The 53,453-nt window shown below is 51.0% G+C and carries 48 protein-coding genes, 2 pseudogenes and 1 CRISPR repeat array; of the genes and pseudogenes, 19 read left to right on the top strand and 31 right to left on the bottom strand.

The window, feature by feature from the left end; all coding sequences use genetic code 11:
• On the bottom strand, nucleotides 1–311 hold a 311-nt coding region (locus EDM54_RS14280), incomplete at its 3' end, for a ribonucleotide-diphosphate reductase subunit beta (RefSeq protein ID WP_183189162.1).
• Between the two features lie 98 nt (nucleotides 312–409).
• Between EDM54_RS14280 and EDM54_RS14275 the strand changes: the two are divergent.
• From EDM54_RS14275 to EDM54_RS27385, 3 genes and pseudogenes are all read left to right on the top strand, one after another.
• Nucleotides 410–1,518: pseudogene (locus tag EDM54_RS14275) on the top strand (IS3 family transposase).
• Nucleotides 1,519–1,717: 199 nt separating this feature from the next.
• A complete protein-coding gene (locus tag EDM54_RS27390) occupies nucleotides 1,718–1,906 on the top strand; it encodes an IS3 family transposase (RefSeq protein ID WP_081607799.1) in 189 nt (62 codons plus the stop codon).
• A 362-nt stretch (nucleotides 1,907–2,268) separates the two neighbouring features.
• Nucleotides 2,269–2,358: pseudogene (locus tag EDM54_RS27385) on the top strand (IS3 family transposase); the annotation flags it as partial.
• A 100-nt stretch (nucleotides 2,359–2,458) separates the two neighbouring features.
• Nucleotides 2,459–3,152: direct repeats of the CRISPR family, unit length 36 nt; unit sequence GTGCTAAACGCTTTTCAGCATCACAGCTACTTTCAG.
• Between the two features lie 258 nt (nucleotides 3,153–3,410).
• Here EDM54_RS27385 and cas2 read toward each other — a convergent pair.
• The 8 genes from cas2 to EDM54_RS14220 form a co-directional block, all read right to left on the bottom strand.
• On the bottom strand, nucleotides 3,411–3,692 hold the full coding sequence (gene cas2 / locus EDM54_RS14255; RefSeq protein WP_197029816.1) for a CRISPR-associated endonuclease Cas2: 282 nt from the start codon (nucleotides 3,690–3,692) through the stop codon (nucleotides 3,411–3,413).
• Between the two features lie 17 nt (nucleotides 3,693–3,709).
• Complete coding sequence (locus EDM54_RS14250; RefSeq protein WP_003389987.1) at nucleotides 3,710–5,356, bottom strand: type I-MYXAN CRISPR-associated endonuclease Cas4/Cas1; 1,647 nt, start codon at nucleotides 5,354–5,356, stop codon at nucleotides 3,710–3,712.
• A gap of 84 nt (nucleotides 5,357–5,440) precedes the next feature.
• Nucleotides 5,441–6,091, bottom strand: a complete 651-nt coding sequence (gene cas5 / locus EDM54_RS14245; protein WP_003389989.1) for a CRISPR-associated protein Cas5 — start codon at nucleotides 6,089–6,091, stop codon at nucleotides 5,441–5,443.
• The gene (gene cas7i, locus EDM54_RS14240; protein ID WP_024985552.1) at nucleotides 6,088–6,975 is read right to left on the bottom strand and encodes a type I-B CRISPR-associated protein Cas7/Cst2/DevR; all 888 of its coding nucleotides are present in this window, start codon (nucleotides 6,973–6,975) and stop codon (nucleotides 6,088–6,090) included. Before cas7i ends, cas5 begins: the two co-directional genes overlap by 4 nt.
• A 3-nt stretch (nucleotides 6,976–6,978) precedes the next feature.
• Entirely contained in the window at nucleotides 6,979–8,511 is a 1,533-nt protein-coding gene (gene cas8a1 / locus EDM54_RS14235) for a type I-MYXAN CRISPR-associated Cas8a1/Cmx1 (protein ID WP_003389992.1), read from the bottom strand.
• Nucleotides 8,484–10,790, bottom strand: coding sequence for a CRISPR-associated helicase Cas3' (gene cas3, locus EDM54_RS14230; protein ID WP_122958380.1), 2,307 nt, complete (start codon nucleotides 10,788–10,790; stop codon nucleotides 8,484–8,486). Before cas3 ends, cas8a1 begins: the two co-directional genes overlap by 28 nt.
• Nucleotides 10,777–11,400, bottom strand: coding sequence for a type I-MYXAN CRISPR-associated protein Cas6/Cmx6 (gene cas6 / locus EDM54_RS14225; RefSeq protein ID WP_003389994.1), 624 nt, complete (start codon nucleotides 11,398–11,400; stop codon nucleotides 10,777–10,779). The genes cas3 and cas6 overlap by 14 nt, the downstream gene beginning before the upstream one ends.
• Before the next feature lie 261 nt (nucleotides 11,401–11,661).
• Nucleotides 11,662–12,723: a proline dehydrogenase family protein gene (locus EDM54_RS14220; RefSeq protein ID WP_081787892.1), complete on the bottom strand. Its 1,062-nt coding sequence runs from the start codon at nucleotides 12,721–12,723 to the stop codon at nucleotides 11,662–11,664.
• A gap of 117 nt (nucleotides 12,724–12,840) precedes the next feature.
• Between EDM54_RS14220 and pdxR (EDM54_RS14215) the strand changes: the two genes are divergently transcribed.
• Nucleotides 12,841–14,454 carry a MocR-like pyridoxine biosynthesis transcription factor PdxR gene (pdxR, locus tag EDM54_RS14215; RefSeq protein ID WP_122958379.1) on the top strand — a complete coding sequence of 538 codons (1,614 nt, stop codon included), beginning with the start codon at nucleotides 12,841–12,843 and terminating at the stop codon, nucleotides 14,452–14,454.
• A 92-nt stretch (nucleotides 14,455–14,546) separates the two neighbouring features.
• On the opposite strand, the gene EDM54_RS14210 is transcribed toward pdxR (EDM54_RS14215), so the two are convergent.
• From EDM54_RS14210 to EDM54_RS14200, 3 genes are all read right to left on the bottom strand, one after another.
• Nucleotides 14,547–15,068 (bottom strand): hypothetical protein, encoded by a 522-nt coding sequence (locus tag EDM54_RS14210; RefSeq protein WP_024985548.1) that lies wholly within the window; start codon nucleotides 15,066–15,068, stop codon nucleotides 14,547–14,549.
• 366 nt (nucleotides 15,069–15,434) lie between these two features.
• Complete coding sequence (locus tag EDM54_RS14205; RefSeq protein WP_122958378.1) at nucleotides 15,435–16,307, bottom strand: MBL fold metallo-hydrolase; 873 nt, start codon at nucleotides 16,305–16,307, stop codon at nucleotides 15,435–15,437.
• A 156-nt stretch (nucleotides 16,308–16,463) separates the two neighbouring features.
• Nucleotides 16,464–17,573, bottom strand: coding sequence for a CdaR family transcriptional regulator (locus EDM54_RS14200; protein WP_122958377.1), 1,110 nt, complete (start codon nucleotides 17,571–17,573; stop codon nucleotides 16,464–16,466).
• A 175-nt stretch (nucleotides 17,574–17,748) separates the two neighbouring features.
• Between EDM54_RS14200 and EDM54_RS14195 the strand changes: the two genes are divergently transcribed.
• The 7 genes from EDM54_RS14195 (at nucleotide 17,749) to EDM54_RS14165 (ending at nucleotide 25,710) form a co-directional block, all read left to right on the top strand.
• Nucleotides 17,749–18,891, top strand: a complete 1,143-nt coding sequence (locus EDM54_RS14195; RefSeq protein ID WP_122958376.1) for a glycerate kinase family protein — start codon at nucleotides 17,749–17,751, stop codon at nucleotides 18,889–18,891.
• 21 nt (nucleotides 18,892–18,912) lie between these two features.
• Nucleotides 18,913–20,019, top strand: coding sequence for a 2-keto-3-deoxygluconate permease (locus tag EDM54_RS14190; RefSeq protein WP_003389999.1), 1,107 nt, complete (start codon nucleotides 18,913–18,915; stop codon nucleotides 20,017–20,019).
• A gap of 107 nt (nucleotides 20,020–20,126) precedes the next feature.
• The gene (gene larA, locus EDM54_RS14185; RefSeq protein WP_122958375.1) at nucleotides 20,127–21,413 is read left to right on the top strand and encodes a nickel-dependent lactate racemase; all 1,287 of its coding nucleotides are present in this window, start codon (nucleotides 20,127–20,129) and stop codon (nucleotides 21,411–21,413) included.
• A 102-nt stretch (nucleotides 21,414–21,515) separates the two neighbouring features.
• Entirely contained in the window at nucleotides 21,516–23,081 is a 1,566-nt protein-coding gene (locus EDM54_RS14180) for a spore germination protein (RefSeq protein WP_031931669.1), read from the top strand.
• A gap of 17 nt (nucleotides 23,082–23,098) precedes the next feature.
• Complete coding sequence (locus EDM54_RS14175; RefSeq protein WP_003390003.1) at nucleotides 23,099–24,298, top strand: Ger(x)C family spore germination protein; 1,200 nt, start codon at nucleotides 23,099–23,101, stop codon at nucleotides 24,296–24,298.
• Nucleotides 24,299–24,396: 98 nt separating this feature from the next.
• Nucleotides 24,397–24,540, top strand: a complete 144-nt coding sequence (locus tag EDM54_RS26500) for a hypothetical protein (RefSeq protein ID WP_170208396.1) — start codon at nucleotides 24,397–24,399, stop codon at nucleotides 24,538–24,540.
• Nucleotides 24,541–24,555: 15 nt separating this feature from the next.
• Nucleotides 24,556–25,710 (top strand): GerAB/ArcD/ProY family transporter, encoded by a 1,155-nt coding sequence (locus tag EDM54_RS14165; RefSeq protein WP_443092635.1) that lies wholly within the window; start codon nucleotides 24,556–24,558, stop codon nucleotides 25,708–25,710.
• A gap of 103 nt (nucleotides 25,711–25,813) precedes the next feature.
• Here EDM54_RS14165 and EDM54_RS14160 read toward each other — a convergent pair whose 3' ends face one another.
• Nucleotides 25,814–26,527 carry a hypothetical protein gene (locus EDM54_RS14160; protein ID WP_024985543.1) on the bottom strand — a complete coding sequence of 238 codons (714 nt, stop codon included), beginning with the start codon at nucleotides 26,525–26,527 and terminating at the stop codon, nucleotides 25,814–25,816.
• Between the two features lie 112 nt (nucleotides 26,528–26,639).
• On the opposite strand from EDM54_RS14160, the gene EDM54_RS14155 reads away from it, so the two are divergent.
• Nucleotides 26,640–26,930: a hypothetical protein gene (locus EDM54_RS14155; protein ID WP_003390007.1), complete on the top strand. Its 291-nt coding sequence runs from the start codon at nucleotides 26,640–26,642 to the stop codon at nucleotides 26,928–26,930.
• A 23-nt stretch (nucleotides 26,931–26,953) separates the two neighbouring features.
• Here EDM54_RS14155 and EDM54_RS14150 read toward each other — a convergent pair whose 3' ends face one another.
• The 4 genes from EDM54_RS14150 to pdxR (EDM54_RS14140) form a co-directional block, all read right to left on the bottom strand.
• Nucleotides 26,954–27,355 (bottom strand): DUF5360 family protein, encoded by a 402-nt coding sequence (locus EDM54_RS14150; RefSeq protein WP_024985541.1) that lies wholly within the window; start codon nucleotides 27,353–27,355, stop codon nucleotides 26,954–26,956.
• Entirely contained in the window at nucleotides 27,352–27,489 is a 138-nt protein-coding gene (locus EDM54_RS26495) for a hypothetical protein (protein ID WP_155808075.1), read from the bottom strand. Before EDM54_RS26495 ends, EDM54_RS14150 begins: the two co-directional genes overlap by 4 nt.
• A complete protein-coding gene (locus EDM54_RS14145; RefSeq protein ID WP_024985540.1) occupies nucleotides 27,486–28,061 on the bottom strand; it encodes a TetR/AcrR family transcriptional regulator in 576 nt (191 codons plus the stop codon). The genes EDM54_RS26495 and EDM54_RS14145 overlap by 4 nt, the downstream gene beginning before the upstream one ends.
• A 91-nt stretch (nucleotides 28,062–28,152) precedes the next feature.
• Nucleotides 28,153–29,601, bottom strand: a complete 1,449-nt coding sequence (gene pdxR, locus EDM54_RS14140) for a MocR-like pyridoxine biosynthesis transcription factor PdxR (RefSeq protein WP_024985539.1) — start codon at nucleotides 29,599–29,601, stop codon at nucleotides 28,153–28,155.
• A gap of 99 nt (nucleotides 29,602–29,700) precedes the next feature.
• On the opposite strand from pdxR (EDM54_RS14140), the gene EDM54_RS14135 reads away from it, so the two are divergent.
• Nucleotides 29,701–30,282: a GNAT family N-acetyltransferase gene (locus EDM54_RS14135; protein WP_003390011.1), complete on the top strand. Its 582-nt coding sequence runs from the start codon at nucleotides 29,701–29,703 to the stop codon at nucleotides 30,280–30,282.
• Nucleotides 30,283–30,522: 240 nt separating this feature from the next.
• Here EDM54_RS14135 and EDM54_RS14130 read toward each other — a convergent pair whose 3' ends face one another.
• The 3 genes from EDM54_RS14130 to EDM54_RS14120 are packed head-to-tail and all read right to left on the bottom strand — an operon-like array spanning nucleotide 30,523 to nucleotide 32,328.
• Complete coding sequence (locus EDM54_RS14130; RefSeq protein ID WP_003390013.1) at nucleotides 30,523–30,837, bottom strand: DMT family transporter; 315 nt, start codon at nucleotides 30,835–30,837, stop codon at nucleotides 30,523–30,525.
• The gene (locus tag EDM54_RS27020) at nucleotides 30,837–31,550 is read right to left on the bottom strand and encodes a DMT family transporter (protein WP_227278035.1); all 714 of its coding nucleotides are present in this window, start codon (nucleotides 31,548–31,550) and stop codon (nucleotides 30,837–30,839) included. The genes EDM54_RS14130 and EDM54_RS27020 overlap by 1 nt, the downstream gene beginning before the upstream one ends.
• Entirely contained in the window at nucleotides 31,522–32,328 is an 807-nt protein-coding gene (locus EDM54_RS14120) for a MerR family transcriptional regulator (RefSeq protein ID WP_003390015.1), read from the bottom strand. Before EDM54_RS14120 ends, EDM54_RS27020 begins: the two co-directional genes overlap by 29 nt.
• A 142-nt stretch (nucleotides 32,329–32,470) precedes the next feature.
• On the opposite strand from EDM54_RS14120, the gene EDM54_RS14115 reads away from it, so the two are divergent.
• The 4 genes from EDM54_RS14115 (at nucleotide 32,471) to EDM54_RS14100 (ending at nucleotide 34,811) form a co-directional block, all read left to right on the top strand.
• A complete protein-coding gene (locus EDM54_RS14115) occupies nucleotides 32,471–32,848 on the top strand; it encodes an SRPBCC family protein (RefSeq protein ID WP_081787891.1) in 378 nt (125 codons plus the stop codon).
• A 262-nt stretch (nucleotides 32,849–33,110) separates the two neighbouring features.
• Entirely contained in the window at nucleotides 33,111–33,704 is a 594-nt protein-coding gene (locus EDM54_RS14110) for a TetR/AcrR family transcriptional regulator (protein ID WP_122958373.1), read from the top strand.
• A gap of 73 nt (nucleotides 33,705–33,777) precedes the next feature.
• Nucleotides 33,778–34,263 (top strand): MarR family winged helix-turn-helix transcriptional regulator, encoded by a 486-nt coding sequence (locus EDM54_RS14105; protein WP_122958372.1) that lies wholly within the window; start codon nucleotides 33,778–33,780, stop codon nucleotides 34,261–34,263.
• A gap of 89 nt (nucleotides 34,264–34,352) precedes the next feature.
• The gene (locus tag EDM54_RS14100) at nucleotides 34,353–34,811 is read left to right on the top strand and encodes a GNAT family N-acetyltransferase (protein ID WP_122958371.1); all 459 of its coding nucleotides are present in this window, start codon (nucleotides 34,353–34,355) and stop codon (nucleotides 34,809–34,811) included.
• 132 nt (nucleotides 34,812–34,943) lie between these two features.
• Here EDM54_RS14100 and EDM54_RS14095 read toward each other — a convergent pair whose 3' ends face one another.
• From EDM54_RS14095 to EDM54_RS14085, 3 genes are all read right to left on the bottom strand, one after another.
• On the bottom strand, nucleotides 34,944–35,465 hold the full coding sequence (locus EDM54_RS14095) for a hypothetical protein (RefSeq protein WP_122958370.1): 522 nt from the start codon (nucleotides 35,463–35,465) through the stop codon (nucleotides 34,944–34,946).
• Nucleotides 35,466–35,534: 69 nt separating this feature from the next.
• Nucleotides 35,535–36,983, bottom strand: coding sequence for a ribonuclease H-like domain-containing protein (locus EDM54_RS14090; RefSeq protein WP_122958369.1), 1,449 nt, complete (start codon nucleotides 36,981–36,983; stop codon nucleotides 35,535–35,537).
• Nucleotides 36,973–39,255: a DEAD/DEAH box helicase gene (locus EDM54_RS14085; protein WP_024985464.1), complete on the bottom strand. Its 2,283-nt coding sequence runs from the start codon at nucleotides 39,253–39,255 to the stop codon at nucleotides 36,973–36,975. The genes EDM54_RS14090 and EDM54_RS14085 overlap by 11 nt, the downstream gene beginning before the upstream one ends.
• Nucleotides 39,256–39,793: 538 nt before the next feature.
• Here EDM54_RS14085 and EDM54_RS14080 point away from each other — a divergent pair.
• Complete coding sequence (locus EDM54_RS14080; RefSeq protein ID WP_003390023.1) at nucleotides 39,794–40,912, top strand: deoxyribonuclease IV; 1,119 nt, start codon at nucleotides 39,794–39,796, stop codon at nucleotides 40,910–40,912.
• A gap of 114 nt (nucleotides 40,913–41,026) precedes the next feature.
• On the opposite strand, the gene EDM54_RS14075 is transcribed toward EDM54_RS14080, so the two are convergent.
• The 5 genes from EDM54_RS14075 to EDM54_RS14055 all read right to left on the bottom strand — a co-directional run bounded on the left by EDM54_RS14075 (nucleotide 41,027) and on the right by EDM54_RS14055 (nucleotide 48,593).
• On the bottom strand, nucleotides 41,027–42,940 hold the full coding sequence (locus tag EDM54_RS14075; protein WP_174768863.1) for an ABC transporter ATP-binding protein: 1,914 nt from the start codon (nucleotides 42,938–42,940) through the stop codon (nucleotides 41,027–41,029).
• Nucleotides 42,937–44,664, bottom strand: a complete 1,728-nt coding sequence (locus tag EDM54_RS14070; protein ID WP_003390026.1) for an ABC transporter ATP-binding protein — start codon at nucleotides 44,662–44,664, stop codon at nucleotides 42,937–42,939. The genes EDM54_RS14075 and EDM54_RS14070 overlap by 4 nt, the downstream gene beginning before the upstream one ends.
• Nucleotides 44,665–44,705: 41 nt before the next feature.
• On the bottom strand, nucleotides 44,706–45,356 hold the full coding sequence (locus EDM54_RS14065; RefSeq protein WP_039070149.1) for a TetR/AcrR family transcriptional regulator: 651 nt from the start codon (nucleotides 45,354–45,356) through the stop codon (nucleotides 44,706–44,708).
• A gap of 362 nt (nucleotides 45,357–45,718) precedes the next feature.
• Nucleotides 45,719–47,527 carry a DUF2201 family putative metallopeptidase gene (locus EDM54_RS14060; protein ID WP_031931682.1) on the bottom strand — a complete coding sequence of 603 codons (1,809 nt, stop codon included), beginning with the start codon at nucleotides 47,525–47,527 and terminating at the stop codon, nucleotides 45,719–45,721.
• Nucleotide 47,528: 1 nt separating this feature from the next.
• Nucleotides 47,529–48,593 carry an AAA family ATPase gene (locus EDM54_RS14055; RefSeq protein ID WP_039070151.1) on the bottom strand — a complete coding sequence of 355 codons (1,065 nt, stop codon included), beginning with the start codon at nucleotides 48,591–48,593 and terminating at the stop codon, nucleotides 47,529–47,531.
• 195 nt (nucleotides 48,594–48,788) lie between these two features.
• Here EDM54_RS14055 and EDM54_RS14050 point away from each other — a divergent pair, with 195 nt between their 5' ends.
• The gene (locus tag EDM54_RS14050) at nucleotides 48,789–50,342 is read left to right on the top strand and encodes a vWA domain-containing protein (protein WP_122958368.1); all 1,554 of its coding nucleotides are present in this window, start codon (nucleotides 48,789–48,791) and stop codon (nucleotides 50,340–50,342) included.
• A 253-nt stretch (nucleotides 50,343–50,595) separates the two neighbouring features.
• Here the strand turns inward: EDM54_RS14050 and EDM54_RS14045 are convergent, their stop codons facing one another.
• From EDM54_RS14045 to EDM54_RS14035, 3 genes are all read right to left on the bottom strand, one after another.
• A complete protein-coding gene (locus EDM54_RS14045) occupies nucleotides 50,596–51,309 on the bottom strand; it encodes an AAA family ATPase (RefSeq protein WP_035980189.1) in 714 nt (237 codons plus the stop codon).
• Nucleotides 51,310–51,358: 49 nt separating this feature from the next.
• Nucleotides 51,359–52,117: an ABC transporter permease gene (locus EDM54_RS14040; protein ID WP_081787884.1), complete on the bottom strand. Its 759-nt coding sequence runs from the start codon at nucleotides 52,115–52,117 to the stop codon at nucleotides 51,359–51,361.
• A 215-nt stretch (nucleotides 52,118–52,332) separates the two neighbouring features.
• The coding region (locus EDM54_RS14035; RefSeq protein ID WP_148040233.1) for a YcaO-like family protein at nucleotides 52,333–53,453 on the bottom strand (1,121 nt) is incomplete at its 5' end.

Here is a 53,453-nt window from a genome sequence, read left to right as displayed (position 1 = left end):
TTTTTAGTCTGCCATAAACAGCTTCGCTTTATGTACTCAACCGCAAAATCCATGTTCTCCTTTGTATTTAACTCCGGAAACTCAAACATAATAATCTGAAGTATGGTGCCATATAATACGGAGTACTGAGTTTCATCTTCCTTAATCAAATTAATCATAATTATCGAGCCGATCATTCTATTTGTGCGTACGAGTGAATGGAAATAAGCAAATTCACCAGTAAAATAAATTCCCTCAAGTACCAAATAAGCAATTAGCGCTTTATACAATTTGCTAATTGATTCGGGATCATCAACGTAATCTTGAATCAAATCGAAAATTTCTTGATTGGATCGGCTACACTGAATTGGACCATTCTCTTAAGTTCTAGTAGATTGAAACCAAATCGAAAGGGAACGGAGAGTATGTCATGGGGAAGCGTGAGCGTCGATCATGTACAGATGAATTCAAACAACAGATGGTTCAGCTTTATGAGAATGGCAAGCCACGTGCAGAAATTTTGAGAGAATATGATCTAAGTGCATATGCAATTGACCGTTGGGTCAAACAAGGTAGAACAACAGGTTCTTTCAAAGAAAAGGACAACCGGACAGTGGAGCAGAAGGAACTTCTTGCGTCACGTAAGGAAATTCAACGATTGAAAATGGAGAACGATATTTTAAAGCAAGCGGCGCTGATCTTCGGACGAAAATAACGGTAATTCAGCAAAACGCTCATAAGTATCCCGTATCGGCCATGTGTAAGATCCTCCAGGTCAATCGGAGTACCTACTACTACGAGAGTAAAGAGCAATCATCTGTCGATGATGAGACGGAACAAGCAATTATCCGTATTTTTGAAGAGAATCAGCGCGTTTATGGAGCACAGAAGCTCAAGGCAAAACTTCATGAAGAGGGAATGACGGTCTCAGACGGCGCATTGGGCGTTTGATGAAGTAAAACGGCCTGGTATCGGTCTACACGGTTGCACAGTATAAACCTTATGTAACGTCATGTAATGAATCGCTGATTCAGAATGAACTGAATCGCGAGTTTGTGAAAGAAGCACCACTGGAAGCCGTTGTAAATGACTTGACCTACGTTCGGGTCGCAAACAAATAGCACTATATTTGCCTACTCGTTGACTTGTTTAATCGGGAGATTATCGGTCACAGTTGTGGAAAATTCAAAGATGCAAGCATTTGCAAGCGTAAAAGGAGATTTGCGCCAAATCCAGCTTTTTCACACGGATCGTGGCAGTGAATTTAAAAATCTAACGATTGATGAAATTATCAACACCTTCAAAATCAAACGCTCATTGAGTATGAAAGGCTGCCCTTATGACAATGCGGTTGCGGAGGCAACCTTTAAACTGATCAAAGCGGAATTCGTGAGAAATCGAAAGTTTGAATCGCTAGCCCAGTTAAGGCAAGAGCTGAGTACATACGTCAAATGGTTTAATGAAGCAAGGATTCATTCTACATTAGGTTATCTAAGCCCATTAGCGTACAAAGAAGTGGCACTTAAGAAATCTGTCTAGTTTGGTGTCGACAATCCAAAATAACAGTGATTCGGCAAAATGCACATAAGTATCCCATATCGGCCATGTGCAAGATTCTGCAGGTCAATCGGAGTACCTACTACTACGAGAATAATGAGCAACCATCTGTCAATGAAGTGGAACAAGCAATGATCCGTATTTGTGAAGAGAATCAGCGCGTTTATGGAGCAAAAGGAAGATCAAAGCAAAACTTCAAGAAGAGGGAATAACGGTTTCCAGACGACGCATTGGACGTTTGATGAAGAAAAACGGCCTGGTCTCCGTCTACACAGTTGCGAAGTATAAAGTGGCGTCATGTAACGATTGCCGATCCAGAACGAACTTAATCGCAAGTTTACGAAAGAAGCACCAATGGAAGCCGTTGTGAGTGACTTGACCTACGTTCGGATTGGAAACAAATGGCACTATATTTGTTTGCTCGTTACTTGTTTAATCGGTCACGGCTGCAGAAAATTCAAGCCGCACTAGTCTATGAAGTATTTGCAAGTGTAAAAGGAGATCTACGCCAAATCTAGCTTTTTCACACTGATCGTGGAAGTCAGTTTAAAAATCGTACAATTAATGAAGTAATCAACACGTTCAAGATCAAGCGTTCATTGAGTATGAAGGGCTGCCCCTATGACAATACAGTTGCGGAAGCAACCTTTAAGCTGATCAAAGCAGAGTTCGTAAAGAATCGACAGTTTGAGTCGCTGACATAGTTGAAGCTAGAAACTAGGAAAATACGCCAAGTGGTTTAACGAAACAAGAATTCACTCGATATTGGGTTATCTCAGCCCATTAGCCTACAAAGAGCAGGCACTTAAGAAAACTTCCTAGTTTGGTGTTGACATCCGAAGTAACAAGTCCTTCCCCTTTTTCATGCCGGAGTTCCACAAGTTCCCTTAATAAGTGTGACCAGAGAGATTAATTGGGGCAGGTACTAAACGCTTTTCAGCATCACAGCTACTTTCAGTCCGGCATCAACGGCGATTTTCAACACATTCACTGTTGTGCTAAACGCTTTTCAGCATCACAGCTACTTTCAGGACTGTACCAGCAATGGGATTCCATCGTACTGACCAGTGCTAAACGCTTTTCAGCATCACAGCTACTTTCAGGTAGCCTCTTGCGGGTCAGCAAGCCCCTGGCTGAATCTGTCGTGCTAAACGCTTTTCAGCATCACAGCTACTTTCAGGTTGTACTGCATTAAATCCTTAAAAACGTTGCACAGGTGCTAAACGCTTTTCAGCATCACAGCTACTTTCAGGGCGAATGACCAGCGAATCCATGATCACCTCAAGATGTGCTAAACGCTTTTCAGCATCACAGCTACTTTCAGAGCGATTGAAATTTTACCCGTGGAAAGCAGTTGCATGATGTGCTAAACGCTTTTCAGCATCACAGCTACTTTCAGGAGATAACCGCTAATATAGGTGTGCAAATCATCGAGTGCTAAACGCTTTTCAGCATCACAGCTACTTTCAGAGGTGCGAAATAAGGCATTATTCCCACCCTCCAAAACTGTGCTAAACGCTTTTCAGCATCACAGCTACTTTCAGAAAAACCACAGTATTGATCGGCACAAAATAAGAAGCGTGCTAAACGCTTTTCAGCATCACAGCTACTTTCAGAGCCTCCGCAAATAACCCTTGATACACATGGGAAAGACGCCCTTCATTTCAAGCACCTCTGGCAAAGCAGTTCACTTTTTACAAAAGGCCCCTTTCTTCCACAGGAATACAATCCCCATACCTATTGATTTACCAGTATTCCTCCCGATTTTCAAGCACCTGCTTAAACAGGATATTGGCCCAAACCCTGTCATGAACGGCCTTCATCAACCTTTTTTCGGGTTCAGTCTTAAAAATGATCCTGGTGCTTGAAACGACTTACAACGTTTTGAACCGCTCCCGATCCGGACTCCATTCGGCGCTCATGTTCCACTGTATGATTTTATTCTGGTCAGGAGCATAAATCGGGGCAATCAACAAGCTGTCTTCCTTTGACAGGATTTTGGCCAACTCCCAACGAAGCTGAGCCATGGCACGTTCAGATAAATAGCATTGAAAAACCGAGTACTGGATTCTCTCTCCGTAACCCTTCATGAGTCGAAAACACTTCTTCCACCGCTTGGGCTCACGAATATCGTAACAGACAAGGTAATATTTCATTTTTCCGCTCATTCTCGTTACCTCAACCTGCTTTGCGCAAACAAACCGGGCCTGCCTGACCATTCTTTTTCCAACAGCCGAACTTCCAGCTCGATGGCGCGATCATACGAAAGCGAATAGCCAATCACCGGGTGTTTCCAGGTGTCCTGCTTTCGTCTTTCGTAAGCGGCGATCGCCTTTTTCTTGCCTGCTTCGCTCAGCCATACCTGATCTCCGGCTTTTGTGAAGTCCTCTTCCACATCCCATTGCTTACGGTGTATAGTTCCCATCGCGGTTATGTCACACAAGGAAACGCGGAAAATTTCCATTAGGTCCAGTGCAAGTGGATACGCCTGTGATCTCGGCTGATGATAAAAACCGATCGTCGGGTCAAGCCCCACTACGGTGATGGCCTCCACACAATCCTTGTACAGCATGCCATAGTAAAAAGAGAGGAGGGCATTCGCCGGGTCTTTCGGAGGGCGGCGATTGCGATGGGAAAAAGCCATTCCAGCTTCCAGCTCATCTGCTGTAAATTCCGCAAAACAAGCGAAATACGCTTTGGCCGCACTGCCTTCCCATCCGAGGAGTTCCTCTGTCGTTTTCACTTTTTGGCTGTGAGATACTGCATGCCGTATGGCTTCAACAGCAGTCACTACCGTATTGGAACGCGGTTTTCCACGGGTACACCGCAAAACATAACGAAGCTGGGACTCCATTTTCGCTAAAACCAATTTTTTTGCCAAAGCCAGCTTTACTGCATCATCCGTTAATGCCTTATATTGTCTAAGCCGTCTTTGGACACCTCCAGCCGCCTTTGTTACGCTCCCGATATAATTCCCTCCGCCAGTTAACCAATGGACAGCGATTCCTTTCTCCGCACATAACATCAGAGCCTGGGTGGATAATTGAACGCTTTGTCCATGGATCGACAACGAGTTTATCTGCTCGCTCGGAAATACCTCTTTCTCCCCGTCCCTTTGCTCCACTACGAGAGACAAACCGGAGCGACGAATATATGCCCCGTGACTTGCCACATGAAGATCCAACTTTTCTCGGTCTTCCGGGAACAGACGGATGACTTCCCGTTTCGGTGAATCCAGTAGGCGTTCTTCTTCCGGGAGGCAGACCGGCGCCAGAGAACATCTGGCACACAGACGTTCATTTGTTGTAATATGAGGCCTCTCCGTTGAGGCTCTCAATGCTTCTGCCCGGCTGATCGCTTGTCTGACTCTGCTGCGCATCTGCTCATCCACAGGGACACTCACTGTCCGATGATCTGAAGCGTAGTAGACCTTGCCTTCCGGAATGCGTTGACCGAAGTGTTCTTCCAGAAGCATCGCATAGGCCGCAACTTGAATTTCATCGGACGGCCAAGCCTCATAAATACCCCTGGAACTTGACTTTTTGGCGTGTCCTTTTTTGTATTCGTACGGGATCCAATTGCCATCTACAGACCTGATGCAATCCACTTTCCCTCGTATGCCTAAAGTGGGACTCTCCAGTGTAAAATTGGTCAATTCTATGTACTCAGGCATTTCCTCATGAAGTCTTCTGCCGTCGTATACTGCCTGATCCGCGAATCGGATTTCCTCTACCTCTTCCAGAAAAAACAGTCGCTCACAATACTCCAGCGCATGCAAGGCCATGATGCGGGTGAGCGGTTGATCCGCTGCTGCCGACATCCTCAACACCCTCCTGGTTCAGAATTTTACTATCATTTCCAGTATGGGCACTGATGGAATTATTCAAACCGCTCACCCTCGTACTTATGCTCCGATCGTAAAAAAGTATTGCTCCGGGACCGTTTCTTCTATCGGGACAAACTCTGCTTGCGCCCAGCTCGTGTTTGACAAATTGACGTGATCGGCCCAGACCGCCACGCTCCAGTCTCCCTCCTCTGACGGGAGCAGTCCCCAAATAGTTGTATCCGTTTTCTGTTGAGCTGCGAGCGGGTGCTGTACGATATGAATCTGGTCGATCAGATTATGAGATTCGCCGCAGGAAAGCCCTCCGAAACGCTGGATGGCTTCCGGATTTTGCAGCGCATTTGACAGCTCCTGCGCCAATGAACGCTGCTCTCCCTGCCCGCTGCTTTGAATCCCGGCATAAAAGACCAGTCCGGTCAAAACTTCTTGAAAATCCGGCTTGCTGTTCTTATCGCTGGCCATTTTGCGATCTTTAAACCGTCTCATTTTGCGCAGGACAACCGAAGAAGCTGGCAGACCCTCGACCAAAATGGCCAGACCCGTTCCCTTAAATGCGTTGGGATCCGTTTCGCCGATAAACGAGAGGAGCATGCCATAGACAGTGGTAGGTGGAGGAAACGGATAGCTCTCCAGAAACTCCCTCGCCTGCGGAACCGTAAAAGAAGCAATCGGAACCGATACCTTGAGCCATAACGTATCTGCTTGACTCATGTCCAATCCATCGCCTTTACGACGTTTGCGGCTTCCAGTACTCCTTTGTGCACCTTCACTCCGAGCTGCTGCAATTGCTCTCTTTCGCCTGCAGCCATTTCTCCTCCGATCACCAGTTCATCCGCAGCAATATCGCCTGATTCCACTCTTTTGATCAAGGTTTGGACAGAGTACAAGTCTCCCTCGGGCTCTGCGACAAACAGGATACGCGGCGCAGGGTCATGTGTAATCCGGAAAACGGCAAGCTGCGGACTGAAGTCGAACAAGAACCGGGACTGATTTCCCCCTACGTAATGCAAGGAGGCCAGCGCTTCGACAACCAGCGCGATCCGCTCTTTTCTTTTTAGTTGTCGGGGTGTCAGGGAAATGCTGTACTGGTAGCTGGTTGCGTGCATTTCTGTACCATATAATGAGGTATTCGTCTTTACGCCCCCTTTTGAATTAAAGCTGGTTTCTCCCAGAAAGGGCAGCAGGGAAACAGCGCGCGATACTTCCAGTGCCCCCCGGCGCACTTTAGCAGCCCCTTTTTTCTTCCCTTTGGAATCCTCACTGCTGTCTGATTTCGGAGCCTTGGCATCCATATAGCCCAGCACATCGTCATCAATGTACAACTCGCCTTCATCGGCAAAAGATTCATCTTTCCATTGATAGGTTTGTCCATCATAGACCCGGTTGACGAGGTATGCTTCATCGCCTGTCCGTTCGTATTGCTGCTGCCAGTAGTATCGGAGCGCAAAACGAATCGCCTCTGCTGACACCGTTGTGTACAAATCGTTTTTCCACATAATCTTTTGCAGGGTTGTGATGTTGCCCTCCGTCTCTCCCCGATTGTTTGCCGCGATTCCGATATGAGTGACAAATGTCGCATGCAGATGTTTAGTCATGCTTTATTCCTCCCCTTGGTCCAAATATTTTTCGGTTTCCTTGCCACGATACGAGGCCAATGCCAGCAAGCATAGGTCCTTTCCTTCCCGCCAATCCGCTTCGCAGGCAAGCAACAGCAATTCGTTTTCGCTCCTCGTGCTATCCGCGGGGACACTCGGTCTCGTTCTTGTAACAAAATCCATCAAATTTTCCCGAAACTTCTCCTGGGTACGGCAGTTGACAAACAGTTGGCGCATTCGCTCGTATTCTCGTTTAAAAAACGTACTTAGGTCACCGCCCGCATGCTTGGCTTCGTTACTCACCTTTCCAAAACGGTTGCGGATCGCAGAATGCATCAAGCCGACAAATTCTCTTCTGCTCTGTTCTTTCCAGATCATTTTTTCCTGTACCAATTCTCCCAGCCTCCTTTGCCAATAGATCATGCTTTTTCGCCGTTCGTCCGTCATATACGCAGAAATTCCCCGGTACCATTCATCGTTTCCAAGCACCAGATTGTCGGCGATTTGGCCCAAAAACGGGCAGTAGACGAAATGTGTGCCCTTTCCCGCTCGATGCAGCTTGTCATGGGCAATTTGATATTTTTGTACGGTTTCCTCAGACAGGCATGTGCTGGAAAACAATGCTGTCCGTGTTTTTTGCTGGGCTGACCAGCTAACGGTACCAAACCGTACTACCGTAAAATCACAAGACAATCGTCTGAGCTTTGGGGTATTTTGCAAATGAAGCAGCATGGCCGCCTGCAGCGCTGCCTCTTTTACACCCTGGACGCGAATAAGCGGAACCTTCCCGGATGCTCTCTCGCTGCCTGTCCGCTCATAAAATCTGAGGAGCAAGTCAACAAACGAGCGTAACTGGCGAGGCCGTGGCACCGCTACCAATGTCTGTGTCCGCTTGTCCCGCTCTCCATTGGACAATCCGGCGTGCCCTTGGAAAAAGAGACAACCCAGAGGCGCAAACAGCAGAAGAAAAAACTTTTCGGGACTTTCCTTTAAACCGGTTTCTTGCACGGCGTTATGCTTGACGATTCCGCCGGGAAGTGCCCAGCCCGCTATATCCATGCTTTTTTGTTTGGCAACTGCCTCCGCAATTCTCTGACACGTCGCCTGGTCGCGATGGATAAAGTCTCTTAATGGCAAATAGCTGTACTCCAGTTTTTTCTCGTCTAGCGGACTATTCTTTTCTTTTTGTTTCCCCTCTGCCTTCCGCGCACTGGGATGCTGCAAAAAACTGCCCAGATACAACTTCTGCAGTTCCGCTTTCTGAAAAGGGCCCCAACTTTCCAGAACAGGAAAGTCAAACAGGCCATCATCATTCAAGCGGTACACAGCCTGGAGCAGACTATGCAGCGATTCTGCTGTAGGCTGAAAACCGGACATTGAAAGTTTCTGTTCGTCATATTCAAATGAATCCAAAGCCGCGGGAAGTGCATTCCATTTTCCCAGCATGACCAGACTGGCGGTCAATCCGGCAAGCCCTGCCCGATGATATGGTCCCATCCCGGGATCATTCAACCTGAACTCTTTCCACTCTTGCATCCCTTTACCATCCCTCCCCGCTTCTCGTCATAGTCGATCACTTCATCCGGCACAATGTACACATGACGCCATTTCATCCAGTCACCCCGCGGGAGCTTCCCTCGATTTACCGGAAGAACATACTCCATGATTTTGGAGCGGCTGGCTTGCTTTCTTCCGCCTGTCTTTTCAAAATCGCTTTTGACGATCACATCGACCAGCGAAGACTCATCACGCAACGAGCCTGTCAACGTTTCCGGAAGCTCTTCCCACCCGGATAGCATTTGCCTGACTTCCCGTTTTTTCGTGTTCATCGTCGCCAGCAGGATTGACAAATCTGCCTGCGAAAGAGGTTTCTCCGCATTCTCCCGCAGGATTTTCTCTGTCAAGTAAACATCATCACGTTGCTTCTCATACGGACTTATACTCTCGGGCATCCAGAAATAGGCTCTACCTGGAGAATCCCCAGGCTTTGCAGTGCGATTTAATCTGCCTAAACGCTGTATCACCGCAGAAAACGGAGCGATCTCGCTCATAAGTACATCGCAGGAGACATCAAAACTCATTTCCGCGATCTGCGTCGTAATGGCGCAAATACCTCTCCTCCCGCGAAACGCTTCTACGATCTCCTGCTGCCTGGCCAAACGGTCCCGGTACTTGAAACGCGAATGATAGCAAAACAACTCGGCCCCGGGGGTTTTGTCTGCCGCTTCTTTCTTTAGGGTTTCATACAGGTCCATCGCCCTGTCTGTCGTATTCACGATGATGAGAACATTTTCGTTTCGGTTCAGCGCTTCCCACAGCTTTTCCTTCGGCAATGATGGCCCTGCATGCAACCGGTAGCGAGGGATGCTTTGATGAAGTTCGGGGCCCTTGCACCAGGCAGCTCTCCTCCCTTCGTTTTCAAGCTCGCGAAAGAGGCTTTGCAATGCCTCCCGCCGTTCTTGTTGCAATGAGGCTGTCATGAGCAATATAGGCAGATCGAACTCTTTTAGAAAGCGGAGGAACGAAGCAAAGAGGTTTTCGTCGTAGCTATGGATTTCATCGAAGACGATTGCCGACTGGAGAATATGTGGAAGCACACAAAGAGAAGAGTAATAGAGCTGCGTCAAACCAATAACAGTATCGACCGTACAGATGGTCACCGGCTGCAATAAATGTTCCAACGCGCGAAATGCCCCTTCTTTTTGGCCATCCTTTTGATTGAGCAGCAATTCAAAATCAATGTCGGCCCGGGAATGGTGCAGCTTTTTGCCCGCAGATTGCAAATATTGCTGATAGTCTGCATAGCCTTGGGTGGCCGTGGCGGTAGTCGGGTAAGCGAAACAGAGAAACGGGCGGTTTACTTTTTTGGCCCACCGGTAGGCCGCAATCGTTTTTCCGCTCCCGCATCCTGCTTCACAGACCGTGATCTCGTAGGTTGCAGCCGCTTCTACCGTTTCCTGAAACTGCGTAATCTCTGGAGAATACGTATTGACCTTTGCCAGTTTCTTTTGAATCATGTCGCCCAGTTCATTTTGAAGTGGGATTCCTGAAAAGATGTTTCGGATGTCTACACTCTTCCTCTCAACCCAATCCCCTCTAGACAATGATCTGACTGATCCCAAGGCGTCAGCGGCGATAAGTATTCCCCTGATGATCGAGCACAATTTCCGTTCAGAAGCACTCAAACCGACCGCATTCTCCTTCCATTCGCAAATGACCTTTTCTTCGTAATCACCCGCAAATAAACGGCTCCTGGGGAAACTGGAGAGGGGCTGGCTCCAATCCACTGGCTCTCCCAAGGTACGGTCGATTAGCTTCCTGACGTCATCTGCCCTCCTGTGCAGAAGATACAGCTTCAATTCACCCGAACCGTAATACGTCTGCTCGCCATCCGGGAATCTCAAGTGATGTCCAAGGATAGCAGCTTTGACAGCAAGCATTCCCCACATCGTATCCCCGATGTATTGCTCTACAGCCCGAAGCAATGGTTCATAATTTTCCAACATCCAGCAAGACAACAACTCGTGCCGAACTACCTGAGGGCCTGCATCTTTACCTTCTATTAGGTTTACGAAATCTCCTGACAATTTTCCAAGGTCATGAAGCAGAGCCGCGACCCGAACCACTCTTTTGATTGGTTCGAGCTTGTCCTCTTCCAACTGACACACTTGCAGTATTGCCCAGCCGGTCTTTTCGACAATGATCTCGGCTGTCTCCACGACCTGCTCCAGATGCCCTGCTACTGTGGCAGCATACAGGTCGTGTTCTGAGCTTGTAAGACTCTTGGCTAAAAAGGGGGGTTCAATCCCTGGCATCGTCTTTCCCTCCAGCCGGAACAAATAGGCCGCATCCGTATTTTCTCCGGCCAGAAAGAGGCTGCGATTGTACGATCACGGATTGTTCGTCCGTCAATCCTGCAATCCGGATGCCAAAACCGGTAATTTTCTTGCCGTGTATTCGGACAATCCTTCTCCGCAGCGGGGTTATGTCCAGATGAGCTGACTCCTCTCCCAGTAGGTCGAGCAGCTTGCTTCTGAGATTGGAGACGGCTTTTTCTTCATCTATTGCATTTCTCATGACAAATAAGCGGCAAAACAGTGTTCCAGCCGGGCGAATCATCATTAACTGCGGGACGCCAAAGCGTATATGATCGTTGCGGAGCTGAACGGCTTTTCCCGCCAGAGGGAGTACCATGGGGATTTGGGATGCGTCACATTGAACAAAGAAATAACTTTTGCGGCTAAGCCTCAATCGCTTGCCAAGCGCTCTTTCACCAAAAATCGGGGATATCGCGATCTGGTCTTGCTGATGAATTGCCGGTGCAATAGCAGAAATCGCTCCGTACAAGGATTCGGAGTGATCCGTATCAATCTCTTTTCCTGAAATAATCGGCAGCTTGACCCTGATCGCGGCAGGCGTTATCATCCTGATATTTCACCTCCAAAATGTTTTAATTGTTTTGTAAATGGGTTAAATTGCTGTCACACAGAATGTTACCATTTCTGGAAACAATAGGTCAATTGTATTATTACCTTTTTCTTACTCTTTTGTTAAAGTAAATAAGAACAGAAACCTGAGGCGTTTAGAACTTTTATTTGGTATGTAAAATGATCGAGCCAAGCAGTGATGCCTCATGACGCCACCAAAACAAGACCTCCTAGCCAACCGGCTAAGAGGCCTGCTTCTTTATCCGTACATCTCCACCCCCGCCCTGCCCGGCTTCAGCATATCTGCCAATGCCCGGTACAAATTCGGCGGGTGCTCGGCAAGGCGGTGGCACAAGTACAAATACCACTCGGTGCCATAGGTGACATACAGGCGTATCGGGATTCCTTTCGCGAGCAGTGCCCGGGCGGCCTCTTCGCGTACGCCGTACAGCATTTCCAACTCCACGGAGGCGTTGCCCAAGTACTCCCGCTCCAAAACCGCTTTTACAATCTGATCGTCGTGGGTAGCGATGGACAGCGGGTGACCTGCACGAACGATTTGCTCTGCCAGCGACAGATAGCGCTCCCGCAGCTCGGCGGAGCGGGGCAGAGCCACTTCCGGTGCTTCCTTAAACGCGCCCTTGACCAGCCTGATCTTTCCCGGCAGAGCGAGCAGACGCGGAAGATCGTCGATAGTGCGGTGCAAATGGGACTGCACCGTGATACCGATGTTGTGCATACGGCTGGCGAGCTGCTCGTACACGCGGTAAATGGCCGAGGTCTTGGCCGATTCCTCCATGCTGATCATCACATACTGGCCGTGCTCTTTGGCACATCGGGCCAGTTCTTCGGCATTCTCCAATGCCAGCTTTTCATCGAACAGAAGTCCGATGTGGGAGAGGTCGAAGCAAATGTCGGCGGACAAGCCTTGCTGGCTGCTTTCTTTGATCAGCGCGAGAAATTCGTCTGTGGCCCGGCGGCATTCTTCCGCGTCAGCCGTGTTTTCCCCGATGAACTCCAGCGACTGCCGGTAGCCGAGCTCCCGCAGTCGGACCGCCGCCCTGACTGCCTCGCTCCCCTGTTCTCCAGCCACATACCGTTTTGCCGCCGAATAGAGAATCCGGTACAGCCAAGGAGTCCGCATGACGAAGTCTTTCATGTCCGGATCGCGGGCGATTGTCCGCAAAACGTCTGCGGCTTTTTGTTCGTCGGACAAGATTTCCGGCGAGCCCTTCTCCGTCAATGTGGACGAGAGCCCCAGGCGAGCAGTTACTTCTCCTTTTCCCGGTTGATTTTGATTCTCTAACTTTTGTTTCTCCATCTTCCGTTCCTCCCTCTCTTCGCTTTTCTCCCACACGATAACATGCTAATCTGGCTAGGATTAGGTCCACTTTTCATCGATATGGACAGTACCACTTTGCGAAGGAGAGGGCTTGCCATGCTCTGGATCAACATTGACCGCACTCAGCCGATGCCATTGTTCCGCCAGTTGTACGCGGACATTCGCGGCAAAATTCTGAAAGGAGAGCTGCGTGCCGGGGAACGGCTTCCCTCGACGCGGAAGCTCGCGGAAGAGCTCTATGTCTCCCGCAATGTCGTCCTGGAGGCATACGACCAACTGCTGGCCGAAGGGTATCTGGAGGGACGGCCGGGCTCCGGTCATTATGTGGCTCCCGGTATTGATCTGTCGCTGCTTACGCCGCTTCTTCCGCCCGGCCTTCCTTTGTCTGGCAGGGTCACGGGGCAACGCGGACCAGAGACGCCAGAGAGAGTACTAGAAAATGATGACCGGGCATTCCCATCGGCAACGATTCGAATTTCACTGGATGGGAGCGACTCGGCAATTGGCCGAACTTCTCCAGGTGTGAGCGACTCTGCAATTGATCGAACTTCTCCGGGTGTGAACGATTCAGCGGCTGGTTGTACTGCCCTGTATGGGAGCGATAAAGCAATCGGCCACCCTTCCCCAAATACGATCGACTTCCGCTCCGGTGTCCCTTGCCTCGATCGCTTTCCCCGGGCGCTTTGGGGAAAAATCATGCAGCAGGTATGCCGGGAAGCTCCGCTCGACGCCTTTGGCTATGGACGTCCCGAGGGGCAGGCGGAGCTGCGCGCGATCCTCAGCCGCTATTTGTTCCGCACGCGCGGTGTGCAATGCCGTCCCGAGCAGATCGTGATCACGTCCGGGGCGACCCAGGCGTTCGTGCTGATCGCCAAGGTGCTGCTTTCCAAAGGCGCTAGCGCCGTGATCGAGGACCCGATTACCCGCGATATCCAGACGATCTTTGCCCAGACCGGGGCCGCGCTGCTCCCAGTGCCGGTCGACCAGCACGGGATGATGACGAATCTTCTCCCTGCCGATGCGCAGCCGCGCTTTGTGCTGGTCACGCCCTCCCACCAGTTTCCTTTGGGCGGCACACTGCCGATCCAGCGGAGAATCCAGCTGATCCGGTACGCGAGTGAGCGCGATTGCTATCTCGTCGAAGACGACTACGACAGCGAGTTCAGGTACGACAGTCCGCCTGTCCATTCGCTTCAGGGGCTGGCCGGAGAACGGGTCATCTACATCGGCTCCTTTAGCAAAATTCTCTCTCCGGGACTGCGCATGGGGTATCTCGTGCTGCCCCCTTCTTTGGTGGAACGGTATCAGGCGGCAAAATGGTTTACGGATCTGCACACGCCTTCACTGGAGCAATTGGCATTGGGAAGGTTTGTGGAGGAAGGCCATCTGGAGAAGTACATCAGCCGGGTAAAAAAGCTGTACAAGCGCCGCCGGAGAGCGCTATGCGACGCGCTCCAGGCTCATTTTCCCGGACAGGTGGACATTTGGGGGGCTTCGACCGGACTGCATATTGTCGCTTCTTTCTCTGGCAAAGCGTTCACTGAGGCGAGTTTGTCGGCTCTTTTGCAAGCAGGCGTCCGGGTTTATCCGGTCGAGGAGCATGCGATCCAAAAAGGGCGACATCTGGACAAGGTGATTATCGGGTACGGGAATTTGCCGGAGGAGGACATTGTGGAGGGCGTATTGCGGATGAAACGGGTTTTGGGCTAGGAGTGGGCTTTGCTCTGAAAACTGGCTACGGATTAAAAATAGGGTCTGGGTGGAGCCAAAAAATGACCCACCCAGACAAGTTTCGACTTCAATTACTTTTCTTCAACGCTCTCTACTGTCCATTCTTTTGAGGACTCATTGGCACTAAGGGATTTTGCGTTTCCTTTAAGTGCTAATTCAATTTTAACTGTCTTACCTTTTCCTTCATCATGCTGGAACAAAATAATGACTTTCGATTTATCATCATTAACAAGCATAAGCGGCATCATGTCTCCCACTTTTGAATGCTTCTCCATCGCTCCAAGCATCGCATCATAAAAGCTTGTTTTCTCTTCGTCACTGAGCGTCTGAGTCAAGTGAATCCGGTCGGCATAGTCAATCTTAGTCCATTGGCTATCATCAATCTCGTAGGTTTTTAACGCATCTTCCCATGAACTTTCAATTTTTTTGTTGATTTCTTCGGGACGATAGTCACTCATCTTTTCCTCTTTCTTCATTTCAACCTTTTCTTTTTTCGCATTTACAGGCTCAACACCATAAAAGCCTCCAAAAGCAACACCCGACAAAACAGCAAATGTGAACATAGACGTTATTACTACATTCCGTTTTTTCATTTCATTCCCCTCCATGTTCTAATTACTATAATCTCTTGATTCGTCAAAGACTGAATCGGCATCATCACTTGACCACCATATTCTATGAGCTGCCGTTGTCTATTTTTGTAAATATTTCCCATGATCCCTTATAAGTAAGACGAAGAATTCTTCATTATGTTTCATGGGATACGGATGCCGCTTGTGTCACGTGTAGTGGCAATGGAATTAACATACTCTTTTCAAAAGATATATCGGTACTTCAGAATTGGAAGGGGACTTACTAATAGTACCGATTGTAGCCATAAACGGAGGGCAGACCATGCGGGTAACCTTTCAAAATAAAAGGCCACCTGATTGAGCAGCCCCTCTTCCTTTACAGCTTTTCTACTTCCCATCCCCACTTGCCTGCACTGCCGCCCCGTTCACAAAGCAGGAAACTACCTCAAGCTCCAGCTCCCCCGGCTGACGGCCAAGAGCGGCGGTTAATCCTGACATGATGGCCTCGCGCTCTCCATCTGTGTCCTCCGCAAGCTGACAGACTAGCCCCAGCAGCTCCGCATAGCCCTGATATTCCGCTTTGGACATCGGCATTTCGTGAGACAGGACATACCAGTCGGCATCGTACTTCTCCAGCTTCGAAAGCAGCGCCCTTGTTTTGGCTTCCGTGTAGCGACCATACAAGTCCGCGTACAGACAATCTCCCAAAAACAAGACCTTCTCTTCCGGGATAAAGACGACCGATGAATCCGAGGAATGATCGCCACCAACATGTTCGACTACGACGCGGATGCCGCCGAGGTCAGCCTCCCAGCTCCCTTGAAAGGTGATCTCCGGCAGTCGGATCGAGATATTGCGCTCGGCGCCGTACTCCTTTTTGATCATCTCGGCACAGAAAGCAAACCCGCTGCTTTTATCCTTCCATTGGTCGATGGCTTCATCTGTCCAGGCGAGAGGAACCAGCTTCTCCAGAACGGCTTTCGTTTTTTCATGGGCAACCAGCTTTGCCCCGATCCGTTCACCGCCAAACGTGTGATCCCAGTGCCAGTGAGTCAAAACGGCAACAGACGGTTGCGATAATCCGTGCCGTTCCAATTCCTTCAGAAACAGCTCCGCATGGGCAGGAGAGTTTCCTGTATCGAGCATTAAAGTCTGTTTCGTCCCGGAAATAGCTGCGAGAATCGGCCGGTCTGTTCGCTCATCCGGTGGCAGAAAATGAATGCGGTCAGTCAGACATCTCAAGTGTCGGCATTGTTCCACCAGCTTTCTCCCTCTTTCCTTTCCATTTTTAAGGAAAATCTAGCTGTCTCCATAACGGTACCACGTTTTTCCGCATCCAGATTCACCACTTTTTTACAACCTGGTGAAAGTCAGAAAGAACGAGAACTGCGAAAAAAAGCGGCAGATCCTTCCCGTCTACCGCCCTTCCCCTTCTCCTCCCGCCTGATTTTGCTGCATCCACACTGCCAGCTGCAGCGAGACGGCGTCATGAAAAACCTGCGGATCGTAGCCGGTGCGCTCTTTGATTTTTGTCAAACGGTAGATGAGTGTATTGCGGTGGACATACAAATGTTTGGCTGCTTCGCCGATGTTCAGGTTGCTGGCAAAAAACGCCTCCAGCGTTTCGATCCCCTTCGGCGGGAGATGGGCAAATACGCGATCGAGAAATTTTTGTTTGGCCTGGCTGTCCATCCGCTTGATCAGCGCCTTCGTCTCGATATCCAAATAAGAGGTGATGCCCTGCTCCTGGCTTCCCAAGAGCAATGCCAGCTTTGCCTCTTCAAGCGACATGCCGATTTTCCCCGTCTCTGTCACCTGCGAGCCCAAACCGATCTTGAACGGGATCTCCTTTTGCCGCAAAAACAGTTGAATGGCTTCCAGCTTTTTTATGACTGTGCCTTCCTCCAGACCGGAAGTGAGGATGAACAACCGGTTTACGCTGCGGAATCCGACCAGCCATTTCGTTTCGCCGATCAACTGCTCGACTTTTTGAATCAGCTCCTGATTTTGCATCGGAATTTCACGCATCTCGATGAGAGAGACCTGGAAAGGCTCCTCCAGTTTCATTTTCAGCAGGGCCAGCCTCTGCTCGACGGATTCTTCCTGAATCTCCCGCTGGATCAGCTCTTCAAAAATCATTTCCTTCAGCCGTTGCTTCCACTCGAGCTGGGAGGCCAGAAAGGACTGGTTGATCATCATCTCCGTAATCATTTTGACAAGCTCCCCAAACTCGCGGATCTCATCTGGCTCCCCCGTGATGCCGATGACACCGATCAGCTTGTCCTGAAAGACGATCGGCAGATTGATCCCCGGGCGCGCGCCTTTGTACTGGCGCTCATTGCTGCGGGTGATCATCAGCGGCTTGCCTGTCCGGATGACATCGGCAGCTCCCTCGTGGATTTCACCCACACGCGAAGCGTCTCCCGAAGCGATAATCGTTCCGGTATGGTCCATGATGTTGATGTTGCGGTTGAGGCGGTTCATCGTTTCGCGTACGATCTGTTTGGCAATCTCATAGGTCAGCATACTCAAATCTTATCCTTCACACATCGATTAAGCCAGCGCTTATTTATAATAAACAAAATTATGCGATAATTTGCACGGGATTTTTATGGATGGTAACCGATGATTTCGCGAATGCCCCTTCTCTATAATGAAAAGCAAGTTATGAAAGCGCTTTACAAAGGAGTGGAACGTCAGCGTGAAGGTTGTGATTGCACCCGATTCATTCAAAGGAAGCTTGTCTGCATTTGACGCTGCCCTCGCCATTGAAACAGGCATCAAAAAGGTTCGCCCCGAAGCCCGTACCGTTCTGGTACCGGTCGCAGACGGCGGAGAAGGCACGATGGAAAGTCTGGTCGCAGCGACCCGGGGACGCAAGGTACAGGTCACTGTCACAGGCCCCTTGAACACACCGGTGGATGCCGCCTACGGAATTTTGGGAGACAACGTCACCTGCGTGATCGAGATGGCGAGCGCGTCCGGCCTGTACCTGGTCCCGGCGGAGAAAAGAAACCCGCTAGTCACCACGACATACGGCACGGGCGAATTGATCAGACAAGCCCTGGATGACGGCTGCCGACGATTTATTCTCGGGATTGGTGGAAGCGCTACCAATGACGGGGGCATCGGCATGCTGCAAGCCCTCGGCATGAAGCTGCTCGACGCTGAGGGACATCAGGTCGGATTTGGCGGTGGCGAGCTCGAACGGATCGAGGTGATCGATGACAGCGGTTTTGACCCTCGCATACGCGAAGCGGAGTTTTTGATCGCCTCCGACGTCCAAAATCCGCTGATCGGTCCGGACGGGGCCTCCCACGTGTTCGGTCCGCAAAAAGGGGCCACTGCCGAGATGGCGGAAAGACTCGATCAATCCCTCCGCGCGTGGGCGGATCTAGTCGAGTCCAAAACCGGCATCCGGCTGCATCAACGGGCAGGGGCAGGCGCTGCAGGCGGAATCGGCGGTGCATTTCAAGCCTTCTTTCCTTCGTCCATGAGACGCGGTATCGACATCGTGATCGAGTATACGCAACTTGACAAGCATTTGCAGGATGCCGATCTCGTCCTCACCGGGGAAGGACAAATTGACTTTCAGACAGCATCAGGAAAAACTCCGATGGGTGTAGCGCAGGTGGCCCAGAAACGCGGCATACCCGTTTTCGTTTTGGCAGGCTCGATCGGACGCGGTATCGATACCCTTTATCAGTACGGCATTCATAGCATTCATAGCATACTAAACGCGCCGATGTCCCTGCAGGAAGCGATGGAGCGGGCACCGGAGCTGCTCACACAGACGGCAGAGCAAGTATTCCGGACGTATCTGGCCAGGCAAAACCACAACTAAGCGTACAAGGGGGATTGTTGAATGAAAATCAAACGGACCATCGAAAAGGTACCCGGCGGATTAATGGTTGTTCCGCTGCTGCTCGGCGCCTTGCTGAACACCATTGACCAAATGCACATACCCGTTGTCATGGACTTTTTGAAATCCCTTGGGGTTGCTGCGACCAAAGACGGCCATTACGAGTTTTTGCGCATCGGCGGATTTTCCGAGGCCCTCTTTAAAAACAGCTCCATCATTCTGATCGCCCTGTTCCTGTTCTGCTGCGGCAGCCAGATGAATCTGCGGGTCGGCGGAACGGCGCTGAAAAAAGGCGTGCTGCTGACTGCCTCCAAGTATTTTACCGGCGTGATCATCGGCTTTCTGTGGGGAAAGCTGTCCGGCGACATGATGAACGGCTTCCTCGGCCTGTCGGCGATGACGATTATCGCCGCGATGACCAACGGAAACGGCGGGATGTATGCCGCCCTTACGTCCCAGTACGGGAATCGCTCTGACGTCGGCGCCGTTGCGGTCCTTTCGCTGAATGACGGTCCTTTCTTCACCTTGATGGCGCTGGGCATGATGGGTGCGAACTTCCCCTTCATCGCGTTTATCGCTGTACTGCTGCCGATCGGCATCGGCATGCTGCTGGGCAACCTCGATCCCGAAATGCGCGACTTCCTGAAGCCGGGCGAGCTGCTGCCCGTTCCGTTCTTTGCCTTTTCCCTCGGTGCCGGGATGGACTTTGCCACCTTCCTGAAAATCGAGGTGCTGCTCGGCGGCTTGGCGCTCGGCTTCATGACGACCATTTTGACCGGTTCTACAGGCATGCTGGTCTTCAAGCTGTTCCGCGAGAAAAGCCACATCGCACCCGTAGCGGAAGCATCGACTGCAGGCAACGCGGTAGGCACACCGGCGGCAATCGCGGCAGCCGCAGCAGTAGCAGCCGGATCCGGCATGATGTCCGCCGCAGATGCACAGGCCTATCAAAATCTGGTGGAAATCGCGACCGCCCAAATCTCCATCTCCACACTGACTACGGCGATCCTCTGTCCTATCGGCGTGATCCTGGTCGATACGTGGCAAAAGAAGCGAGGTATCAACGGAAAGCTGGAAACCCACGAGATATCAAATACCATCCACACGTAACATCTAGTACATCCATGTATGCGTGTGCTGCCCCTGACAGACGTCAGGGAGTTTCACCTTTCGGATCAAGACAATCATGACAAATACGTGTTGAAAAGGAGAGAGCCATGAAAACGACATTGTTGTACGGCAAGCACGGACTGGAAGTAGAAGTGCCTGATCACTCCCTCATCCTGGAGCCAAAAAATCTTCCCGGACTGGCGGACGAGGAAGCAGCGGTACTGGAAGCGCTCCGCAATCCGATCGGAAGCGCCCCTCTCCGCGAGATGGTTAAAAGCACAGACAAAGTGGCGATCGTGATCAGCGACATCACCCGCCCTACTCCCAATCACAAGCTCGTCCCCTGGCTGTTGAAGGAGCTGTCCCATGTGCCGCTGGAAAATTTCGTCGTGATCAACGGCACGGGCACCCACCGGGACCAGACCAGAGACGAATTCGTCCAGATGCTGGGCGACTGGGTAGTCGAACATGTACGAGTCATCAACCACCATTGCCATGAGAAGGAGGAGCTCGTCAAGGTGGGCGAAAGCCGCTTTGGCTGCGACGTCTACCTGAACAAGGAGTACGTCGAGGCCGACTTTAAAATCGTCACCGGCTTTATCGAGCCCCATTTCTTCGCCGGTTTTTCCGGCGGGCCCAAAGGGATTATGCCGGGCATTGCCGGAATCGAGACCATCCTCACGTTTCACAATGCCAGAATGATCGGCGATCCGCTGTCCACCTGGGGCAATATGGTAAACAATCCGGTGCAGGACATGACGCGGGAGATCAACAGCATGTGCAAGCCCGACTTCATGCTCAACGTCACCCTGAACCGCGAGAAGGAAATCACCGCCGTCTTTGCTGGCGAGCTGTACGAAGCGCATGACCGGGGCTGCGCTTTCGCCAAGGAGCACGCCATGATCCGCTGCGACCACCGGTTTGATGTCGTCATTACCTCCAACTCGGGCTACCCGCTCGATCAAAACCTGTATCAAGCGGTAAAAGGGATGAGCGCGGCGCACAAGATCGTCAAGAAGGGCGGCACGATCATCTGTGCCTCGGAATGCTCCGACGGCCTGCCCAATCACGGCAACTACGCCGACATCCTGAAAATGCGCAAGACACCGCAGGAAATCCTGGACATGATCAATGATCCTTCGTTTAAAATATTCGATCAGTGGCAGGTGCAAAAGCAGGCGGTGATCCAGGTCTGGGCCGATGTGCACGTCTACTCCACGCTCTCCGATGAAGATGTGAGGATGGCCATGTTCGCCCCGACCCATGACATCGAGAAGACCTTGGAAGAGTTGAAGGAGAAGTATGGAGAAGGCATGACGGTGGCTGTGCTCCCGCTCGGGCCGTTGACGATTCCGTATGTGGAGGAAGACGATCATCTGCAAACCGTTTTTTGATTTTTGACTGTTTAGACAAATAAAAAGTGGAAATAGTAAGGATAGGGGAAATTTCCCTATTCCTTTTTTTGTTTGCCGTATTTTGGCTTACCTACAAGACTGATGGGAGAACGGAGGCGGCTGGACGTGGAACAATGCGGTTCTCTTCGCAAAGAGCCGCTGCAGGCTTGCCTTGATGCGAATCTAAAGCGGATCAGGGAAATAAGCGGGGGCAGCACTGACATTATCATACGAGAAGTCAGAATTGGCCGATCAGAAATAAAAATGGCCATTCTTTACACGGAAGGGCTCGCCGATAAAAAAGTGATCACTGATTTTATTCTGGAATCTTTGATGCTTGCGATCAAAGAAACGGAGATTGATCTCAAGATATCCGACCGTTCGCATGTGTCTCGTGTTTTGCGGGATTTTGCACTTACCGTCTCCGACACCAACGAAGTCTCTGATTTTGATGGCTTGTTTGCATTCCTGCTATCGGGAGATGCTGTCATCCTGGTCGATGGTTCTCCCTGCGGGATCGCGGCAAGCTCCAGAGGATGGAAAGACAGAGGAGTTTCAGAGCCCGCCGCACAGACAGTTGTACGCGGCCCCAGAGAGTCTTTTACCGAAACACTTCGGACCAATACCGCTTTAATCCGCAGAAGGATCAAAGACCCTCATCTCTGGCTGGAAACGATTCAAATCGGCCGAGTGACGAGAACCGATGTAGCCATCATGTACATCAAGGGGATTGCCAACGAGAAGATCGTGCAGGAAGTGCGAGACAGGCTCAAGCGAATCGACATTGACGGAATACTGGAAAGCGGGTACATTGAAGAGCTCATCCAGGACAAAACGTTCACTCCTTTTCCCACTGTACATAATACTGAGCGGCCCGATGCGGCGGCGGCGGGTTTGTTGGAGGGCAGGGTCGTGATCTTAGTCGATGGAACCCCTTTCGTCCTCATGGTCCCCGCTCTGTTTGCACAATTTCTTCAAGCGAGTGAAGACTACTATCAACGTTGGGATTTTGCCACTCTAATCCGCCAGATCCGCTATATATCGCTGTTTATATCCCTGCTTGTACCTTCCATGTATATTGCTATCACCACCTTTCACCAGGAAATAATCCCACCCCGCCTGCTCATAAGCTTGGCATCGCAGCGCGAGGGTGTACCTTTTCCCGCTTTTGTGGAAGCGCTGCTTATGGAAATTACCTTTGAAATCCTCCGCGAAGCAGGCGTCAGAATGCCGCGGGCGATCGGTCAGTCCATATCGATCGTCGGAACATTGGTCATTGGTCAAGCCGCGGTAGAAGCGGGCATCGTCTCTCCGGCAATGGTCATTGTCGTCGCCATTACAGCCATTGCGAATTTCGTCATCCCGGCATTCAGCGTGGGAATTTCGATTCGGATGTTGCGCTTCGGCCTTATGGCCTTGGCGGCATCCTTTGGTCTGTATGGCATCATCCTGGGCGTCATTGTCATCGTTCTCCATCTGTGCAGCCTGCGCTCCTTTGGAGCTCCGTACATGAGTCCATTTGCTCCTTTTCATCTGGCTGAACAGAAGGATACGCTTTTCCGCTTGCCGCTATGGGCATTGTTTTCACGTCCGAGAGCGATCAGTCAAAACGATACCATTCGCGAAAACAACGAGCATCCACATCCAGAATCCAAGCAAAATTCTTAAGAGAGGGAGCGATTCGGTTGCGTAAACCTATTACCATGGCATGCCTATTCCTGCTGCTTCTCGTTGTTTTGACCGGATGTTGGAACAGAAGGGAATTAAACGAGCTGGCAATCGCTGTTGCCATGGGGGTTGACAAGAAAGACAACGACTATCTGGTATCCATCCAAATTGTGAATCCCGGCGCGGTGGCAGCACAAAGAGCCGGTACGGACACCGCTCCCGTAATTACCTACTCTACACAAGGGACGAGTATTTTTGAAGCATTGCGAAGAACAACGACAAAATCGCCCCGCAAAATTTACTTGTCCCATATGCAAGTAATTGTGCTGGGCAAAGAGGTAGCCGAAGAAGGAATTGCAAAAGTGTTGGACTTTCTTTCAAGAGACCACGAATTCAGAACCGATTTTTTTCTCGTTGTTTCAAAGGATGCAACCGCCGAAGAAATTTTGAAAACCCTGACTTTGCTTGAAAAAATTCCTGCCAATAAAATGTTCCATTCTTTGCAGTCGTCAAATACTGCCTGGGCGGCAACAGGAAAAGCGACCCTCGACAAGTTGATATCGGACATGACCAGCGAAGGGAAGCATCCGGTCCTGACTGGCATTACACTTGACGGAGCGAAGGATATTGCCGGGACCAAAGAAAATATGCAGCGAATAGACTCGCGCGCTCTCTTGAGGTACGAAGGATTGGCTGTGTTTAAAAAAGACAAGCTCGTAGGCTGGCTCAATGAGGAAGAATCCAAGGGATACAATTACATTCAAAATGAGGTAAAAAGCACAGCAGAATATGTTGCTTGTCCCAATGGCGGAAATATAGCGCTGGAAATCATCCGCACCAACAGCGAGATGAAGGGAAAAGTCGTGCGAAAAAAACCGGAAGTAGCCATCGAAGTCCGCGTGGAAGCAAATATCAGTGAAGTACAATGCAATATGGATTTGGCCAAGGACAAAACGATTCGGGGCCTTGAAGCGAAAGCGGCGGAAAAAATAAAGGGATTTATGCAGCAAGCCATTTCAAAAGCTCAGCATAAGTACAAAGCGGATATTTTCGGGTTTGGGGAAGCTGTTCACCGGGCGGAGCCGGGATTTTGGAAGAAGGCAAAACAGAATTGGGATGAGGAATTTGTCGGCTTGGATGTTGACATGCGTGTAGATTTCAACATCCGGGGCCTTGGCACGATCAGCAATTCGTACTTGGAAACGAAAGAGGAGTAGATCAACATGTTGAAAGCTGCAGCCATCATTGCGGTGGGAATGATCATTGCCTGCATGGAGGTGCCGGCTTTAGTCAAAAACAGGTTCGTCAAGGAAGCATGGGCATTTTCCCTCTTGTTACGGCCGGGATCACGCTCGGTGTCCTCCAAGTGCTGCATGTGCCGGTTCCGAGTCTTAGCGAAATGATTACCTTTATTTACAAACCGGTCAGTGACGGGATCCTGTCTCTATTTAAAGAGTAACAGCCTTTTCTCCAATTGTTCATTCCAGCAAAGACAATGGCAGAAATGAGAGGTGAGTACCATGCTGGAACAAGGAAAAATCAACATACGTCAATTGACGGTTCTTGTGATTGCCTTTACGATGGGCACCTCCTTTTTGCTGGGACCGTCTCCATTGGCGCTGGAAGCGAAACAAAACGCCTGGATCGCAGCCATTATCGGTATTGTTATCGATTTGGTGTTGATTGTTATGTATGTTGCTTTGGGAAATCTGTTTCCATGACCTTGGCCCAATACAGCGAGAAAATTTTGGGAAAATGGCCGGGAAAATTGATCTCCTTGTTGTTTTTCTCATTTTTCATTTTTCTTTCGGCACTGATGGTTCGTGATCTGGGAAACTTCATCGTGTCAAACGTGATGCCTGAAACCCCCGTAGAAGTTATACTGATTTCCTTCAGTATGGTGGTTGTGATCGCAACGCGATACGGACTTGAGGTCATCGCCAGGACCACGGAAATATTTTTTCCCTGGATATTTGTGTCTCTGCTTTTTCTGACCTTCACACTGCTGCCGGAAATCGAGATCAACCAATTGGAGCCTGTTACGGAAGGCGGAATAAAGCCGCTGCTTGGAGCGGGGATACAATTTTCAAGTCTGCAAGAATTCGTCTGTTTTCTCATGTTGCTCCCGTTTGTCAATCGCCCGAAAAAAGTTCTGCATTCACTCTTGCTGGGCGCTGCCGCGGGTGGTGTCATTTTGATCATCATAACGGCTTTATGCATACTCGTTCTTGGCTCGGATTTTACAGCGAGAAATATTTATCCGTCCTTTGTGCTGGCCAAGAAAATCAGTATAGGCAACTTTTTGGAGCGTGTGGAAGTGCTTTTGGCTGGCGTTTGGTTTTTGTCCATATTTATCAAAACGACGATTACCTTTTATGTTTCGGCGTTGGGACTGGCTCAAAGTCTTGAGTTGAGGACCTATAAGCCATTAACGGTGCCTTTGGGCGTCTTAATGGTCGCACTATCCGTTTTGGCTTACCCGAACATTACCAAACTCCTTGAGTTCGTACCAAAAATTTGGTTTTCTTATGCGTATACGTTTCTGTTGCTGCTCCCTTTATTGTTGCTGCTGGTGGCCTTGATCCGGGGAAAATCCGAAGCGCCTCTTTCCATGGAGCAGAAGGACTAAGGACCAACGCACGATTCGTTGGGAGTCCATGATGTTCCGTCCATGCATGTTCCATCCACTCAGTACAGTCCTAAGCCCAAAGCTTCTGTACTGATTCCCGACCCTATTCATCGCTGCTTTCACGCTCTTCCGCCACCATCTGTTGAAACAACTGCTGAAACTCCCGTGACGCCCGAAAAACATACTGGCTGTCCTCAAATCGAAGCTTCAGATACGATCCGTCAGAGGCGACCCGAAACTCCAGATGTTTGAAGCGGTTGTCCCTGTTATCTGTATCCTGAAACAATTTTAGCTCGTATTCCTCATCCATCCGCTCCCGCAGAGGCAAGCCCTCGATGTAGCGGGATTCCCGCAGAGCGGCATACAGCTTCCGCCCGCTCTCGTCTTTTTCGGTTTTGCTGTAAAAGCGTCGCATGTCCGAACTGGCAACATTCATAGCAAAACCTTTCCCCGTCAAATCCTCATGCAAATAGGTAGACATCTCTGTACGCGGGTACAGCGTGTTTTCGATCCAGTCTGCCACTGGCAAAAAGCCTGCCAGAAACATGATTCCCCCCAGCCAGACGGCCGCAAGCTTCGCCTTCTTGTTTCCATTCGTTCGCTTCACCAGAAGAATGGCGGCGATCAGTCCGAGCGGCATCGAAAGCTGGTTGAACGAAAAACGGAACATCGCAAGCAAGGTATAGCCCATCAGTTTTACAAACAGAAGCGGCTCCCTCTCTTTTGGTGTACGGAACCAGATCAAGGCCAACAGGAGCAGCGTTGTTCCGTACCCGAGCAAACTGACGATCAGCAGGGTATCGCTGCCGTGCTTCATCGTTTCACTCCCCCTCCACTCTCCTTTGCGCTTGCTTGAACGCTTGTTTTTGGCTATGGTAGTACTCGAGGGCACAACCCAGATAAAGAAAGACTCGAGGAGGCTCTGCCGCATGCTGCTGTTGACGGTTGTCACGTTTATCCTCTTGCTTGTTTCCCATATCTTTGTTTATCTTACCATTCAGAAGAAAACGACGACAAAGTCTCTTTCCTTTTTTATCCTTTATATCGCGCTTGCCTGCCCGCTTGTTTTCACCTTGCTCTATGAGCGTTCCAACGACATTGTCGGAGCCAATATCGGCCTCGGCATCGCCTTTTTGTTCACCTGGGCGGCGATTATCGTGATGTGTGCCGTGGGTTTCTTCCGGTTTATCAAAAAGCATATGAAACAGGATGAGATATAGCGGCCATATCTCCCGGAAACGCATTACTGGGAGGCCGCGGAGTCTAGCTGTTTCCCCGCAAACAGACGGTAAAAAAACAAGGGATACAAGAGCAAATACAGATTGGGGAGCCACCAGGCGGGATCGAAGTCCCCTTTGAACCCCCAAAAGGCGATGGCTTGCAGGCCGGAGCAAAAGGTCAGGACGAGCGAAACTTGCGCCATGGGACGCCAGTTTCGGTTTGCATGATAAAAATACAGACTCGTCAATCCCGTAATGGAAATGAAAAGATCCAGGGGAAAAAACGACAGATTCCAGGCCACCATCAGCGGATTGGCGTAATCCGGATAGAGGTACTCGGGAGGGAGCCATTCGAGGAAGACAATGCTCCAGTAAACGAGAAAGCCGACGTCGGTCAACCAGAAAAAAGGTCTTAGCGCTTTCATTTCACGCATACCTCCCCGGAGACATCCGCGAGGCCCTCCGCTGTGCCTGCGATTTGCCCGGTGGTACCTGCGATTTGCCCGGAGATACCCGCAACTTCCAAACAAATGGCGCCAGACAAGTCCACCCACCTCATCGCTGCCCCTCCTTTTTCCCGCCGCCCGCAATCCCGTGCAGCAATATCTCAATCATCGCGTCCAGGGCATCTGCCATCGTCATGTTTGTCTCCTCTACGACCTGGCGATCCACCAGATGCTCAAGCGATCCGATATACATATGAATAAAGACGGGAATGCTCACCCGCTGGAATGTTCCCTCGGCCATTCCCCGCTCAAGAATATTCCGCACATGCTCCCACTCGTTTTGAAGACAATCCTCAACAAGCGCCCACTGCTCGGGGTAGTACCGCTTGAGCTCGTACCACAGACGGATATGGGTGCTGCCAAAGCCGCTGGGGACAAGTGCCAGCAAAAGCTTCAGTTTTTCCGTCAGATCGATGTCCGTACGCCCGATAATCTCGGCTTCCTTCTGCTGCAGCTCTTTGACTCCGCGCTCAATGATCACGGAGATCAGTTCTTCTTTGGAGGAAAAGTACCCGTACAGCGTTTTCGTGCTCATCCCCGCTTGCCGTGCAAGCTCCGCCATCGTAAACTTGAGCCCTTTGGTGTGGATTTCCCGAATGGCCAGCTGAATGATTCTCTCCTGCACGATTCCTGCCCCCTCTCGGAAATTTAGAAAACGATTTTGTTTTTCATATTTTCCTATCAAGGAGCAGTTTACTCCCAAATCAAGCTCTGCGTCAAGATTTGGAAGCAAACTTGGAACACTGCCCCCACCAAACATCGGCCAGTTTGCGGATACCCGGCTCGATTTTCTCCAATTCAATGCCGGCAAAGCCTACGATAAATTCTTTTTCGGTCGTTTCCGTACGAGGCGTCATCCACGTATAGGCTGCTGAGGCGATATTGATTCCGGCCTTCTTCGCCATCCGGGAAAGCTCCCTCTCCTCCACTTGGTGCTGGACTTTCAGCAGTACATGAAATCCGGCGTCCTCTCCGATCACTACAGTCCGCTCCCCCATGTGCTTCCGGACCGCCTGAACCAGCGTGTCGTGCTTTTTCCGATAGACATTGCGCATCCGGCGCACATGCTTTTCGAAATGTCCCTCCCGCATAAACAGCTCCAGCGTTTTCTGGTGCAGAGGAGATGAGGACTGCTCCAGCAGCAGCTCTCTCAGCAAAAGGTCGTAGGACTCAAGCAAAGACTCCGGCAGGACCATGTAATAGGTACAAATGGCCGGGGCCAGCACCTGCGAGAAGCCGCCCATATAGATCACATTGGCTCCCTGCACCAGGCCCTGAAGGGAGGGAACTGGCCTTCCGTGATACCTGAACTCGCCGTCATAATCGTCCTCGATAATGTAGGCGTCCGTCTTCTTGGCCCATTCCAGCAAGCGCAGCCGTTTGGCGATCGGCATGATCATTCCCCGCGGATACTGGTGGGACGGCGAAACCGCGACCAGCTCGACGCCGCTCTCTGCCAGCTCGTTTACATTCAGGCCATCCTCCTCCAGCGAGACGGGGATCACCTCATAGCCGTTTTGGCGGAAGGTCGATGCGATCAACGGATAACCCGGATTCTCGACTCCGACGCGGGCCACGCGAGCTTTCAGGAGCAGAGCGAGCAAGGTCAGTAGCCCGTGCTGGTCAGCCCCGATCACGATCTGCTCAGGTGAACACGAGACGCCTCTCAACTGGCGCAGATAACGGGCCAGCTCGGTTCGCAGTCCATACTCCCCCTGGGGGTCTCCGTAAAAAAGCAGGTCCAGGTGTTCATGCCGCAGCACTCTGTTGAACAGCCGCCGCCACAGGGCAAAGGGGAAGTGGGAAAAATCGTTTTTCGAGAGGTGAAAGTCATAGGGGTACGAGGATGCATCCCGATGCTGCAAGCGAGGGACGGTCAATTTTGTTTCCCTCTCCTCTGCTCTCTCCACCTGCTGATCGGCCAGTGGCTGAACGTAGTAGCCGCTTTTTGGCTTGCTGGCGATAAAGCCTTCCGCGACTAGCTGCTGGTACGCCGTTTCCACCGGGGTCGTGCTGAGTCCCAGCAGATCAGCCAGCTTGCGGACAGAAGGCAGCTTGACATGCTCGGACAACGCCCCTGCGATAATCTGCCGCTTTATCTGCTCGTAAATTTGTACGTAATGGGGAATCCGGCTGGAATCGTCCAACTGCGGTGCGAAAAGCATCGGTGAACCTCCATCTGTCCTTTTACTTTTTGCGAAACTGTCCATTTCCAAGTATACACATTTTCGCTATTGTAAGGTATCAAAAGGAGGCATCGAATCATGCATACATCCGCAAACAAGCCTGTCCGGTTCCTCGAAGGCGAACGCGTCTACCTTCGCCCTGTCGAGCTGGCAGATACCGATCTGTACTTTGGCACGCTCTTTCATCCGGAAACCCGCCGACTGACCGGTACACAGCGCAGCTTTACCCGCGAACAGATTCACCGCTACCTCGACGCCAAGTCCCAGGATTCTTCCAACCTGCTGCTGCTCATCGCCCTGCGGGACAATGACGAAGTGATCGGCGACATTGCGCTCCAATCGATCGATCCGGTCAATCGGAATTGCAATATTCGCATCGCCATCAACGAACTGCAGCATCAGAGCAAAGGCTTTGGAAGCGAGGCAATGCGCCTGCTGCTCGGATACGGCTTTGGCATCCTCAATCTTCACCGGATCGAGCTCAACGTGTTTTCCTACAACGAACGAGCCATCCGCGCCTATGAGAAGATCGGGTTTAAACAGGAAGGCGTCCAGCGCGAGGCTCTCTATTACCATCACCAGTACCACGATTCCGTCATGATGAGCATGCTGGCCCGCGAATACCGGGAGAAATACGGGGCTCCCACTCCCCAGGCGTAAGTTTTTTCAAGCTGTCGAAACAATTATATGGCGGGCAATCCAGCGCTCTTTTATGTGGCAATTCAGCTAATTGGGGCTCTGTTGTACAGATATGTTACTTTTAAAGGATAAACCCGTTTCTCTTGTACGGGGTTACCCTTTTATTTTTCAAGGTGGGGCCTGGGTGGCAACTGCCGCCGAGTCCTGCCGACCGATGGACCGCCAGTTGCCCATGGCCCCTCTCTACAAGCGTGAGCAGTTTCAATCTGCCAGTTTCAGTCCAAGAACAGTCACGATAATTCCCGCCATGCAAAACAGCCGCAGTCGGCTTCGCGGTTCGCGGAAAAACACCATACCGATGGCCGCAGACCCGAGTGTCCCGATACCCGTCCAAACGGTATAAGCCACGGATAACGGGATTTCTTGCATCGCGTGCGTCAGCAGACTGAAGCTGGCAAAGAAGCCGCCGTACAGAAGGAGATTATTGCTCCAGCTATTATGCTCGGCGACTTTTTTGATCCCGATCACGCCGATAATCTCAAGCAGCCCCGCCAAAATCAAATAAGCCCATGCCATTATCCGTCCCCCTTTACACTGCGCGTTTCAGAAGCTTTCAGACCGATGATAAACACGACAAGCAGCAGAACGAAAATCACCTTGACCGCAGAAAGCGGTTCTTTCAAATAGAGCGCTCCCGCCAGGATTGTGCCTACTGAGCCGATACCGGCGAAAACCGCATAAACGGTGCCGACTGGCAATACCTTGGCGGCCCGGATGAGAAGATCGAAGCTGGCAAAAATCGCGATCAGCGTATGAAGACCGATCGATCCGGTCTTGAAGCTGACAGCCCATACGATTTCGAGTATGCCTCCCATGAGGACGTATACCCATGCCCTGCCATGCGATAGCGTTTTTTCCGCGGCTCTTTGGTTCGATGCCTCTTTATTTGCGGCTTGGAAACCTGCCGATGGGGCAGGCATAGGATTGACTGCCCGCTTTTTCGGAAAGAAAGCAAACCACAAAGCCCACAGCGTGTGGATGGTCATGATCGTCGTCCAGACGGAGCTGATTTGATTGCCGAGGGCTTCCCGGTACAAATCAGGCTCCCGGTACATGATCCAGTTCACGATCTGTTCGATATAGGGATTGCCCGAAGGCCCGGAAGCAGGGGCAAGCCCAAACATGTAGGCCATTCCGAAGTGAGCGGCCGCAAAAACAGCAAAATGCCATCGCCAATATCTCCATTGTTGTTTCCCGTACTCATGATCGCCGACGGTCATCCTGCTCATCCCTCTCCTTTCCTCTCTCTTTCTCGTACCACTCAACGATTTGATCGATATAGGCCATCAGCTTGTAATCCAGGCCGTAAACGACGGGAGCATCGCCAGGCGAAGGCCTGATCAGTTCCCAATACTTTTCCATCACCTCCGTATTGCCTCCGAAAAATGCTTCCGCGCAATCCATAACCCGCTTTGCCAGGCGCTGTGCGACAGGTGATTGCGGAGGCTCGTGCATATGGTCCCGGATGTCCCTCAGCAGCTTGACCCATTCGTCGGCCTTCGGATCGTCTGTATCGAATGTCGGCAATCCGTCAATAACCTCGATTTCCTCCGGCGTAAAATGCTCATTGAAAAATTGCTCGCGAGATTCGTCGTTGCTCGGCTCTTTCTCAGGCTGCATCGCCTGAATAAACGAAAAAATGTCGTCGGTGCGAAAATCGCCCGTGATTTCGATCGAATACAGGGTGTGAAACAGCAATCGCTCCAAGCGCCGCAATCGCTCCATTTCTTCCCTGATCGTACCGATTTGTCCCCGGATCGCCTTTTTCCAGCGTATTTCGGCCGGGAGCGCATCCTCGGCATTGAGAATGTCCTTGATGCGCGACAACGGAAATCCGAGCTTTTTGAGAGCCGTGATTTGCTGCAGTTTCAATACATCCTCTTTTGAGTAATACCGGTACCCCGTCTCGGTTACCCTGGACGGTTTCAGCAAGCCCAATTCATCGTAATAATGCAAGGTTCTTACCGAGATATTTGTCCTTTTGCGCAGCTCGCCTACACTGTACATCGCAGATACCTCCACGAAAGAATTCTGCTTCCTGCTATTTACAATAAACCCTGACGTATGCGTTAGGGTCAAATTTTTTTCAAAAGCACATTCTCATCCAAGAGACTCCAACCGTCCCTGAAATAATTCGCCACACTGCGAAATTGACTTCCGTGAAGGCGGAAAATACGTATTTTGCATGCGGGCTCCGGAAGACCACGGCGGACATGAGCTGTACTCCGCCGGCTTCTACAAGAAAATTGTGCCGATGGAGCGTATCGAATTCACGCAAAGCATGGCCGACAAGGACGGAAACATCATCGATCCCGCTCAGGCAGGCGTCCCGGACTACCCGAAGGAAATTGAATTTGTGATTGAATTTAAAGCTCTGGGCGAGCAAACGGAACTGACGATTACCGAATCCGGTTGGACGCCGGGTCAAATGGCCGAATACGCCGTAATCGGCATGAACCAGTCGCTCGACAAGCTTGCGGAAAACGTAGGCTCGCTTCATCGGGAAATGAAGGAGAAGCAAAAATAAGTACTGCATAGCCAAACCATGGTTTAAAGCTTCCCCCCCTGTCGTCCTCCCCTCGCCTTTCCGGCCAGCGGAGGGCGGCCTTTTTACGGGTGCCTGTTTGTGCAAAGCAAAGCGCTACGGCATCGGTTCGTACTCGTATTGTTATAAACACCGGTGTGATCAGAAGCAGAATTTCTTTTGATTCTTTTCTCTTCTTGAAAAATGGTTTATGATGAACATGCAACACGTTAGTATTCGCTAACATTGATAGAGGGGGGAAAATATGAGCTCGGGCAATCCGCATCTAAGTACCGGAGACAAAATTTTGTTGGCAGCCATCGATTTGATGGCCGAGAAAGGCTACAAAGGCGTTTCCACAAAAGAAATCTCGGCCGCGGCCGGTTTAAGCGAGATGACGCTGTTTCGCCACTTTGGCAGCAAGCAAAAGGTTCTCGAAACCGCAGTCGACCGCTTTTACTATACCGTGGAGATGAAACGGATTTTTAACGAAGAACTGGTGTGGGACTTGCAAGCGGACTTGTTCCTCGTCAGCAAAACGTATCATCAGATCATGAATCGCAATCGAAAAATCGTTATGATCGCGCTAAAAGACGGCGATTATTTGCCCGGGTTTCGGGAAAAGGCGAACAAACATCCACAGCAGCTAAAAGAATTGTTGACGGACTATTTCGCAGCCATGCAGAAAAGAGGCTTGATGATCACAACCGACCCGGAGGTCCAGGCCATGACCTTCATGTGGATGAACTTCGGCGCATTTGTAAGCAGCCTGACCAGCGGCCAGTTGATAACAAGCACTTCCATCGACGAATTTATCGAATCGAGTGTTCAGTTATTTGTCAGAGCTTTGACGCCATAGTTTTTAAAACAGTTGTTGTTAGTTAGTACTAACTATCATTTGCTTTCGCAACGTCAGTGAGGAGGTTATGATGATGGAAAACAATCCGCTCCAGAGGAAAGTGGAAAGAAGGAAGCACTTCTCGCACGATTCCGAAAAGCCGATCGGCTGGTATTTGAAACGGGTTGATAAGTTGATCACGCAAAACGTCAACGACATGTTCGCGCCTATGGGCTTAACACGCACCCATTGGCAGGCCCTCAACAACACATACCACGGACGCGTCAAAACAAGGAAGGACTTGCACGAACTGATTCACGACTTTGTCGATTTGAAAACATTGGACGAAGTCATTGACTCCCTGGTGCAAAGAGGCTGGATGATTCGTACAGAGAAGCCGGAGCTCGGCATTACCGAGCTTGAACTGACAGGCGAAGGCAACGAAGCATTTCCAAGACTTGATGCGATTCTTTTTGAATTCGATAAACAGGTGTTTCAGGGGATCACGGAAGAAGAATACAAGACGGCGATCAAAGTGTTGAACCAATTGATTTGCAATTTAAACCATACTGCTCACTAGACTTTCCATTTCCCTCTTCTTTTTCGCATATCGAAAAGGAGCAAGACTATCCCACCCGATCAGAAAATTGCGCTTGGAGGCGATTCGATTTGGAGATAAGAACGAGACTGGCAGTAGAAAGCGACGCACAGGAGCTGGCCAGGTTAAACCAGCTGTTCAACGGTGGCGACAGGAGGCCTGTACCGGAAATCGTCGAGAGCATGCGCACGAGCAGCGAGTTGATCGCCGTAGCGGAATGCGATGGCAAAATCGTCGGATTCGGCTGCGCACAACGCTTCCAATCATTCTGTTACGAGGAGCTTCTGGGAGAAATAACAGAATTGTATGTGGAGAAGTCCGCTCGGGGAAAAGGAGCGGCTGCGTCCTTGATTGCTTTTTTGGAAACGCACCTGAAACAGCGCGGAGTCACGGAAGTGAAGGTATTGACTGGCAGACAAAACGCCGCTGCGATTCGGACATATGAGCGCTGCGGCTATGCAGTGGATGACGAGGTATTGCTCAAAAAACTGCTGAGCGGGGAACCGCCGGATACACAAGCGCTACCGTGAATAAAAAACAGGCAGCAGCTGTTTCGGATTGTATTTTCGCACCCGAATTTGCTGCTGCATTTTTTTGTAATTGCGAGTAGCGGGCGATTCGAATTTTCGCCTGCTAACTTGTATCGTCCACCTAAGGTGTATTTATAAATTAGCGACTCTCTCCAGCTTCGCCTCTGCTTCGAGCAAACGCTTGTTGAGGACGTCGATTTTGGACTCATGTGTTTCGGTCTTCGTTTTGACAAGCCTAAGCATGCCCAGTACCTCATCCTGCTGGGAGTGTTCGATCCGGTTTACGGATTTTTGCAGGTCGTCCAGCCTCGATTCGACGCGGTCCAGAGAGCTTTCAAAACCTTGCAGCTTGGGTTCTACGCTGCCTTGAAACGCTGTCAGCCTCGTATCGAGCCCCACTATTTTCGATTCCATCCGGTCAATGGTGCTTTGGAATTCCGTCATTCTCGTTTCCATCCGGTCTACGCTGCTCTGGAACTCCGTCATTTTCGTTTCCATCCGGTCTACGGTGCTCTGAAATTCCGTCATTCTCGTTTCCATCCGGTCTACGCTGCTCTGGAATTCCGTCATTCTCGTTTCCATCCGGTCCAAGCGGTTCGTCAGCTTCTGAAATTCAGCAAACATCCTGTCCAAAACGTTTTCCAAATCAGACATCCGAAACACTCCCCCAGTCTTCTGTGTTCATTATACAATAGCAGCTATGCTTTTGTACCAAAATGAAAACTATACCAGGCCGCCGCCGTAATCCAGATCCGGGCCCGCCTGCGTTCGCAGCTTCTGTTCCAGCCGCTCGATCCGCTTGCGGTACGCTGCCTCCTCTGCTTTGGACCTGCGGCGCAGCAGCGCCGCTTTCTGCTTCCACCGGTCATACCCGGCTTCCGCGAAGAGAAGCGCCTTCTCCAAGTCCTTTACCTGATGCTCGTACAGCTTGGCCATCTCGATCAACACATCTTCCGGGAGAGTGACCCCGGAATTGCCGAGACCCTCCCATACCAGCAAAGCCCGGCGCCAGTCCTTTTGCCTCTTGTAACAGCTCCCCATCGCGATACGAGCCTTGTCGCGAAGCGGATGAACGCTGTCGGCAACGAGCCGGTACGCCTGCATGGCCCGCTCGGTATCGCCCAGCGCTTCATACCATCGCCCTACCTTGAATCGCTCTTCCTCAGAGATGTCGACCTGCTGCTCGTGTGACAGCAAGAGTGCTGACAGATGAATGTAGAGCGTGATCAGGGAAAGGACGTCGATTTCATTGTGCCGCAAAACCCCTGCCACCGTGTCCGGGTTTTTGTCGGTCAAATAGTCAAAATACCGGATAGGAGCCAGATACCCCGGGACATCGTCTTCCCTCACCACGCCCAGTTTTTCCCGCTCGATCAGGGAAAGCCGGCAAGACTCCAGATCCTCCCGCCACAACCGCCGCGCTCCGTGCAGCAAATCGTAATGGCCAAATGCCGGAAGCCGGGGAACAAGATCACGCAATAGCGTGTGCCGGGTCTTTACCTGCGGCCAGTCAAATGACTTCCCGTTGTACGTCACAAGGTGGGTAGCCGTCTGCGAATCCTCCAAAAAAGAGCGGTAGAGCGCTGCTTCCGAATAAGGAGCGGCCAAAAAATGCTGCCTGACGATGACGCTCTCGCCGTCCATTCGGCTGTGCCCGAGCAGAAAGACCGTGTTTCCCGTCCCGCCGTGCAGCCCCGTCGTCTCCGTATCGAAAAACAGCAGGTCCTCCACTGATCTCCCGGATGCTGACAGGGGGTGTTCAAACCCGGCCCTCTCCCATGCCGCAATCGTCTCGTACAAACCGGCAAATGCATAATGGCCATGCCTCTGGCTGATCGGGTAGCGCACCTCCCGTACCATGACATGCTCGTCTTCCCAAAAATACGGCTTGGCGCCCAGCTCCATCCATTTGTCCATAAACGGGATTTCTTCCATATTAGCTTGAGAATTAACAGGCGCCGAGTCAGGTTGTGCAGTACCGCGGGCTGGTTGAGGTGCACTGAAGGGCGTCGGTTCTTGCCCCGCGGAAGACGCTGGCTCGAACGGACCGGAAGACGCCGGTTCCAACGTACCCCCGGCTCTTCCGGTATCTTTCACGCGGCTCCCTTGCTGCTGAGGCGCTTCCTTCGTCAAATGTTCCTTGAACCGATTCAGCTTGCTTTTAAGAGACATGCAGACTTCCTCCCTGCGCCACCCGCAAGAGCGTGAGCGCCAATTCCTTTCCACCGTCCTCCGCCGCCCCCACACAGGACGGGCAGCCGGACTCGCACGGACAAGAGAGGATCAGCTCCTCGGCCCTCGCGAGAATCGTGTCCATCTCTTTGTACACCTGCTCGCTCAAGCCGATGCCGCCAGGGTAACGGTCGTACAGAAAAATCGTTGGCGCCCCGGAATGGATGGCCTTGCGTTGCGGGATGACGTGGAGGTCCATGCGGTCGCACATGACGAACAGCGGAGCGACGTGCTGCAGGACGTGCGCGAGTCCGACCAGGCCGCGCTCTACCTCGCTTTTCCCCACTACATCCAACACCTGCTCGGAAAAGCTGAGCCAAGCGGCATTCGTATGCAGCTCCTCCTCGGGCAGGTGAATCGGACCGGAGCCGATGTTTTCATGCGTCTCGAATTTGATCTTTTTGAAAATCGTCGCCATCGCATTCACAGTGACTTCTCCGTAGGCAAATTCCGTCTCGGCCGCCCGCCGCGTCTGGTCTTCCTCCAGCACCCTCAGTTGGACAGCCAGGTTGGCATCGGTGTAGTAGTCGACCTGGACTTCCCTGACATAGGCCTTCTTCTCCTCGTAGTCCAGCTTTTCCACCTGGTACTGCGTCCCTTGATGCAGGTAAATGGCTTCGTCATGCAGGAGGGTCATCGAGCTGAAGCGGTCCATTTCCCCGATTACCCTTTCGTTGCCCCGCTCGGAAATGTCAATGATCACGACGTTTTCTTGGGAAGCCGAGCGCAGACTGATGTTGTGGGCCGGGAAAGAATCGTTCATCCAGAACCACTTTCCTTTGGCATGGTGCAGGATCTGCTCCTCGGTCAAAAACTCCAGAATCTCCATAATCTCGGCTCGTCCAAAACGGTCCCCTTTGGAAAAGGGAAGCTCGTACGCCGCGCATTTGATATGGTCGACGAGGATAATCAGGTTGTCCGGATTGATCCGCGCGGACTCCGGACTCCGCTCGAAAAAGTACTCCGGGTGCTGGATCACGTACTGGTCGAGCGGCGTAGAGCTGCCGACCAGCACGACGACCGATTCCCCCTGACGGCGGCCTGCCCGTCCGGCCTGCTGCCATGTGCTCGCAACCGAGCCGGGATATCCGGTGATGACGCATACCTGGAGCTGGCCGATATCTACCCCTAGCTCCAGCGCATTGGTACTGACTACACCGATGATGTCTCCCTGGCGAAGCCCCTTCTCAATCGCCCTTCGCTGGCTCGGCAAATAGCCGCCGCGATAGCCCTGAATCGTCTTTTCGCCCAGCTTTCGCTTGATCAGCTCCTGCAGGTATTTGAGCAGGATTTCGACGCGGACCCGGCTGCGGGCAAACAAGATCGTCTGAATGCCATTGGTGAGAAACAGCTCGGTGATGTCCCTGGCCTCCAGCGTCGAGCTACGCCTGATGTTCAACTGCTTGTTTACGACAGGGGGATTGTAAAAGATGAAGTGCTTTTTTCCGGCCGGAGCGCCGTTGTTGTCCACCAGCACGACGTTTTCCTCTGTCAGCTGCTCTGCCAGCTCGCGAGGGTTTGCGATCGTGGCAGACGTGCAAATAAACTGCGGGCTGCTCCCGTAAAAGGCGCAAATCCGTTTCAGGCGGCGGATTACGTTGGCCACATGGCTTCCAAAAACGCCCCGGTATGTATGCAGCTCGTCGATGACGATGTATTTCAGATGTTCAAAAAAGGAGACCCATTTGGTGTGGTGAGGCAAAATGGCAGAATGAAGCATGTCGGGATTGGTGATTACGATATTGCCGGCTTTGCGGATCGTCTGTCTGATCTGCGCCGGGGTATCGCCGTCATACGTATCCGACTTGATCGACAGCCCCATCTCGTCGATCAGCTCGTGCAGCTCGCTTTTTTGATCCTGGGCCAGCGCCTTCGTGGGGAACAGGTAAAGGGCTCGTGCCTCCGGGTTTTCTGTCAGTGTTTGCAAGACAGGCAAGTGATAGCACATGCTTTTGCCCGAAGCGGTAGGAGTCACAGCTACGATGTGCTTGCCTTCGCGGGCATGACGAAAAGACGTCTCCTGATGGGTGTACAAGGAAGGAATCCCTCTTCCCGCCAGAGCCCCCCGAATTCTCGGGTCCAGATCATCAGGAAAAGGAACGGTAGCGGCTTCTCGGGGCGGTATGACCTTCCAGTGCTCTATGTTTGCGCGAAAACGCTCATCCTGTTTCAAGTTTTCCAGTATCTTCGCCAGATCCATTTTGATTTTCATCTCGTTCACCTTCTTTCACTTATTTTACGAATGAATGTTCGGGTTGTAAATGCATGAAGTCCTGGAATCAAAATAAAAGCCGCAGTCCGGATCGTTAAACTGCTGTACATCCGCGAGCATTTAAGTGGACAACCCTTTTTAAAATCGGTAATCTGGAGATGAATCTCTTTCGTCAACGAGATTTTTCCCTTGCAGTTTTGCGACACGTTCGTCTCTCATGTTCGCGCTGAAAACCGGTTCTTACTCGCGTTTTCCTGCTCAGAGCATGATACGGGATTTATACAGACGCGATCGAATGCATGGACGCGGATTCTTTTGGCAATAATAAAAAGTTACGTAGTGTTACAAGGTAGGTACTCAGAGTTACTCGTTACTCAGAGTTAATCAGACTTACTCAGAGTTAATCAGAGTTTACTCAGAATTACACGGAATTGTGGCAGAATTAAGCAGAGTTACGCAGACTAGCACGAGCAACTAGCACTACCACCGGCCCTGAGCCGGGTTCGGCAGTTTCCACCATATAGGAGGTATTCAATCGATGATGAAAATAGGATCGCACGTATCATTCTCCGGGAAAGGGCTGCTGAATGCGGCAGAAGAAGCAGCCACCTACGGCTCGAGCACGTTCATGATCTATACAGGAGCCCCGCAAAATACGCGGCGCAAACCGATTGAGGAGCAATTTATCGACGAAGGCAGGGCTGTGATGGACAAAAACGGCATTGAAGAGATCGTCGTCCATGCGCCGTACATTATTAACCTGGGTTCGTACAAGGAAGACACGTTTGAGCTAGCTGTCCGCTTTTTGCAGGAAGAAATACGGCGAACGAGCTATCTCGGCGTACAAAATATCGTGCTTCACCCGGGCGCTTACACCGACAAGGATGCCGAATACGGGATTGAGCGCATCGCGGAAGGGCTGAATGAAGTATTAAGCGGCGTCAAAGACACGGACGTGAAAATCGCGCTGGAGACGATGGCGGGCAAAGGAACAGAGATCGGCCGCAGCTTTGAGGAAATCGCGGCGATCATCGACAAGGTAGACGACAACTACAGGCTGAGCGTATGCATGGATACATGCCATATTCACGATGCCGGCTATGATATCGTCAACGATTTCGACGGTGTCCTCGACGAGTTCGACCGGATCATCGGTCTGGACCGTCTGGCGGTTGTCCACCTCAACGACAGCAAGAACTTCCGGGGAGCCCGCAAAGACCGCCACGCCCCGGTAGGTGCGGGAATGATCGGCTTTGATGCGATGAAATACATCGTCGATCACGAGAAGATCCGCCATTTGCCGCTTGTGTTGGAAACGCCGTGGATCGGAAAGGAAAAAGGCAAGGAACGTCCCATGTACGAAGCGGAGATTGCCCTTTTGCGGGGCGATGTGGAAGGCAGGTTCGGCGACGAATTCCTCGATCATGTGGAGCGTCTGGATTACTTCTTGCGGAAACAAGCGGATGTAGACCACGATTTCGTCCACAATACGTGGAAGCTGCTCAAGGAGGACGCCAAAGCGAAAAAAGCGGATGGCCGCGAACCGATGGAGCGTTTGTACGATATGGTTGCGGAAGCCAGACTCTTCACCGACCTGAGCGAAGAGCAGATCAACCACCGGCTGATCGCCTGGTTTGCAAGCAAACACATTATGTAGAAACTGAAAGTGAAAAAAGGGTCCCCTTTCGTCGAGGGAACCCTTTTCTTTTTTGCTTTTCCTTTTTATTTTTCCGTGTTCCTTTTTCCTCGTATTCCCTGCTTTACATGTTCCCTACCCCGCCTGCTGCGCCATACCGCTTCCGGCAAACTGACTGTTGTACAATTCGGCGTAGAATCCGCCGGCCCGCAGCAGCTCCTCGTGGTTGCCCTGCTCGATGACGCTGCCGTTGTTCATGACGAGAATCAGGTCCGCGTCGCGGATCGTCGAAAGCCGGTGGGCAATGACAAAGCTCGTTCGCCCTTCCATCAGCCCGCTCATCGCTTTCTGGATGAGCAGCTCGGTTCTCGTGTCGACGCTGCTCGTCGCTTCGTCGAGAATCAGGATCGCGGGATCGGCCAGGAATGCCCGGGCTATCGTCAAAAGCTGCTTCTGGCCTTGCGAGATATTCGACGCCTCTTCGTTCAGAATCGTGTCGTATCCGTCCGGAAGCGTTCTGACAAAATGGTCGGCGTGGGCCGCCTGGGCCGCTTGCAGCACCTCCTCATCTGTCGCCCCGGCGCGGCCGTACGCGATGTTTTCGCGGATCGAGCCGTTGAACAGCCACGTATCCTGCAGCACCATGCCGAACAAGCTGCGCAGTTCGCCCCGCGGCAGCTCCCGGATGTCCCTGCCGTCAATCGTAATCCTGCCTTCGCCGATTTCATAAAACCGCATGAGCAGGTTGACGAGCGTAGTCTTGCCCGCCCCGGTCGGTCCGACGATCGCGACCGTCATGCCCGGCTTCACGTCGATATTCATATCCCGGATGAGCGGCTCCTCTTCCTTGTAGCCAAAGGAGACATGCTCGAATCGCACATGGCCCTGAAGCGAGAAGGTCCCTGCCATCGAGACAGGTTCTGCGGACTCTTCCGGTTCGTCGAGAACTTCAAAGACCCGTTCAGCGGCGGCCAGAGTCGACTGGATGACGTTGGCGATGTTCGCCGTCTGGGTGATCGGCTGGGAGAATTGCTGGGCGTATTGAATGAACGCCTGCACGTCCCCGATCCTGATGCTGCCCCGGGTGACGAGCACGCCGCCGACTACGCAGACGAGCACAAAGCCGATATTGGAGACGAGCATCATCAGCGGCATCATGATGCCGGAGATAAACTGGGCCTTCCAGGCGAACTCATGCAGCCGCTCATTGATCGTGTCAAACTTCTGGACAGCGCTTTGCTCCCGGCCAAACGCCTTTACGATTTTATGTCCGGTATACATTTCCTCCACATGGCTGTTCAATTCCCCGAGCGCCTGCTGCTGCCCTTTGAAGTGGGGCCGCGAACGGGAGGCGATCGCCCTGATCACGACGAAGCTGAGGGGCAGCGTCAAGATCAGGATGAGCGTCATCAGCGGGCTGATGGTCAGCATCATCACAATCACGCCGATCAGCGTAATGATCGAGGTGATCATCTGCGTCAAGCTCTGCTGCAGCGTGCCGCTGATCGTATCCACGTCATTTACGACGCGGCTCATCACTTCCCCGTGAGACCGGGCATCGAAGTATTTGAGCGGCAGGCGGGCCAGCTTTTCATCTACTTGCTTGCGAAGCGTATAGACCGTCTTCTGGGCCACGCCTGCCATCAGGTACTGCTGGATATAGGCAAATGCCGAGGAAGCGATATACAGCCCGATCAAGACCATAATGATATGCCAGACGTAGGCAAAATCAATCGCAGCGCCAGGGACGCCGTTTACCTTTGCCATGAAGCCTTCAAAAAGCTTTGTCGTCGCATCGCCGAGCAGCTTTGGACTGACGATGCCAAAAACGGTGCTGAGTGCTGCAGTCAAAAGTACAGCTGTCAGCTTCATGCGGTACGGCTTCAAATAACCGAGCAGCCGCCGCAGCGTCCCTTTAAAATTCTTTGCTTTCTGCCCCGGCATAGACAGCATGCCGGGTCCTCCGAATCCCATCGGGCCTTTGTGGCCGCCCGGTCCCGGGCCAGCCCCGGGAGCACCCGGAGACATGCCGCGTTTTTGCTCGCTCATGCGATCTCCTCCTCCGTCTGCTGAGATGTGACGATCTCCCGGTAGACACCGCATGTTTCCATCAGCTCTGCATGGGTGCCGATGCCTGCTACACCGCCTTCCTCCAGCACGATGATCTGGTCGGCATCCATGACAGTGCTGACCCGCTGCGCAACGATAATCACCGTCGCAGCCTGCGTTTCATCTTTCAAGGCCGCCCGGAGTCGGGCATCTGTTTTGTAGTCGAGCGCGGAGAAGCTGTCATCAAATACGTATACGTCCGGCTTGCGGATGAGCGCCCTGGCGATGGATAGCCGCTGCTTCTGTCCGCCCGACACGTTCATGCCGCCCTGCGCGATGACCGAATCGAAGCCGTCCTTCATCCCCGCGATAAACTCGGAAGCCTGGGCGATTTCAGCCGCATGGCAGAGCTCCTCGTCGGTCGCGTCTTCTTTTCCGTAGCGGATATTGTCCGCGATCGTCCCGCTGAACAGCAGCGCTTTTTGGGGAACGAACCCGATTCTGGACCGGAGCGCCTCCTGGGACAGCTCCCGGACATCGACTCCGCCGATGCGGACGCTGCCGCTCTCCACGTCGTAGAAACGAGGGATCAGGCTGACGAGTGTCGTCTTCCCCGATCCGGTTCCGCCGATGATCGCTGTCACCTGGCCGGGCAGAGCCTCAAAGGAAATCCCGGAAAGCGCCGACTTTTCCGCGCCGGGGTAACGAAACGACACCTGATCGAACACGACGCTGGCCGGTCCATGAGCCGCCGCTGTCGCGCTATCCCGGTCCACAATGACCGGCTCTGTTTGCAGCACCTCCCGGATGCGGGCCGCCGAAGCGGAAGCACGCGGCAGCATGTTGAACATCATCGAAGCCATCATGAGCGAGAACAGGATTTGCATGGCATACTGCAAAAACGCCATCAAATCCCCGACTTGGATATGCCCCTCGCTGATGCGCAAGCCCCCGAACCAGATGATCGCGATCGAAGTGACATTCATCAGCAGCATCATGACAGGCATGATGGCTGCCATGATCTGGGCCGCCTTGATCGAGGTAGCGGTCAGATCCTCGTTGGCAGCATCGAACCTCTCCCGCTCGTGGTCTGTCCGGTTGAAAGCGCGGACGACGCGAATGCCGGTCAAATATTCGCGCAGGACGAGATTCAGTTTGTCAATCTTCGTCTGCATCGCTTTGAAATACGGGATTCCTTTTGATCCGATCAGGTAAATCGCCAAAGCCAAAACCGGAATCACGGCGATGATGACGAGCGACAGCTTGGCGTCTTTGGAGACAGCCATGATAATTCCACCGATACACATCATCGGAGCCATAACCATCATCCTCAGCATCATGATCAGCACCTGCTGGAGCTGCGTGATGTCATTGGTCGTCCGGGTGATGAGCGAAGCTGTGCCGAGCTTGTCGAACTCCTGCAGCGAAAACCGCTCGACATGGCTGAAAACGCTGCTGCGAAGCCGCATGCCGAAGCCCGATGCCGTCCGCGAAGCCAGGTAGCTGGCACCGACAGAAAGCGCCGCGCCGACCGCAGAGACGAGCAGCATCAGCCCGCCGATTTTCAAAATGTAAGGCGTGTTTTCTTTGACGACGCCTTCGTTGACGATATCCGACATCAACGTCGGCAGATACAGATTTGCTATCGATTGCAACAGCACAAATACCATCGTCCAGATGATCATGGACCGGTAAGGCCGCAAATACCGCATTAATGTACGCAAAATAACCACCCTCCGGACCTCATTGAACTCGGCTGCAAAGCTTAGACAGGGCGAAGCATCAACGCGCAGGACAACGCCGCATCGCGGATTTCCGTCTCCAGCAGCTCTTTGACTTCCTCCAGGCTATGGCCTTGCTTCAACAGTTCATCGTTTCTCTGCCGCAAATGCGCCATGCCATGCATCATCGCCCCCCAGAACTGGTCCGTGAGCAGTTCCGGAGACATGCGGCGCACTTCTCCCGCATCCATTCCCATCTTCAGCTTCTCAACCATCACTTGCAATTTGGTGTCTCTCCAGAGCAATCCTTTTATTTCCTCTTTGCCAAACAGCTCGCGCAAGTCGTGGCGCATCCGGAAAAAAAACAGCACGTGGTCGGATTGTTCAAACAGGTTGTTGAACATGGTATTGGCAAATTGTTGGCACAGCTCGACCGCGGACCCCTCCTGGCCGAAGTGGGTGCGGATGTGATTGTTGGACAAATCGAACATGTGCAAAAAAAGATCGCGGAACAACGACAGCTTGTCTTTGTAGTAGTAATAGACAAGTCCTCTGGCAACGCCCGCTCGTTCCGCGACATCGCCAATATCGGCGGCTGCGTATCCTTTTTCAACGTAAACACTGAGTGCGCCCCTCATGATCGCTTCTTTGCGCCGGGCACGGATTTCTTCGTTTTGCTCTTTCGTCCGAGGCACGGTTTGTTCACCGCCTTTTTTGATTGACTTTTTTGTCAGTCAAAATATAAACCTATTGTCAGGTTTCTGTCAATAGCCGAACTGCGAGATTCTATTCAGTAGTTTGTTTCAGCGAAAGGCCGCGTTGTTGACAAAGGGGGGCACGAGTTCAAATCCCTGCAACTCCCCGCTCCGAAACATTGCACGAGAAAAGACCAGACCGCCCTGCACAGGCGAACTGGTCTTTTTCTTCTTCCGGTTATTACTTGCTTTACAATCGGCAGCATCGACGGCGATCCTGCTCGGCGCCGGAAACCCTGCTCCAGGCCGGAAACTCTGCTCCAGGCCGGAAACTCTGCTTTCTCAAAGCGGCTTTCTCCGTATCACGATTCCATGCGAAACACGGGTCCTCTGGGCACAAACGGAAGGCTTTTGCCTTTTGGCAAAATGAAAGCGTGGCTCCGTGCGACACGGATGCGGTCACACTCGCCGTCGGTGATGACGAGAATAGGGCCGTCCGGGGGAAAGTCGTGGGCATTTTGCAAAAGATCAATTCCCGGCTGCAGGACCGTCCCGCCCCTGCCCTTTACCCGGACCCGTTCCGCTATATCGTCGGGGGAGAGATACCCGGCATCGTAGGCGGCGGCATCGCAGAAAACGACGCGGGCAAACGGGACATCACGCGACTGGCTGTAGCTGGCGATTGCTCCCAACGCTTTGCCCAGCAGCTTGGCGTCCATCGAGCCTGACGTATCCAGGACGACACCAAACGTACGGCCGGCCTGGTCGGATTCCCTGCAGCTCCATGCCGGACGCGGAATATTCGGCGTAGACATCTGCCGTCTGCTGACACGCGCGTATGTCCTGCTCTTTTCCAAAAGGGGAAAGTGCTCGTCAAACCAGCGCGCCAGTTGAACATCCCAAGGGATCGGCGGCTGTCCCAAAGCGCGAATTTCCTCGACCAGCCCTGCCGGAAGAAGGCCGCGTCCCTTTTCCTGATGATAGACGAGCCCCTGCATCAAAGCGCTGCGGTAAAAGTCATCCAGCGTCGTCCCGTGATTGGCGTCCCAAAAGCGGGGGTCTCCCTTGTCCAGGATATCCCCCATGCCGATCCCACGCAGCGTAAACAGCTTGCGGTAGGTCCGCAGGTCGGAGACGATGCGGTCGTAAATGGCTTCGGCCGACATCCCGCGTAGCTCCGGGTCCAGCAAAACGCCGACCTGCGGCAGTTGCCCCACGTTCATTTCGACCAGCCATTGGTTGATCACGTAGTCGCAGCTGACATTCCAGTAGTACGGGTCACGCCCCATGCAGCGCTCATGGTGCCGCAGTCCCGCGTGGAGAAGCTCGTGGCCCATGACAAAAATCGCCTCTTCCCGGTCGAGCCCCGCCGCCGGATTCATGTAGATTTCACCTGCGACCACATCAATGGCGGCGACGGATATTTGCAGCCGCTGACACAGCTGCGCATCTTCGATCATCGTAAAATGGCTTGCCAGCGAAGCAAGGAGCGGGAAGTGATTGATAAACCACTGCCTTGCCTCCTGGGCCGGGGACAGCGTGGCAGTCCGGTCATCCAACGCCTGGACGTATCCTCCCGCCACGCTGACGGCCGAATGCACAGCATTGGACAGGCCTGTGCCAAACAGCGCTTCCCAGTTGACATCGCGAAAGCAGCCGCTCCCCTCCAGCTTGCCGGACAAAAGCATGTCAGGCTGTCTATCCCCTCCGGTTCCCCATCCGGCAAACCGCTCGGGGACGCCTTCGTCGCAAAAACGCCTGTACAGCTCCTCCTCGCTCCTGACGGAGTGCTCCAGCTCGCCCGCCCATGCCATCGGCGGCTTTCCGAGCTTCATGCTGGATAGAAAGGAAGCGATGTAGACATCACAGGCGATATTCCACAGAGCCGGCCTTTCTTTCTCGACAAAATGGCCAAACCCTAGGTGCAGCAGATTATGAGCCAGCACGTAGACCCACTCCTGAACGTCCAGTCTTCTCGTAGGGTGGACGTGGATCACTCCGTTTTTGCCCACGACTGCCCACCCGTTTTCCGGGCACTTGCTCCGTTTGTCCCTCACCAGCGAGACACGGCCCATGAGCGGGGAAAACATCGGATGACGCTCGAGATAGCTGACCGCTTCCAGATAAGCGGCAAGGGCGGGGTCCAGCTCCGTCTTGCTTCGTTTCGCCATCTCAGCCGTCCCTTCTTTCCGCAGCCAACCGGGGCAAATCGCGAACCACTTCCACCACAAACCACGACGGAAGCGCATTTCCCTCTTCGTGCTTGGCCACGACCATCTGCGCCATCTCCAGCGAAATCATGCTCAGCTCCTTGAGCAGCGCCTTGGCCCGGTGGGCAAAACGCTTGTGCTGGTCCGTTACCTGCGACTTGTCGGCAGGCAGCTCTTTTCTGATCTGCGCCCGGAACGAGTCGGCGAGGAAATAGAGAATATCCCGATCCTCCGGGGCACTCGGGAATGTAGCCTCTCCTTCCAGTATCCGGTTCAACTGATACTTTCCCTGGATGTTTTTATGGAAAGCCTGAAACTGCGCCGCATGCTGGGGCGTCAAGCAGCCCCGCGCCAAAATTCCGACCGTTTCATTATCGATCGCTTCGCCGTATTCGTACAAAATGTCCGAGAGCATATGCCAGGAGCGCGGTGTGGAAAAAGGCTCCTCCGTTTTCGGCGGCTGCGACCAGAGGTAGTCGGGGCGCACCTCCAAAAATTGCAGTACATACGGATGAATGCCGTTCTCATACGCCCAGCTTATCCACTCCTGGTACGACACATTGAGCTGGACATGAAACATGCGATTGATCAGGGCGGAGGACATCGGCTTGACAATAGCGCTGTCCTGGGCCCGGTTTCCCGCTCCGATGACGATTGAGCCCTCCGGGAGATGATAATCGCCGACTCTCCGTTCATGGATCAGACTGTAGAAGGATTTTTGGACCTCCTGCGAGCAGGCGTTCAATTCGTCCAAAAACAGGCAGTACGGCTCTTCCCGCGCGATCATCCCGGGAGGGCAAAAACGGCTCTTGCCCTCTACGATTTGCGGAACCCCGATAATATCCTCCGGGGCGAGCTGGCTGCCGAGCAAGGACACGCATGGAAGTCCGACCTGCCGGGCAAAGGATTGCACCAGCGACGATTTTCCAATTCCCGGCGCTCCCCAGATAAAAACAGGCCGCGCAACCGCGACATGCAGCAAAACATCCAACAGTTTTGTTTGTGTTACGTGAATTCCCAGATTCATTCTTGTTCCTTTCTTTTCTCATCAGTTTTTTAAGTATCATCCTCGCTTTTCTGCCTTTTTGACTATGGGCACCCGTCACGCCACTAAATATTTCCCATTCTAATCCAGATCAGGAAGGCGAAGCAACCAAAATCTTCAGACCGTTGTAACATTCCTTTTTTTTCCACGTCGAATCAGAAAAGGGGGTATACAGAGATGAAAAAACAGATAGTGGCAAGCGCTTTGGCATTGGTCACCCTAACGGCAGCAGGGTGCAGCTCAGGGGAAAAACAGGCAGTTGCTCCAAGCGAGAAGGCTGGCCGCAGTGTCGAGAGCAAGGCAGAGCATGCCGTACAAAATCAAGCGCAGTACGCGGCGCCTAGCAGTGCTATGGACAGGACTGTTGCCAAAAGGTCAGCCCCGGCGCCGGCAGGGTCTTACAACGGCATGCATTTCAAGAACTACGGCACCAACCCTGCTGTCGATGCGGCTGAATATCATTTGTCCACCTTTGCCGCCGATGTAGATACAGGTTCTTACTCGGTCATGCGCAATTACATCACGCGAGGCTCATTGCCTCCTGCGGATGCTGTCCGCGTGGAAGAGTTTATCAATTACTTTCCTCTCTCCTACGAGCCGCCCGCCAAGGATGCATTCGCGATCCATACAGACGGAGGCCCCTCGCCTTTTCGTCCGGGCTACGACCTGCTCCGCATCGGGATAAAAGGCAAGGAAATCGCCGTTACAAACCGGAAGCCGGCCAACCTCGTCTTCGTGATCGACATTTCCGGGTCCATGAACCAGGAAAACCGTCTGGAGCTGGTCAAAAAAAGCCTCCGCGTCCTGGTTGACCAACTGGAGGAAAAAGACAAGGTAGGCATCGTCGTCTACGGCTCCAAAGGCAGAAAGCTGCTCGATCCGACATCTGCCCAGAACAAGGCGGCAATTATCGAGTCGCTCGACTACCTCTTGCCCGAAGGCTCTACCAATGCCGAAGAAGGGCTGCGCCTCGGCTACGAAATGGCTGCACAAGCCTTTTCTCCTGATGCGATCAACCGGGTCATTCTCTGCTCGGACGGTGTCGCCAATGTGGGGGAAACCACCGCGGAAGGCATTCTCTCCACGATTGAACGATACGCTGGCGAGGGCATTACGCTCAGCACGCTCGGCTTTGGCATGGGCAACTACAACGATGTGCTGATGGAGCAGCTGGCCGACAAGGGGGACGGAACGTATTCGTACATCGACACGTTTTCCGAGGCGCGCCGCGTCTTCACCGAAGCTTTGACCGGGACGCTCCAGACCATCGCCCACGACGCAAAGATTCAAGTCGAATTCGATCCAAAGGCTGTAGAAACGTATCGGCTGCTCGGCTATGAAAACCGGGATGTGGCGGATGAGGATTTCCGCAATGACCGCGTCGACGGCGGGGAAATCGGAGCCGGCCATACCGTGACAGCCCTTTACGAGATCAAGCGAAAGCGCCCGGAAGCCGAAAAGCTGGGCACAGTCCGGGTAAGGTATAAAGACGAGAAGACATCGCAGGCAAAAGAAGTGGCCGAGCCGATGGCAATTGGAAAAACGCTGCAAAGAGAAGTCCAATTCCTCGCCTCTGTAGCGGAATTCGCGGAAATGTTGCGAGGCAGCGAATGGGCAGAAGGTAACTCGCTGAAGAAGGTAGCCGATTTGGCGGAAAAAACGGCAACGGGCGAGCAGCAGTTGGAATTTGTCCGCCTGGTCAAGGATGCACTGGCCCTGCGGGGAAGCTGAGTTTGCAAAAACCAAAATTGAGTAGGAGGGGGGTAATTAACCTCTCCTACTCAATTTTGAAAACACGGCCAGTATAATTTGTTTGCCGAAATACGGAGGAAAATAGCTTTTGGTGGAATCGAGGCTTAAATACTGAAGGGTTCTTTATAAAAAATACCCCTCAGTTTTTTCATAAACGGATATTTCATTGCTCCGTGTTTTACCACACAGAAATTAATAGAATTTAATGTTGCATAATGAGAAAGTTCTTAGGTTACGTATTACTTTCAATGCAGTACTGAAATGCCCTATCAGGATTGGATGTATTGTATTTTGTAAGTAAATCTTGGTAAGTACCAGCAAACTTAATATTACCTAAATGTAATACAAAAATTTTACATTCAATAAATTCTAGCTCCTGTAATTGATGAGTTGAAATTAACACCGTATGCCTATCTTTTTTTGCTATTTCTTCGATTTTATTGTATATTTTTAGCCTAGCCGTAGGATCAACTCCACTTGTAGGTTCGTCAAATATATAGAAGCTTTTATCTATTTCTGCGAATAATGTTACGAGCAACCATCTTCTTTCCCCGACAGACATCTGACCAAACTTCCGATTCCAAAGTTCACCTAGTAATTCCTTTTCTCTATCATCCGCAAGCGATAAACAAGTCTCAAAATTATTATTAAAATTTTTGTCTGATATATTAAGAATAAGTCTAGTAATATCCTTTCCTTTTAGTATCGGTGAAAAATATAAGCTTTGAGTTTGATAAACAATATCCCTTTGATTTGGAATGTTTATGATGCTGCCTTCCTGGATTGTTAAAACTCCTGTTAATATATCAAAAAGGGTCGTTTTCCCTGCCCCATTTAGTCCAATTACTACATTGACTTTATTCTCTTCTATAATCATTTCTAGATTACTGATTGCCTTTTTGGCATTCTTTGGATATGAGAATGAAATATTTTTTAATTCGATCATAATTATTCACCCACTCTTTTCTCGGCGATTATGTTGAGTAATGGATTATTTATGTTCTTCTTATAGTTGACGTAATCTTAATTCTCGACCATGCTATAGTTCCAATCGCAATATAGACCAGTGATATGAAAAGTAAATATAATTGGTTACTGATGGAATGCAGATTATTAGTCAAAATTGAATAAATAAATACTGAAAAATTAAAAACATATTCAACTGGGTTTAAATTATATAGTGTATTTATAAAAAAATTTGAAGATTCACCACGATACACTGCTAAATACGTTGCAGGAAAAATCAATATATTAACAAGTGTATAAGCGGATGACGCTCGTACGGATAAGCTGGCAACAGATAAGGATAACATAAATAAAGGAATTAAAACTACTAAATATGTGCATGCTGCAGTCAGGAACAAAATCAAGATAGGATAGGTAAAGACGAGAGAGATAGTAACAGTAAATAGAGCTAGGCAAAATATACCAAAAATAATTTGACTAAAAACTAATCCAAAAATAACAGGTGTTTTTGAACCACAAAGAAATACAAAACTTTTCAAAATACCTAGTTCTCTAAAATTGGTTAAAGTTAATCCAACTCCATTAAAAAGTATCAATACTATTGTGAATGCCCAAAAACTAGCAAAGTAAAATACAGCTTTTGATACGTCAGGCTTAGTGTGGAACCAACTATAATTTATGGTAAAAAACAATAAAAGTGGCAAAATAATTGACCAAGCTAATGCAATCTTTTCATCGATCATTGATTTTAAAAATACTATAAAAAACTCATATGATTTTTTTAGCATTTATTACTTCCCTTTCTTTAATTGAGAAAATTTTTTATGTGGATTAAATATAGATACATCTGAGAGGATAAGGAAATGGGCTTATTCAAAAGGGATTCTCTTTGAAAAAGATCATTAAGTGCCAAAGTCAAGGCTTTCTATTATCAAAAAGAAGGAATATGGTCGTTTGCTGGCGGAATATAAATTTTTTCCAATTCCTCAAAATCCTATAAAGCTTAGGGGAACGGAATTAACCTATACAAGTTTTTAAAAATTGATTGATTAAATTTACTAGAGAATTTATAATCCATTGGATTGAGTAATGCTGTATTCATATGTGGATAACAATCACTTGAAAAAACTTTTACTATTTTTGTATTAAAATCCATTCTTTCAGGTATAAATGTTGCATAAACTGAAATATCAAGATCTTCTACCACTTTTCGGATTTTGTTACTTAAATTTATTCGTTCTTGACTAGTATTTTTGTGGAATTGATATGGATTATATTGCGTTTTTGTATCGATGACAAATTTGTACTCTTGTTTAAAAGCCTCTGGGCTTAAAGTGTTACAATATTCATAATATAAATCACCATCGCTGCTTTCACTCTCATCGTTATTCCCCCAAAAGCCAGTCATAAATTGGAAATACTCATTCATAGCTCTTTCAATTGCATTCATAATGTTCCAATGTGCTCCTGCGCCAATACTGAAACTTTCTTTTCCAAAACCTAAAGCTAGTACCACCTTAATTTCGTCTGTTATCGAAATGTCAACCAGATAAAATTCTTGGATACCCTTGTATGTTCTACTCATATTTATTATCTTTTTAAGATCAATATTGTTTAACAAATTTAGCGGAATTAATTTCCCTGCTTTTTTGGTTAACCATGTATGGATCAGTGATTGTCTTTCAATAAATTCAAGAAAAGCTGCTTCAAGTGCAAAATCGCTTGAAGTGTGTGATGCTACTCCACAAGTATCACTAAACGCGTTACTCATATCTCTATCATTAAAGATAGGCAATCCATACTCTAAAATGACATCCTCAAGTGGTATGTTAATTGTCTCCCCTGTCACTAAATTAAAAGCTTCCACATAATATTTTATTCCTTGATTATTTTTAATTAATGGGTTAAAAAGAGCTAATCTTTCAAGATGTTCGCCAATAGCAGCTGCTATTGCTTTTTTGCTATTATTCTTAACCGAATTCCCATATGCTGCTTTATGTAATGCACAATCCACATAGCAATTAGAATATCCGCTTTGAAAAATCCCTTTCTTTATCCAGATTTTATTTGCAACAAAAGGATGTCCACTAATTAGATTATTAATTAACTCAACTTTCGCAGCAT

It is taken from the genome of Brevibacillus borstelensis (assembly GCF_003710865.1).
Classification (GTDB): domain Bacteria; phylum Bacillota; class Bacilli; order Brevibacillales; family Brevibacillaceae; genus Brevibacillus; species Brevibacillus borstelensis.
Note: the sequence above shows the minus strand (reverse complement) of the source record. Positions and strands in the feature narration are given on the sequence as shown.

Bases quoted from the DNA above. Each gene is read 5' to 3' on its own strand.
- EDM54_RS14120 (WP_003390015.1), bottom strand. From the start codon at position 32,328: ATGTACAGTGTAGGCGAGCTGCGCAAAAGGACAAATATCTCGGTAAGA.
- EDM54_RS14090 (WP_122958369.1), bottom strand. From the start codon at position 36,983: ATGTCTCTTAAAAGCAAGCTGAATCGGTTCAAGGAACATTTGACGAAG.
- cas7i (WP_024985552.1), bottom strand. From the start codon at position 6,975: ATGACTAAACATCTGCATGCGACATTTGTCACTCATATCGGAATCGCG.
- cas3 (WP_122958380.1), bottom strand. From the start codon at position 10,790: ATGCCAGGGATTGAACCCCCCTTTTTAGCCAAGAGTCTTACAAGCTCA.
- EDM54_RS14250 (WP_003389987.1), bottom strand. From the start codon at position 5,356: ATGTCGGCAGCAGCGGATCAACCGCTCACCCGCATCATGGCCTTGCAT.
- EDM54_RS26495 (WP_155808075.1), bottom strand. From the start codon at position 27,489: ATGAGGTGGGTGGACTTGTCTGGCGCCATTTGTTTGGAAGTTGCGGGT.
- EDM54_RS14110 (WP_122958373.1), top strand. From the start codon at position 33,111: ATGAGCTCGGGCAATCCGCATCTAAGTACCGGAGACAAAATTTTGTTG.
- pdxR (WP_024985539.1), bottom strand. From the start codon at position 29,601: ATGCTTTTCGCACCGCAGTTGGACGATTCCAGCCGGATTCCCCATTAC.
- larA (WP_122958375.1), top strand. From the start codon at position 20,127: ATGAAAACGACATTGTTGTACGGCAAGCACGGACTGGAAGTAGAAGTG.
- EDM54_RS14045 (WP_035980189.1), bottom strand. From the start codon at position 51,309: ATGATCGAATTAAAAAATATTTCATTCTCATATCCAAAGAATGCCAAA.
- cas8a1 (WP_003389992.1), bottom strand. From the start codon at position 8,511: ATGCAAGAGTGGAAAGAGTTCAGGTTGAATGATCCCGGGATGGGACCA.
- EDM54_RS14190 (WP_003389999.1), top strand. From the start codon at position 18,913: ATGAAAATCAAACGGACCATCGAAAAGGTACCCGGCGGATTAATGGTT.
- EDM54_RS14095 (WP_122958370.1), bottom strand. From the start codon at position 35,465: ATGTCTGATTTGGAAAACGTTTTGGACAGGATGTTTGCTGAATTTCAG.
- EDM54_RS14060 (WP_031931682.1), bottom strand. From the start codon at position 47,527: ATGGCGAAACGAAGCAAGACGGAGCTGGACCCCGCCCTTGCCGCTTAT.
- EDM54_RS14105 (WP_122958372.1), top strand. From the start codon at position 33,778: ATGGAAAACAATCCGCTCCAGAGGAAAGTGGAAAGAAGGAAGCACTTC.
- EDM54_RS14130 (WP_003390013.1), bottom strand. From the start codon at position 30,837: ATGGCATGGGCTTATTTGATTTTGGCGGGGCTGCTTGAGATTATCGGC.
- EDM54_RS14150 (WP_024985541.1), bottom strand. From the start codon at position 27,355: ATGAAAGCGCTAAGACCTTTTTTCTGGTTGACCGACGTCGGCTTTCTC.
- pdxR (WP_122958379.1), top strand. From the start codon at position 12,841: ATGCTCTGGATCAACATTGACCGCACTCAGCCGATGCCATTGTTCCGC.
- EDM54_RS14200 (WP_122958377.1), bottom strand. From the start codon at position 17,573: ATGCTGACCTATGAGATTGCCAAACAGATCGTACGCGAAACGATGAAC.
- EDM54_RS14040 (WP_081787884.1), bottom strand. From the start codon at position 52,117: ATGCTAAAAAAATCATATGAGTTTTTTATAGTATTTTTAAAATCAATG.
- cas6 (WP_003389994.1), bottom strand. From the start codon at position 11,400: ATGATAACGCCTGCCGCGATCAGGGTCAAGCTGCCGATTATTTCAGGA.
- cas2 (WP_197029816.1), bottom strand. From the start codon at position 3,692: ATGAAATATTACCTTGTCTGTTACGATATTCGTGAGCCCAAGCGGTGG.
- EDM54_RS14155 (WP_003390007.1), top strand. From the start codon at position 26,640: ATGCTGCTGTTGACGGTTGTCACGTTTATCCTCTTGCTTGTTTCCCAT.
- EDM54_RS14220 (WP_081787892.1), bottom strand. From the start codon at position 12,723: ATGGAGAAACAAAAGTTAGAGAATCAAAATCAACCGGGAAAAGGAGAA.
- EDM54_RS14160 (WP_024985543.1), bottom strand. From the start codon at position 26,527: ATGAAGCACGGCAGCGATACCCTGCTGATCGTCAGTTTGCTCGGGTAC.
- EDM54_RS26500 (WP_170208396.1), top strand. From the start codon at position 24,397: ATGGGCATTTTCCCTCTTGTTACGGCCGGGATCACGCTCGGTGTCCTC.
- EDM54_RS14180 (WP_031931669.1), top strand. From the start codon at position 21,516: ATGGGAGAACGGAGGCGGCTGGACGTGGAACAATGCGGTTCTCTTCGC.
- EDM54_RS27020 (WP_227278035.1), bottom strand. From the start codon at position 31,550: ATGAGCAGGATGACCGTCGGCGATCATGAGTACGGGAAACAACAATGG.
- EDM54_RS14080 (WP_003390023.1), top strand. From the start codon at position 39,794: ATGATGAAAATAGGATCGCACGTATCATTCTCCGGGAAAGGGCTGCTG.
- EDM54_RS14085 (WP_024985464.1), bottom strand. From the start codon at position 39,255: ATGAAAATCAAAATGGATCTGGCGAAGATACTGGAAAACTTGAAACAG.
- EDM54_RS14050 (WP_122958368.1), top strand. From the start codon at position 48,789: ATGAAAAAACAGATAGTGGCAAGCGCTTTGGCATTGGTCACCCTAACG.
- EDM54_RS14210 (WP_024985548.1), bottom strand. From the start codon at position 15,068: ATGAAAAAACGGAATGTAGTAATAACGTCTATGTTCACATTTGCTGTT.
- cas5 (WP_003389989.1), bottom strand. From the start codon at position 6,091: ATGAGTCAAGCAGATACGTTATGGCTCAAGGTATCGGTTCCGATTGCT.
- EDM54_RS14135 (WP_003390011.1), top strand. From the start codon at position 29,701: ATGCATACATCCGCAAACAAGCCTGTCCGGTTCCTCGAAGGCGAACGC.
- EDM54_RS14055 (WP_039070151.1), bottom strand. From the start codon at position 48,593: ATGAATCTGGGAATTCACGTAACACAAACAAAACTGTTGGATGTTTTG.
- EDM54_RS14075 (WP_174768863.1), bottom strand. From the start codon at position 42,940: ATGAGCGAGCAAAAACGCGGCATGTCTCCGGGTGCTCCCGGGGCTGGC.